The following is a 57671-nucleotide window of genomic DNA, read 5'->3' as shown; positions in this document are numbered from 1 at the left end:
AAACCTATTACCTTGATCAACACTTCCTTTTGCGTCTCGATGAGATACTCTATCAAGGCATCAATCGTTTGATACTCGAAAAATATCGTACTGCTCATATTCGCAAAATCTTTGCGAAGAGAATTGGTCAATTGCACAACCAGAATCGAATCAATCCCATATTGCTCTAATGGGGCTGATGATTGAATCTGATGGGTCGGAATTCTAAGCGTTTCACCAATCAGCCTTTTCATATAAATCGTACTTTTTTCGCGAAGAACTTCCTCAGTGACTCTGCCTGATTTTTTCGCTGGTGTTGTGCGTACAGGCACTTGTTTTTTGAGTGGTTTCGCCTTCAAGTTTGTGGCTTGCTTTTTTATAGGCGAATACGCAACTGTTACCGCCGACTGCCTCGGCTGACTGCTACGGCGTATAACCCCATCGCTTTCTGCAACAATAATCTGCTGGCATAAATCCAAATGCTCTTCCGCTGGCAAGAAAACTGATCGGTATCCTGCTTTCTTCAACATCTTTTGCCATGTTTCAACCGTTAACAAAGGGCATCCAGGAATACGCCATTCTGGATCATCATAGCGCCACCAACCATCCAGCAAGCCAAACGTCAAGTGAGCAAACAAGGTATTGCTCGTCAACTCATTCAGAATCAGTAAGCCATTTTTCTGTAAAGCTATTTTGGCATGGAGCAAGGTTTGGCTAATATTTTTCGTCGCATGCAGCACGTTTGTGGCAATCACCAGTTCATAGGTGTCCGCAGCGATCCCCTGATCCTCAACAGGCTTTTCCACGTTAAATATCCGATACGTAAGATATGGATTTTCGGCTCCGTACTCTTTTTCGGCGTGAAGTAAAAAGGCTTGCGAAACATCGGTATAACAATATTCCTCGATATGCTTCTGAAAGGGTTTTAGCCTTGGCAGTACGATCGCACTGGTTCCACCTGTACCTGCCCCGATTTCCAAAATTCGAATCCGTGCAGAAGCATCTTGCTCCGTACGCTGCTTCACATAAGTAACAATTGTATTGGCTAGCACTTCGTTAAAGTAATCTGCAACCACGTTATGTTTATAAATCCCTTCCACCAATTCCATCGAGGAATTAGGAAACATGATCTCTGTAGCTGGAATCTTTCCTAGTAAGATCTCTGGCAATACTCGCATTGTTGCCTCTACCAGAATCACCTGAGCTTTACTATTCGGGTCGTTGAGCCATGCTGTTTTTTCTTCCTCCCATTTTTTCCATGCTGTATCGAGATCAATAGGGGTGATATCGTTTGCGATGAGTGACTCTCCGTCGTACGCAAGATAATGGTTTTGCACGAGAACGGCTATGCTTTCTTCCAGCCATTTGCCGTACCTGTCATGCAATTTGGCTTTGAGTTCTGCTATTGTCTGTTTTTTTACCGTGAACAGCCCGATTGACAGTAATTGACCATAGAGTAGTTCACTGAGAAGCTTATCCATTGTGTTCATTTATAAGCCTCCATTTCAGATTGTCTGCGTTGAGACGAAAACTCTAGTTTGGGCATTTCATTCTTTACACTTTCGATGTGTGATACCAGTTTTTCTGGATAGATGTGAATCGATTTATCCGAATTTATCGTAAGCATGGCCTGTGCTTTCGTTGTTTTCACCAACGCGACTTGATTCATCGGTCCAGCAAGCAGGTTTTCCAAGGCCATCATCGCTTCACTAGGTTCAATGGAGCCTAATCCTGCCTGTGCCATCCTCTCCTGGTAATCCTTGGTGGCAACAATGCCTACGTTCGCCCAGTATCCCCAATTCATCACCTTCACTGCACTGAGGCTATGCAACGTAAGCTGGTGCGCGAATATATCTTTAAACGTACAACCTGACGCATAATTGCTTTGTCCAGGCGACTTGGTAAATGAGTTGATCGATGAGAAGAACATGACAAAATCCAACGGCTCCCGATCAAATACTTGCGCAATCCGCACGCTTACATCTACCTTTGCCGAAAGTCCGGCACGGAAGCGCTCTTCGTCCATATTCGCGAGGCTTTTATCTAGCAGGACAATCGCGGAATGAATGACTCCGTTCACTTGCTTGTATCGCTTTTTGATCTCTTCATAGGCAAAATACAAGGACTTGCGATTCGTCGCATCCGCCGCCATATAGACAGGAGCAGGTCCGAGCTTCGCAAGTCGATCCACTTTGGCTTGGATTTCTGCATTCTTTTCTCGGCGTCCAATCCAGATGATTTGCGCTTGATACGTGCTGATCATGTATTCGCTCCAGACTTCGCCAATACCGCCAGCACCTCCAATCACAACATAGACTCCCCCCTGCCTGTAGGAAGCCTGTTCCCATCGCGGTTGACGTAATGGAATCAATTCCTGACGATACCATTTCCCTCCGCGATAAACCGTTGCATTTCCCTCGGCATCTGGCGGAAGGGTGAAAACCTCTTCCATTGGCCAAGCACGACCAGCTTCCAGATCAACAAGTCGGATACGCCAGTTTGTGTATTCTTTTGCCATCGAACCGACTAATCCGTAAAGACTGGCATGAATAGGGTTGACCACATCGTTTTGATGAATGGGTTGGGTCTGGAAGGTTACGAGACTCCATCCTAGCTCCCTTGTATCGTAGCCCAGCTTGAGCAGCGCTTTTAGCAAGCGAAACACATGAAATACACCGCGCTCCTGCTCGATGATGAGTGCCTCTTCTGCCAGATATTCTAAATCAATCCATGGCGCAATCCAGATGATATGATCAATCGAACCAACTTGCTCCAGCTTCACCGCTATTTCATCTATACTCTCTGCGGGTGTAATCTCCATAACAGCTGCCTGAGGATAGCGTTGTTGAACAAGGCTTCGGTTCCCATCATCTGCACAAACAATCAGAATACGATCACTTGCAAGTGGCGTTTCCGAACCACGGTCCATCACAACCTCTTCCCATACAGGGCTGAGCAGCATCGTTCCAATCAGCGATTCGCTAGAGGTCTCAACTGGCGTTTTTGTTGCTGTCCGATCTGTTTGGATCTCTCTTTCCAGTATCCGAGATGTGAATCCCTTCATTCGTACACAAACCGTTCCTGTGTCGTCACATAGATCCATATCGTATTTTTCTACCTTATCCCCCGCTTGGCTTCCGTCGCTGTATCGCACGTATGCCCACATCTCAGGGGTACACGGGCTGATGATTTCAATCTCCTCCAGGGCAAAAGGCATCACTGGCTTGCGTTTTGCCATACTATCCGACGACATCACGTGACGGGAAGAGAGTGTTAACTCCACAGAGGCCTGCAAAGCTGAATCCATCAAGCTAGGATGCAAGACAAACTGATCCTCTGAGCCGGTGACCGATAATGGTAAAACCAGCTTTGCCAAGACTTGTCCTGGCCCGACATATACCTTGTCTATTCCTTTATGTCCGAATCCATAATCAATCTGAATCGCTCTAAAGAACTTATAGAATTCCTCGGATGAAATCACATGCTCGCTGCACTGCGCTTGCAAAACGGGCAAATCAAGCATTTGCAACTCCGAAAGCGGACTAAGCACAGCATTTCCTTGACTGTGTACCACGATCTCAGCATCACTGCCCTCTGCCTCGCTATAGATTTGGTAGGACACCTCACCATCTTCTTCGAGAACGAGACCCGTATGTACCTGAACAGGCTGATCGCCTACAACGATCGGACGAGCCCATACGACATTTTGTAGTTTCATCGCCGTATCCCCGTGGACTCTCACTCCTACAGCGTGCTCCATCGCGGTTCTTGCCATCTCCAGATAGGCAACTCCCGGTAACACCCGCTGCCCTTTGACTACGTGATCCGCCAAGAAAAACTCTTCTCCCGTGAAGATGGAGCTAAACCGTTGCTCGGAGAAAGTAGAAGTGTTCTGATGCAGCATGGGATGGATCACGGACGCTGTGGCGTTTTTTGCTGCTACCCTTGCATTTGCTTTTGTTTCACTCTCAAGTACCCAATGGCGTTCCTTGGCAAAAGGATACGTGGGAAGAGAAATACGAGAATACGAATCGTCCGCAAACAGCTTGTCATAGTCCAATCCATATCCCTGCACAAACAATTCTGCGATCACAGACAACTGTTCCAAATATTCGCTCGCCTGACTCGTCCCATGCAAATTCTCGATGCTTTGATTACCGTAACGTTTCAATGCGGTTTGTTCACGATGATCTTTTTCATTTAACTCGGAAACAAAAGCCTGAGATACTTTTCCTGTTTCCAGCCACTTTTTCAAAAGCTGGACAAGCTCAGCTGTATGCTGAACCATGCAAGAGAAGCGGTGATGGAAATGCTTTCTGCCTACTAACAGCGTATAGCTGATATTTCCACAATCCGTCTCCGGTGCTTTTTCACAAAACGAAAGCAATTGGGCAACCTGCTGGCGTAGCTGTTCAAAAGTGCGAGCCGACAACACAATCAAATAGCCCGGCTTTTTCGCATGATTCCGCTCTACCTGAGGCGCCTCTTCGATGACCATATGCGCATTTGTACCGCTGGCTCCAAAGGAACTGATCGCCGCACAACGTTTGGCTTGCGGCTCCACTGACCATTCCTTCAGGCTTGTATTGACATAAAACGGGCTGTCTGCAAACGTAATGTTTTCGTTCCCTGCTTCAAAATGCAGCGATGGCGCTATTTGTTTGTGCTTCAATGACAAAAGGATTTTGATGACCCCTGCAACGCCTGCTGCGATCTGGGTATGACCAATATTCGTCTTGATCGATCCAATCGCACAAAATTCTTTTTTATCCGTATATGTCCGAAAAGCGCGAGTTAGCGCTTGAAACTCAATCGGATCTCCCAGCTTGGTTCCCGTTCCATGAGCCTCGACCATCGTAATTTGCTCAGGATTGATGTCGAATGTATTGTAGACATTGCGTTCCAATCGCTCCTGAGATTTCGCACTCGGCGCAGTAATCCCATTCGTCGTCCCATCCTGATTGATTCCCGAGCCTCGAATGACACCGTAAATATGGTCACCGCAAGCGATCGCTTCCGAGAGACGTTTCAGTACAACGACACCAGCGCCTTCTCCCGTCGCAAAGCCATCGGCCCGCTCATCAAATGTATGGCAGCGTCCTGTCGGTGACAGCATACCTGCTCGCTTGGCAGACAAATAGAATCCCGGCGTAGATTGAATGAAGACACCACCTGCCAATGCCATGTCGACCTCACCTGTACGCAAGGCTTGGCATGCCATATGAATCGCCACCAAGGAACTGGAGCAAGCCGTATCAATCGTGACGGCAGGTCCCTGCAAGTCCAGATGATAAGCAACCCGAGCAGGCACAATGGACTCCATATTTCCCCAGAAGGCTTGGGCAGGAGGATTCTCTCCCACGAGACGATCGTAATCACCTTTGGCACATCCTGCGTAGACGCCGCATTGGATTCCATGCACGCCTTGACCTGCATAGCCAGCATCCTCCAACGCTTTCCAGGATTCCTCTAAAAAGAAGCGTTGCTGCGGGTCCATATAGTCAGCTTCCAGACCGGAGATGTTGAAAAAAAGCGGATCAAACAAGTCAATATTTTCTACAAGCCCGCCGTATTGATAGCCTTCTGCCTCGTCCAGTCCGTACGCTGATAAATCCCAACGAGTCACTTTCGTAAGCAAATCCGAACCGTTCACCAAGTGATCCCATAAGTCGTCAGTGTTGTCAGATGAGGCAAACGTACCGCTCATTCCAATAATCGCAATGGGTTCAGCGAGGAACGCAGCTTTTTCTGATGCGCGCCCTTTTTCCGCTGAAAGCATAGGAGCTGCTTGAATGAATGGCTCAGTCTGAATAGCAGAGACGGAATCTTCCCTCTGCTCGGATAGACTGACTTTCTGTCCTAACGCATGAGAAATGACCTCTTTGTACTCAGACAAAATATAGCTGGCAAGTTGATTGACTGTACTGTAATCAAAAAGAATGGTCGTCTCTATTTCAATGATCATCGCTTGATTGATCTCTTGAACCAAACGAACCCCGAGAATGGAATCCAATCCATAATCTCTAAAAGGTTCGTCCACATCGATCGAATCGACATCGACTTCCAATGCGGTGACCAGCTTTTCAATAATCATATCCTTCACATAATCCGTCACCGTCTGCTCGGTCACCCCAGACTGGCTTGGAATGTTTTGGGGTGCTGGCTGCGAAGAGACTCTCCCTTCTGCTTTTGACTGATGGACAGTCTCTCGCGCGATAGGTGAAGCAGTCGTACCGACACAAACATCAGGGTGGAGGACGCCATCGCTTTTTCCAAGGACAATCTGTTGTCCCAGATCATGAGCTTCCTGAGCTGGAAAAGAGATCGCGTGAAATCCTTCCTTTTCCAGTACTGTTTCCCAATCTGCCGGAGTTAAGGCAGGAGAACCAGGAATACGTACATCCGTATCTTCAGACAGCCACCATCCCTCCAAAAGACCAAAGGTCAGATGAAGGAACAAGGAATTACTGCTAATCTCATTTAAAAGAACCAAACCGTTTTCTCGTAAAACAGCTTTGGTATGGCGCAAGGTTTTACGAATATCTTTGGTGGCGTGCAACACATTAGCTGCAATCACCAGATCGTAATAGCCCTCTCGAACGCCTTGCTCAGCAAAAGGCGCTTCCACATTAAAAATTTGATAGGTCAGATACGGAACGTGCGGTCCATATTCCTTTTGTGCGAACATCAAAAATGCTTTGGAGATGTCGGTATAGCAATATTCTTCCATAAACTGCTGATAAGGCTTCAGCTTTTCAAATACAAACGTGCTCGTTCCGCCTGTCCCCGCACCAATCTCTATGATGCGAATTTTTGCAGACTGATCTTGTTTCAACCGTTCTTCCACATAGGTGGCAACTGTTTCCGCTAGCACTTCATTGTAGTGATCTGCCACCGGGTTATTTTTATAAATATGTTGTACCAATTCCATAGAAGAGCCTGGAAACATGACATCCGTAGCAAGTCGCTTGCCTGTTACAATGTGCGGCAGAGATTTCATCGTTGCTTCCAGCAATCTGATCCGCACTTCTAAATTGGCATCCTTACGCCATGCTACCTTACGTCGATCCCATTCTGCCCATACAGCATCTACCTCGATCAAAGTCGGATCAACCACCAGGCATTGCTCTCCATCAAAGCCATCGAGATAGCCATGACGAGCTAACATCGCTATACTTTCTTCCAGCCATTTTTCATAACGGTGCTGGAAGCCTGTTTTTGCCTTGAGGTCGGCTACATTCACACTCTTGTCCGTAAACCAACCGATGGACTGCATTTGCCCCCATAACAGTTTGCAGAGAAGCTCGTCCATCTCCTTCCACAATTCGGGGTGGGTATTGGGCAAGCGATCCTGTCTCTTTGTTTTGGGCAGCCAATAGCGTTCCCCTCTAAATGGATAGGCTGGCAAAGGCACCCGGGTATATTTGCCGTTTTTATATAAGGAGCTCCAATCCAGCTTGTACCCTTTTACAAATAAATCAGCAAGCGTGGACAGCTTCTCTTTCCTTGCTTGGGTGGTTAGCGAACTGTTCTCTACTACTTCTGTAATTAATTTTTCTCCGAACTCTTTCAAGCTCTTTTCTAGCTGCACGAAATCCGATTCATTATGGACAAAATAATCAGCAGTTGTTCCCGTTTCTTTTACTTCCGCGATTTTTTGCCGTAATTCTTCTACGTCCTTGGCAATAAACATGCAACGGTGCGAAAAATGACTTCTCCCAGTGAACAAGGTATAGGAAATATCTTGTTCGTGAAAACGTCCCGCTTCTTTTGCTAACCAATGGGACATTTCATCCACTTTTCCCGTGAGAGCTGACTCGCTCTTGGCTGAAAACGGAAACAAGTAATAAGCTCCTGCTTGCTGCTTGCTTGATTGCAGTTGTACCGTCGGCGCTTCTTCCAGAATCAGATGACAATTGGTTCCGTTCGATCCTAAAGCGCTCACTCCTGCTCTTCGCGGAGTCGCGTCACTGGTATTCCATTCGATGAGCTCGGTATTGATGAAAAAGGGACTTCCCGTCAATTTGATATGCTTATTGACTTCCTTGATACTGATCGTCGGAGCGATCTTCTTATATTTCATCGCCATGACCACTTTAAACAGACTCGCCAGTCCCGATGTCATCGTGGCATGACCGATGTTGGGCTTATGTGAGCCAATCGCGCAAAATTGTGTTTTATCGGTAAACGAACGAAATGCTTCCATCAATGCTTTCACTTCAATAGGATCACCCAGTTGCGTTCCTGTCCCATGCGTTTCGATATAACTGATCGTCTCCGGATCAACCCCTGCATTTTCATAGGCATCCACAATCAATTCTTTTTGGGCAAGCATGCTCGGTGCTGTAATACCGTTTGATTTTCCTGTCTGATTCACGGTCGAGCCCTTGATGATCGCATAAATATGGTCGCCATCTTCCATTGCTTTCGCAACTGGCTTCAGTACGACTGCTCCCACTCCTTCTCCAAACACCATTCCATTCGCATGATTGTCAAAGGTGTTGCATGTTCCATCAGGTGAGACCACGCCCATTTTGGAGGACATCACAAAAAAGTCAGGGGAGCTGTGAATCGCCACTCCGCCTGCAAGAGCCATTTCGGTTTCTCCCCTGCGCAGACTGTCGCTGGCTAAATGAATGGCTACCAAAGCAGAGGAGCAAGCTGTATCAACAGCAAGACTTGGTCCCTTGAGATTTAAAAAGTAGGAGAGTCTTGCCCCTAACATCGACATTTCATTGCCTAGCATCGTTTGGGAAGAGACACCTTCGGCCAACACAGATTTCTCTTTGTAGTCTGAATGGCGTCCCCCGACAAACACACCTACTTTTCTCCCGGATAACTGTTCAAACGAGTATCCGCTATCTTCAAAGGCTTTATAGGATTCTTGTAGGAACAACCGTTGTTGAGGGTCCATACTTTTTGCTTCGTCAGACGAAATATTGAAAAAGGATGCATCAAATTGATCAATGTCCTTGAGAAGCCCGCCGTAATATTGATCTGCTTCCCAACCACTGCGTGATATTTCCTCGATACAACTGTCGCCAGACGCAAGATGCTTCCAAAGCTCTTCCACCGAATCTGATCCAGCAAATCTGCCTGCTATTCCGATGATCGCGATATCGGAGTGGCGAATTTCATTTGCAACAGTAGGCAGGATTTGGCTGTCGTCTGCTGCCATCTCTGACGCAAATTGCAGAGAGATATACTCAGCCAGCTCACCCACCTCTGTATAATCAAAAATAACTTCTACGCCAAGATGAAGCCCCAAGTCAGCATTGATTGCTTCTATTAATTCGACCGCCAACACAGAATGAATGCCCAGCTCTATGAAACTTTTATCGAAATTAAGAGTTTCCACAGGTGTATCCAATAGTTGAGCTATGATTTTACCTATCTTGCTCGCAATCGTTGTTGAGCCATGATCAGCCTGGATACGATCTGTTGCTTGAGCGATTTCCTGATATTTTTCGAAAATGTGTGTGGCTAGTTGCTTGATATTCTCATGATCAAAAACGACCTCAATCCCCAAGTCTATGCCTAGCTTCCTATTCATCATCTCTACCATTTCTACAGACAACACCGAGCTGATACCTAATTCCACAAAGCTTTTATCGAAATCCAAGGGATTCGTCGTATCTTTTAATAAGTCGGTCATTACTTCTTTCACTATGGTTTCCACATCATGAAATGAATGAAAAAGTACCTTCATACTCGACTCCCCCCTTTCTTCTACACCGATTTCTCACCAACAGCCATGTATAGCTGTCTGAGAATAGAATGACCTTCCGTATTCAGCATGTTTCGCCATGCCACAGATAGCTTACCCAACGCCTTGCTGGATAAATAACCGTCACGCACCAACTGCACAGGAATGCCTACACCCTCCGACTTTAGAAACATTTCGTACCCGAGTAGCTCACTGTGAGCGCAAATGACTTCGAAATCTATATTTCCAAGTCCGCCTTGCTTGAGGACCGTTGGCAGTTCTCGACCGATTTTCGGGTTGCCGCCTTCCGCATAGCGTGCCGCACAATAGGCATCATACAGCTCTCGCAATTCTGGTACATGTGGGGTGGTCATGATGTGCATCTCGAAATCATTGTCGATAAATACCGCTTTGCCGCCTGGTTTTAATAACCTCGCCACTTCACGAACCGCACCGACTGGGTCGGGTAAATGTTCCAATACGAGACGAGTAATCGCAAAATCATAGGAATCGCTAGGTAAGCCAGTTTCCATAATCGATCCCGCGACAATCTCAAATCGATCCGACTGCTTTTGAGTCAAATAGTTTCTTGAATAATCAACGAGAAGAGGATCAAGCTCCAATCCCGTCACTCTGCAATTTGGAAACTCCTGCATGACCTTTTCCATTACGAATCCTGGTCCCGAGCCTAGCTCTATCACCGACATTCCATCTGTCAGACCGAACTCGATATAATGCTTCAGCTCTTTATCCCAAAACAACTCCACCTGCGATTTCAAACGTTCTATTTCTACCTCAACATTCGTGGCAATGTTTGCGATTTGATAAGAACCTTCCATGTTATTTCCTACCTCCGCTATTCAGATATAGATTCGCTCAAAAAAGTCAAAATGTGGCCAGCAACAGCTTCCCATTCAGGATCAAGCATCATATCATGACTGATATTTTGGAACAGAACGGGTTCGATTCCGTATGTTTTGCCAATTCGGCGCGTTGTTTTCTCAGAAATCATCCGATCCTGCTTGGAGCCGAGAACCAGTATCGGAGTTTTCGCACGGACGGTTTTTGGAACAATTTTTCCATTCATCTCGGTTCTTGCTTTCAGTGATTCAGGCTGCAAGAGCTTCACCCACTCATCCTTTTTTTCAATCGGCAGCTCCTTGGAAAAAAAGACATTGGCGAGCAGTGATGCATCTCTTTTCTCGTTATATGTAAATAATTGCATAGCTTCTTTAAAATTTTTGAACATCAATCGGAATAAGTCACCCATTCCGCCATGTGGAGAAATCGAGGCAACCAGAACGGTACCTGAGATTATATCTGGATGCTTGTGCAAGATCTTCTGCACAATTCCTCCACCCATGGAGTGTCCGACCAGCACTGGCTTACTTTTTAGACGCCCGATCACTTCAAGAACATCATCCGTGTAATCCTGAAGTGTGTAGGAATGAAGATTTTCATAGCCGTCACTTTCACCGTGTCCACGAAGACTCAGCGCATAGGAAGAAAAGCCTTTGTCAGCAAAATAAGGAAGGAAGTTTTTTTCCCAACACCATGCTCCGTGACATGCTCCATGGACAAAAAGAAGAGGCGCTTCGCTAGAAACGCCTTCAGGATGGTATTCTACTAGTTCCAAATTCATTTTCGCCGTTCCTTTCTTATTTGAGGGTCATTGCTTCTTTATTTGCTTGAACCTGTTAAGGCGTGGATACGCTGATTCAAAAGATTGGCTGTCTCCTTGATCATCATTTCACCAATTTGATCAACATGACGGTCTCTCCAGTTTTCAACAGCCGTTCCCTTTACCCATTGATTAAAAGAACCTAACGCTGGACCGCAGTAAATCTGATAATCCACTTTATAGCTTTCGGCTCCATCCAAAGCCCAGTCAAAACAGCGGTTAAAATACCATTTGAAAAGTAACGCCATTTTGTATTTAGGCGTTCGTTCCGCTCTTTTCAGTTCCTGAGGTGGGCAAGTCGTTTTCATCTGCTCATACACCTCTTCAAAGCTGTGTTTAAAATACTTTTCCTGGAGCTGCTTCTTGGTTTTCTCATCGATTTCATCAAGCGAGTTGTATTGACGATAGAGGTCGTGCAATTTGTTCGCTCTCGCTGGAAAGAATAAGCCTTTTTTCAACACTTGAATTTTGGCTCCCATTTCAAACATTTCACCCGCCGGAGCATACTCTGTGTCTTGAACATTGGCCAACTGCAACGAATCCTTCACTGACTCGCTGGTCGCGGCCTCCACTGTGCACTGGTTAATCGAGCCTGTAACAATATAATCTGCCCCAAGCATGAAAGCGACCGCTGCAGCCTCAGGAGTTCCAATCCCTCCCGCAGCCCCGATTCTGATCGGCTTTTGGTATCCATACTTGTGCATCATGTTATCTCGTAGTCTGATCATCGCTGGCATCAAAGCAGATGCTACACCATGATCGGTATTTCCGCCAGAATCGGCCTCTACCGTTAACTCGTCCGCCATCGGAACTTCTCGTAACAAACTCGCTTCTTCTGTCGTAAGCTTATGTTCTTGCACCAATTTTTCTATCAGATACTCAGGTGCGGGACTTAAAAAGGCTTCTGCAACCTCAGGCTGTGATACTTTGGCAAAAATTTTGTTTGCCGCTTCCACTTGCCCGTTCATCCCCCGCTTTAATCCCTTGGCCCGATAGATGATCAACGCAGGGGTAATCGCCATAAACGCCGATGCTTCCATCACCCTCACTTGATAAGCAAGATACAGCTCGACGGTTTTTTCTTCCATGGACGGGTCACTTGGATGATGCAACAAATTCATACCATACGGCTCGCCATGCTGTAGTTCACGTTGAATCTGTTGGATGGCTCGCTCGATTCTATCCAGCTGTAAGCCACCGCTTCCGAAAAAGCCCATCATCCCGGCTTTCCCCATTTTAATGACCAGCTTTTCCGATGAGATTCCCTTGTACATTGCTCCTGCCAGGTAGGGATATTTCAGTTTGTAGTCCTGTTTAAATTGCTGATTTCCCAGCGAAAAAGCGGTAATCCCTTTTGGCTGCTCCATGCTGTTCGATATCTCTTCCTCCTGTACAGTGATAGCAACCGGCTTTGTCTCTTGCTCCATGTTTTCTTTCTCCGCTTCCTCTTCTATGATCAGGGGTTCTGCTTCATTTCGGATCGTAGTAACTAACTTGGTCAACACAGTACCAGGACCAACTTCTTCTATTTCGTTTTCCCCCAAGGCCAGGAGATATCGAATGCTGTCATTCCATTTCACTGGGTGTGTAATTTGTTCCACCAAATTTCGTTTCACATCGCTCTGTTTATAGGGTCTTGCGTGAACATTTGAAATCACAGGGATAGTCATACTGGAAAAGGCAAACTGATTTAAATAGTCCTCAAAGCGTTGCTTCGCATCACTCATGTAACGGGAATGGAATGCTCCGCTCACCTTTAAGGGTATGTATACTTTTACACCCGCTTCCTGAAAAACAGGATTGGCACGCTCTATATCTTCTTTTCGACCTGCAATCACAAATTGGAAGGGAGAATTGTGATTGGCAATATCGATACTGGTCAAATTATTTTCATGTAACACGCGTTCTACTTGCTCCGAAGTAAACCCGATCACAGCCGCCATACCTCCACCGACGGCCAGACTCATCAACTCGCCTCTTTTTTTCACCAAGTGTAACCCTGTCTCAAAATCAAACACCCCTGATGCAAAAAGCGCGTTGTACTCACCCAAGCTGTGCCCCGCCACATAATCTGGTTTTTTCCCGGTTTCCTTCACTTTTTTCAGATAGCTAAGCGCATTTACCACATACAGAGCCGGCTGGGTAAACTGGGTTTTACTTAACTGTTTGTCCGGATCATGCAGACAAAGCTCTTTGATGGAATAACCTAATATCTGATCAGCTTTGGCCGTTATTTCTGGAAACTCATCAAACAGAGAGCCCCCCATTCCTTTTATTTGGGAGCCCTGCCCGGGGAAAACATATGTGGTCATTTTTCTGTCTTCCTTTCTGTTTGTATGCAAACTTTTATTTGAGAATAGTTGCTTGATGCGCTCTACATTTTCGCCATCCTTTTTAAAAGGAGTGATAATCGAGTAGCATTCTGATTGTGAATCTTGTCGCAGATTTCGCTTTGTAAAATTACTCAAATTTCCTGCTGGTCCCAAATCCAAATAGATGTAGCTTTGCTGTTTCTCCAGCTCTTGGACAGCTTTTGGAAGCTGCATTGGTTTTCTTACCACTTGCCAAAAGTAGTCAGCTGGCAGTTCCTTCATGATTTCACCGTGAACACACGAGACAAAGGGAATCTGGGGAATTCCAAACGATTTCTGTTTCAATACCTCCCGATAATGTGGTTCAGCCGGATCGATGTAAGCTGAGTGAAAAGCATAAGATACGGGTAGTCGTTGACAAATGATCCCCTTGCCTTTTACATAATCCTCCATGCGTTGTAGCTGATGACTGCTCCCAGCAATGACAAAATGCGAATGAAAATTCACTGCTACCAACTCACTATTTCGATGCAATAAAGGGTCTTGATCATACAAATCGGGATTGTGGAGAATCGCAAGCATACTCCCTTTCTGACAATACGTTTCGTAAAGGGTGGCTTGTTCAACCACGAGTTGTAGCAATTCTTCCACAGGCATGATCCCAGACACAGCCCCCGCCGCAAACTCCCCCAAACTGCTCCCCAGACAATAGTCAGGCTTAATTCCGCTTTCCATGAGAACCTGAGCCAGAGCGTATTCCACCATAAAAATGGCGGGATGCGTAAAAAGGGTGCGATCAAATATGTCGTCTCGACGCTTCGTGTCATCATATAACTGGGCAAGGACAGACTCCCCGATCAGGGAATGTACCTTTTCATCTAACCTAAGCATCCATTTGCGAAATACCGGATTCTGATCAAAAAGGTCTCTCCCCATCTGATAGTACTGAGACCCCTGTCCAGAAAACATAAACACAACAGGCTTTTCCATGTATGATGCACCCCTTGTTTTAAAAAACAGTTTTTTTATAATAAAAACTCCCCACAGCCTGGTCAATTGACCGTTGTGGGGAATTCATAAGCGATTTGTCATGGAGTGTTCTATCTCCTGAAGTACATCTTTTACGGCAGCAACACTCCACTCTGTCTTTTTCGGGTAGGTGATCGAACACACATAGTCACCAAGGATAAAGGATGCCGTACGGTATTGAGGAAAGTTTTCAAAAAGACTATAAACAACCCCATCCCTTGCCTCTACTTGGCTTATTTCATAGATATGAAAAGAAGTGGTTAAACCTGTTTTCAAAATTTTGGATAACGCTTCCTTGACTGTCCAGAAAAGAGTGAGAGTTGTTTCATAAGAATAAGGCAAGCATGAAAACAAATCGCTCTCTTTCACAGTCATTTGCGTCTCCAGAACTTTATTTCTAACCACGCTAATTCTCTCCATATCAATCCCCATCGGCAGTTCTTCCGAAAAAGCAATGCCGGCTGCAAGATCGTCACAATGGGTGATACTCACCTGGACGTTGGTTGCATTCGGTAAGTTTACGACAGGTTGATGAAAAATGCCCTGTTCAATACATATTCGCTCTAAGCTTTCGTCTCCAACCAAAAACGAAACGGCTCTTTTGGCGACATATCTCCCTGTCAGGTAGCTTTTTACTCTCCGCTCATACTCCAGCTGAAAATAGTACTCGAATTCTTTTGGATTCAAGAATTTTACTATTTTTAAAAAATCAGCGGGAACAGAAAAATAGCCCATGCACAAACTGGCACGATACTCTCTATCCTTACCTTTTATAACGATTTCTTTCGTAAAGATCTGTGGAAACACATGCAATTCAATCTCCGCCTTCCGTTCTCCTACTGTGCCAAAGGGCAGAGCTTCCCCAGTTCGTGGGTAAATAAATATACACACTACCGTTTCAACGTATGTCCTCCCTACGTTCCTTTAACGTGCCGAAACATCGATTAAATTCCCTAAGGGATTTTCCTTTCGATAAAAAACTTATAAAGCTAACTCTTTATATTTATGCAGAAGGTTACAACAACCACGTTTATTGCATAACGCGAAGGAATTGGATATATTTAGTATAATACCACAATTTTTAGGATTTTATCTACTCAATCATTCCTATTTTTGTGGAAGCAGTAAGCGCTCAAGATACTTGCGAATCTACTTCATAATGAAAGGATTACTCACCTTGAAATGGTATGCCATCTTTGTAGAATCTGGTAAAGAAGAAGTCGTTCAAAAGTACCTCAAACTCTATTTTAATGAGCAGTCTTTAAAGTCCGTTGTGCCGAAGAGATTGGTTCCTGAGAAAAAGTCAGGCATTGTGAATAGTGTCATGAAGAATATTTTTCCTGGATATGTACTTATTAAGACTGAAATGACTAACGAAATGTTCCACAAAATCAAAAAAATTCCTAGAAGTTTGCGTTTAGTCAATAACGGTAGTTACTATTCGCAAGATGAGGGTACTTATTATTCGAGCATTGATGAAAGAGAAATCACCCCGATCCTCCAACTCATGGGAAACGGTGAAGTTGTCGATTATTCAAAGGTTTATCTAGAAAATTCTAAAGTGATCGTAGAATCTGGTCCCCTAAAAGGACTGGAAGGTCTTATCAAAAAAGTGGATAAGCACAAAAACAGGGCTAAAATATTTTTAACCTTCATGGGAGTAGAGAAAACAATTGATGTGGGAATTGAAATCCTCTCAAAACCTTTGTAAAGGGGGAGCGTTGCGTACGCCTCCCCTTTTTATTTTTTTCATACAAGCACGCATTCCATCGTAAAAACATAGGCTCATGGTAAGTATCATTCGAGTAGGATTGCCCTGCTTTCATTTGGGAGAGACAGACAAGAGTTCCGATGTACGACTTTTCAAAAGTGTTGGATCCTTATTCTTGTTTGGAAAGGAATTTGTATACATGTTTTTCTCCGACGAAGACAACATGTTTACTAGTCAGGCTGCCATTTTCCTAGCAGCCATGAGCTATCAGACTTATCCATTATATTTTGAAGGGAAGCTTACCTTACCAAAAGGTTTTCAGCTTCGATACACGATTCAGGCTTTTGCAGATGTAGAGAATCCAACGGAACATGTATATGGTTTTGTGGCAGAATCTAAAGATGAAATCATCATTGCCTTCAGAGGGTACGCAGCATATCCGGCAGACCTTTTGGCGGCCTATGACATCCTACAAGTCCCCTATCCTTTTGTTACAGATGCAGGGAAAACCTCACGTGGATTTACATGCCTGTATCAATCAACACGGGATCAGTTCATCAGAAAAATCAATCAGTTTCCCGCATCAAAAAAGCTGTTTATTACTGGCCACAACTACGGCGGCGCGCTAGCTGTACTAGCAGCTTTAGATATTGCGGTAAACACGAAGTTTAGGCAACCAATCGTTTATACCTATGGCAGCCCGCGTATTGGTGACCCCCACTTCGCTTCACGCTTCAATCAAGTCGTTGCCAATAGTCTGCGCATTGTAAATGTCCACGACTCTTTTCCTACATTCCCCGATCAAAAGTATCCGCCTCCTTTTACCCAGAAAGGTATCTATTATCAACATGTAAAAAACAAGTTTCCGCTCTCGTTTCAACTGAATAATACGCCTCGAAACGATAGTATCGCCTGCTATTTTCATAGCCTCACTCAGCTTGACCCTGATTATGCCCAAACGCTCTGTGTGGAAAACCCGGGGTTTTGTCCCAATACCGATACGTGTATTCCGTTTCTAGGCAAATGCTAGCTTTTACAGCCTTGAAACTCAGAAAGGGAGACACATGAATGATCGATCGTATTTATAACAGCAAAGATGCAATTTTACTTGCGGCTATGATCCATCAGGCCTATCAGCTATTTGAAACAGATTCACTTGTCTTGCCAAAAGGGTATCGCCAGCTCTCGACTATTCGAGCATGGGCTGGTGTTGAGACTCCGGAGTCAGAGGTGTTTGGTTTTGTAGCCGAGTCATCCGACAGTATCGTTGTAACTTTTCGAGGAACACGCACGTTTAACGACAATGAGTCTGATCAAGATTTGTATCAAGTCCCCTATCGTTTTGTCAGAAAGGCAGGAAAAACCCACCGTGGGTTTACTTGTATGTATCAATCCGCGAGAGATGAATTGATTCGGGAGTTGAGCAAGCTCTCAAGATCGAAAAAACTATTTGTTGCAGGGCACAGTTTAGGGGGAGGGTTGGCCGTACTAGCTGGTTTGGATATTGCGGTGAATACGAAATTTGCGCATCCTTTTGTGTATACGTATGGGAGTCCTCGTGTCGGAGATCCTGTCTTTGCTTCGCGGTTTAATGAGACAGTAAAGAACAGTGTTCGGATCGCGAATGTTCATGATATTATTCCAACTTTGCCGTCCAAGGCGTACCCACCTCCGTTTACGAAGAAAGGATTGTACTACCAGCATGTGGATCGGAAGTATTTGTTGGATTTTCAGTTGAATAGTGTAGCTGTAAGGAATCATGAAATTGTTTGTTATTTTAAGTTTCTGGCGCAGGAGGAGTCTGGGTTTACGGAGAGGTTGTGTGCCGAGAATGAGGGGTTTTGTCCGGATACAGGGATGTGTGTGCCTTTTTTAGGGGGATGTTGATTCAATGGAATCACTCTCTTTTTTTATACTCTCTTTTTCACGCCGTGAGAGGTAATCTACAAAAAAACTTATTGATAACCATTTTCAACGAGATTATAATGGTTGTAATTTCCAAATATTTACTTTCGCTCATGGATGAGCAAAAAAGGAGGCATTACGATTATGAAAAAAGCCATTTTAGCAGGAGCATTAGGGATTGCCGTACTTTCAGGTGCAAATTTGCCAGGATTAGAAGTCTCAAAAGCTAACGCAGCAGCAACGGCTTTAGACATTCAAGAGGTTACGAAATACTATTCTCTGAGTTCATACGAAGTGACGCAAAAAGAATCTTTTCCGCTTAAAAAGGGTGAAGAGCTTACAATTTTTGTAAACAATTCAGGATTCCCGATCTCTTATACAGTCTTTGATGCGGATAATCAAGCGATTGGTACATACCATGCGAATTCGCCTTACGGACGAGTATTCCAAGCACAAAAAGACGGCAATATTTCTGTACAATTTCAAGCCGGAGCGAACTCTTCCTATATGAAAAAGATGAATTTTACAGCTAAATTCGCTCTTTCCAAGTTTTAATAAGCGTTAAGCGTATGTAAAACAGTAAGGGCTGTCTCAAAAGTCGATTTCTCGCCAAAGAGACAGCCCGCTTGGATTCATTAACAATTCGAAAATCAGCGTAGTTGACGTCAATAAACCAGGCGCAAAAAAAAGACCCCCCTTGTCTACAGAGGGGTTGAGATTATTAGTAACGATGTGAAAGAAGCAGTCGATAAGTACAATACATTCAAACACGGATGTTCTGTTTATAGAGTTATGATTTACAATGGGGCAATGGGACAACCAGTTTTCCCCGTTCGATGTTAAGTCGAGTGAGAAATGGTCTGTGTCGTTCATTGCTCCTTATTTCTTTAATTCCTCTGGAATTTCAGGTTTCCCTACGAAACCAAAGGATGCTGTAGTTACCGCCAGTACCGCAACAAATGAAGCAATTGCTGAAACATGTTTCGCTACGAACATCATCGCTTTATTTTTCATCTTTTCCACCTCCTTTCAGTGGAATTAGCGTCAGTGATTGCACAAAGAAGGTCTTAACCAGTGTCTCGCTGTCTATGAAAAATAATGAACTGACGATGATAATGGAGATGGTCTTGAGGAGCAAAGTCTGATTCTGTTTGAATAGTCGTGATTGCAATTCCATTTCTTGCGGTGCAAAAAGTGCTACTAGGACTAATGTGATAATAATAATCGGGGTGACAAAATCATTAGGTAGGGTAATGAGAGGGATTAATACAGCTCCCACTATACTTGTCATGGTGCAGTAGACAGACGATGAATAGTGAAATCCTCCTGAAAATTGGCGTAGTACTAAAAATCCAGCCAATGTGATTAATGTTCCTTGAAATGTCCCTAACATTAGTGAAATGGTAAGGCTACTCGTAATGATGAGAAGCATGTTGATGATAAGGATTAACCCAAATTTCATTGTAGGCACTGACTTCGTTTCATGTGGATTGATCGACTTTAGTTGGATTGCTATTCTTTCAGCAAGAGTTTCAATCATATTCCCCATCCCTTTTTATAGCCAGCCATGCCAGTATCGTGATTCCGATAGCCATCCCAAAGAAGATCCAGACTATGGAAGCAATTCCATATGTACTTGCTAATTTAAACAAGACCGTTATCAATACACCTGTTACAATAATCAGTGACAAAATAACCATGTTGATTCTATGGTAAATAAAGAAAGGCGCTCCGTCTCTGACAAATGTAAATTGCAGTCCAAATTTTCGAAGTCCATAGCATAATGCAAAGGTAAATAATGCGGAGATTGTCTGGAATATGAAACCTGTGTTGATGGTTCGATCCCGTAACGATTCGATTGTCTCTAGGGCTCCTATGACGGTCAGGAAGAACACTTCCACCATCTGAATCCCCAAGTATATTCCTGCTGTTATCATGGTCATTAAGGCAGCATGTCCCCAATTCACGTTCCATACCAGGATTAATGCCCCAAAGATGATGACGACTTGGGCTATGGTTGCATAGTCACCATATGGCGTAAATTGTCGTAGCCCAAACGAGAATAGCATTAATACCAGACTCACAAAGAGAATCCTGTTGATATGCACCAAAAAACCAAACCTAAATAACGTAGTCATAAGAGCAAATATTGCGAGGTATTCCAATGTTGAAAATAGGACAAACAGCATGTAACTTTTTCACCTCAATTACTTATTGAGTGTTATATTCTACTAAAAACGACAGATTCCTGCTTGAATTTACCAGTTTTGACATTTTAGAGCGACTCTGTGACAGCAATTCGTTTGCCTGTTCCCTTATGCTTCTGTAACAGATCGCGCATGTTATTTTGAAGTATACCTTTACTCATCTGCCCGACCCTCCAGTTCTGCAAGCTGAGCCACTTTTTCAGCCAGTATCTACCTTGTTTGTTTCAGCCTTTCCTCTGCATCCTGAATCATTTTCGCCACCGCTGCCTTTATATCTTCAAGTTCTTGCCCCCAACGGTCTGGTTGTCGATTGTCACGTAATTCCCTTGCTGCTGACAGTAACCACGATTCCATTCATAAGCTGTTCGTATGCTGCTCGGGCAGGTGCAATAGAGCGCACTTCCTTTTCTCCTTCCTCTACTGGCTGCTGTTTCTTCAGTTCTTCTGCTACTACCTGTTCACGTTTTGCCATTCGTTTCATCCTCCTTTGATTTTGAGCATGCAAAAAAAACTCATTCCTACTCATTGTTCAAGTTGGAAGGAGCTTTTGAAAGTTTATCAAGTGTTTGAATTGTTTTGTGTCTGATTTGTGGTTGTATTAAATGCTTCTTGAACTGTTGTCGGAACAGGTCCCAATGACCAATCAGCGGGATTGGCAGGGGTATAACCTAAGCCAGCAGCATCATCCAATTTTTCTATCGCTGAATTTCCTATTAAAGTCACTCTGCTTCTAATAGGAATCGAGTCGACTGTAGCCCTAATTCTAGTAGAGACACCTGCTACACCGTTCACAATCAAACTGCCTTTTATAGCGAAACTTAAGAGGTCGAATGGATCGATTGGAACGGTTCCATTTGCAACATTCACTACTACATCGCCATCTGTCCCTCCACCAATTAGATGTACTTGAGTATCGTATGGAACGATAGAATTTATTGTGATGACGGGTTGGGGTAACGGTAGAGGAACACCTCCAACATATGAAGCGAACATTGTAACATTTGCACCATTCTGCGTATAGCCACCAAATAACTGGGAGTCGCGGATATTAATCTGACTAAGAAAAGTACTATTTCCTGTAAATACTGGTGTTGGAGTAAAATTGATACTCACAAAGAACAATCGACCCGTAGAAGGGGTAATTGCATTGGTTGTAAAGTTAAAATCAAGGGGCGCTGTCAATAAAGATAAATCCACAAAGCCAGAACGATTATCAACATTTAGGTTTCCATTCCAGGATGGGTCATTTATATCGAATGGAATCGCTAGTCTGGTTAATAATGTACTTGCTCCAATTAATTGGACGTTTGCCTTCAAGTGAATAAGGGGTTCTGTGTAGGTTCCTGGTCCTATAGAAATATCATAACGTTTTGTCGGTGAAGCATCTACAATGAACGCCATCGCCCTTGTCACAGTTAAAAAGGGGTTACATTCCGTACCATCACCAGTTGTATCATTCCCGCCCTTATTAACGTAAACAATCTGAGTTGCTACTGGTGGAGGATCTATACACCCTGGACCAGGGGGGCCAGGAGGACCTTGTGGACCGGGGGGACCCGGGGGACCAGGAGGACCGGGGGGACAAGTGCATCTTGGGGGGAAAATAGGTTGACAACCCCTTGGTGGAGGTCTCCAGCAATTATTGTTCATCGGAATATCAAGCCTCCTAATCATAATGATTTCACATCGACACTATACTATGCAAGCCAACATCTGAGGTGTAAAAATCAGGGAATTTTCCAAACCTGTTTTATGGGTAAAAGTCCTTCCCCCGTTAACCGGAAGGAGGGCTTTCGCTTTTAGAATGCAGATAGAGCCAATTCAAAAACCTGTTGGAGTTTCTGGACTTGCTCCTCTGAGAGTAGCCGGTACCCTGCTCCTACAATTGCAGGAGCTCCCCCGACGATCATCAAAACTCCTTGTTTCTTTTTGCTTGTTTTATCCATGAAACTCATCCTCTCAATATTACTGACAGCATCATTCAGAAAGCAGGTGTACGAAGATTCGCTTTCATGATTTGTCATCTACTACCGAATCTCTAAAAGACACCGCTGATGAATTCGGTAAGCTCTTCAATAAATCGCAGAGTAACTGATATTCGTATCAAAACACCATTCGTATCAAAAATGGACAAGTCTAAATAATACAAAATAATAAATACCCCTTGTCTACCAAGGGGTTTGAGTTTTCATATTATGGTGATCCGGACGTGGTTCGAACCAGCACACGAAATAAAGGAGGAGAATCGCTTGGACGTAGAAAAGTACATCTTGTAATTGGAAATAAATGGTATACTGATCCTACTCAATAGAATAGGCTTGAAAGAACGTTTGGCTATCCTCTCGGAAGGGAAGTGATGCCTGTGGAGGTTAGAGATGCTTTGACGCTTATGATTGGTTTCGGCATGTTGATTATCATAAACCTCCCTCCCAGGAAAGGTAAGAAGATGAGCGTTTGCCCGAAAAATGGTTAATTTTTTGATTAGCATTAACAACGTTACTAATTTCTAAACGAGGATATTTCTTGCAATGTGACTCACTGTTCAACACTTTTACATCTATTTTGAAGCTAAATCTAGGAGGAGTTTGAAATGAAAAAAGTCACAAATGCAATAATCGTTGCAACAGTATTATCAGTAGGTTTTTTACCGGGGTTGCAAAAGGAAATGTCTGTAGCGGCTGCGGTAAAAAATCCAAGTCCAACTATAGAACAAAAGAATCCATACTTTGTCGCTGGCATTGATGATGCGAATGCATTTGAGTCATATTTTACTAGTCTGCAAAAAGAGATAAAAGCTGGAGACAAAAATAGTGTGGCGAATCGTTTCGAATTCCCGTTGACTGTAAGTAGCGAAAAGAACGGTGAAGACATAGATATAATAATTAAAACCAAGCAAGAATTTATCCAAAAATATGATCAAATTCTAACCAAAAACGTCAAGGATGCTTTTTTAAACCAAAAAGTGAATGAGCTTTTTGTGAAATATAGCGGGGTAATGGTTGGAACAGGTGAGGCTTGGATTGCACCAAAAAATACACAAGAAAATACGAAAGAGCAGTACTCTGTGTATGCCATTAACGACAAGATGATCGGAGTGAAAGTCGATCAGGATGCTACAAATCCAATGAATAAAGATGCGTTTACTTTTTACGTAGACAAATTCCAAAAAGGTTACACACTTGAGAAGATGGAATGGAAATCAAATGAGAAAACGATTGTGAATACAGTTGAACAAGCGGTGGAGAACGATTTTTCTGAGAGTAATGAACCTAAATTTACGATCGGTGGCTCCTTGCAGATACTCAGTTTTAATTATGATGCTCAAAAGATGAAGGGTCAGAAGGGTGTCCTAACGCTCACTTTTAAAAACGAAGCAAATCAAGAATTGGTATGGAAAAAGGAAATTGTACTAAAGTAACAGTTGGGTATTTGAGACTCCCACCTCTAGAGGCAAGCGAAACCTTGGGAATCAGTGGGATTTTTAAGTGGTATTCGGAAGATGACCTTTCTGCTTTAGAAATTCTATACTTCTTCATGCTCATCAATCTACTTCTTGTTGATTTTAGTGATAGGTAGAACATCTATGATATTCTCTAGACAGGCAGATGAACATTAAAAAGAAGACTATCCCAAATTCAAGAAAATGACTGAGGGATAGTCTTCTTTTGCCTTTATTCTTTTTCTTCTACCTTTTCAATAACCCAATCGCCTTCGCCATCATTTTCACGATTTGAAGATATCTTGTTGTTTTTATTGTTTTTGGAGCTGTCTTCTTTACCAAAATAAGCAACTACTTTTTCACCCTTACCGCGCTGGAGCAATAAGAGTGCCTTTTTTTCATTCTCATGTACCAATATCAAAGGAACACTATCTCCACCCTTTTTGGGGAATTCTACTGATTGGATAAATAATGAGGTAACATCTCTAGAGGTTAAAGAACCTGGAGGTTGCTCTTTTAGTGATTCATATTGAGAACTATCACAAACAATCCACTCATCCTTATTTAAATTGTGTGCTTCCATGATGTCATCCCAAGTATTTTCTAACTGCTCTTGATATTCTGCTGAACGTAAATGTTGAATGTCACCCTTTTTGGAGCTTGATTCTTCAGCACGCTCTGGCGCAATTGCTTCCTGACCCTTTTTAAGTTTATCCTCACTGAACTCCTTGACATGATCTCCATTGTTATCTTCTATTCGATGTACAGCATTTACCTCCCAATTACTACTCTTTTTCTTATTTGGATGGTCTTCTGTGATTGATACCCTAAAACCATTTCTTGAGTTGGATGCCTTATCTAAATATTCACCATCTCGGAATACTTCGTAATAAACCTTTACAGATTTAACATCTCCTTCACCTCTTGTAAATCCATACACATCTGTAACCGTATCAAGTGGATCACCATCGTAAACATCTATACCGTAAGCATCGAACCAAACATCTTCTGAATACGCACTTGCAAAATTAGAAAGCCCAATAACCCCAAGGAGGGTCGTAGTTGCTAAAGATGCAGCTACAATTTTTTTGACCTTCATTCTTGCCATTCCTTTCCGTTGTAAATTCTTATATTTGTTATGACGCATAAGTTGTTTTTACGTTTCAGTGGTATTTTTTTCACTTCACAATAATTGTCCCTCTTATAATTACCTAAAATTTACCATACAAATATAACGTAGCACATATTTATATCTTTGTATATATTTACCATATACACTTCTGAATGTCAGTTAATTCCACTAATTAAGCATCATGATCGGGTACTGGTCTTCATGATTTTCTACATTGTTTTTTGACTTCTTTTGACTCGATTCACTATTCATCGTAGAATATGGAGGGTAGTGACTGTGGCTAATCAAAAGCATAAAATAAAAAACCCTTGATTCCTCAAGGGTTCTAACGTTCATACTATGGTGATCCGGACTGGGTTCGAACCAGCGACCCCCACCCTGTCAAGATGGTGCTCTCCCAACTGAGCTACCGGATCATGGGATATGTGTGTGATCGTTTAATGGTGGGCCCTGTAGGACTCGAACCTACGACCAATCGGTTATGAGCCGACCGCTCTGACCAACTGAGCTAAGGGCCCGAATCGTATCGGACGTCGATCACATTTATTACTATACAGCATCGTAAAATGGATTTCAAGAGGAAATGAATAATTTCTTGTAAAAATTTTCACTCGTACCAAAAGAACACTAAGAAACCCAGTGATATCAGTCTTGCTTTTACCATGTAAAAAGCCTAGTCATCTCGTTTCAGCTATATGTGCTTACCCAAGACCCAACAAAAAAGCCATTCCCCACCGCTGCGACCCACATCCCCCCTACTAAACATGGGGATTACCTACTTGATGGCATCACATCAAACATGACGCCATCAAGCATATGAGCTACACCGGTAAAGAATTGGCTTCTGCCAGTCTAAAGGCGATCCAATAAAGGGTACAACAACAAACAAGATAATTAGGTAATGATCGAGACAAACTTCCTCATCGCAACCCTAACCTACCCCGCCTGCTCCGTCCCTTTCCCTTTCTCCTCGACACGCAGCTCGGCTTCCTGTTGCTTCAACGCCTCACTTCGTGTCAACTCTGCCTCCTGCTCATCTCTCATCCGATGGGCCATCCGGCTAGATGCATTGGCTGCCACGCTCGCCACGAGGTCGTCCAAAAATGTGTGAACACGTCCCTCTCCCGACTTGGTATCCAGCCTTTTAATCACCCCGACCTTGTGCTTATCCAAATGGCCAAAGGTGGTCACCGCGATACTTCCATATCCAAATACGGAGCCTAGCGCCAATGTTTCGTCGCATCCGAACAGTCCTTCATCTGACGCGATGATAGATTGGAGCGGCTCGGACAAGAGGCCCTTCTCTGCTAACGTATCCAACTCAACGCCAACCAGGATGGCGTGCTGCATTTCCCTTTTTTCCAAGACCGCTTTCACGCTCTCTATGCACTGCGCCATCGTGAGATCTGGATGGTAAGGCGATTGCATGAGATAGACGATCTCTGCGATATCATCCATCGTCACTCCGCGTTCTGCCAAACGTGCGAGAGCAGCGTTTCTGACTTCGATGCTGTGTACTTGCTTCTTCATATAAGAGACAACCCCTTCCACAAATCGAGTGAAGTCGTTTCCTACCATAGTATCACACGCTGACCAAATTGCGACAATCTTTCGCCCACAGCCTGACTGACCCTGCACCCAAACTGTTGGGCATGCCCGCTCACTCCTGTATAATAATGAACAGAAGATCCCAATAAGGAGGACACCGCAGTGGCCCTTGAGGAAATCATCTTGGAAAGCCGGCATTTGGGGACGCCGGAAAAGCTGATTATCTACACACCCCAACGCTACTCGCCGCTCTACTCATATCCAGTCCTTTATGTGCAGGACGGAGAAGATTACTTGGCAATGGGCAGGATGGCTTCTTTACTAGATCAATTGAATCGGGACAAAGAATTGCCTGATATCATCGCTGTCTTTCTCCCGGTCGAGAAAAGCAAACGGAACGACCGCTATCATCCGGATGGCAAGGAGCATATGGCCTACCGTCGCTTCCTCGCCGATGAAGTCGTGAGCTATGTCGATACGCATTACTCCACACATCCTTTGGGGAACGCACGAACACTTCTTGGCGAATCTTTGGGCGGGGTTGTCTCTCTGTTCACTGCTCTTCACTATCCACATACGTTTGGACAAGTTGCCTGCCAGTCGATTGCCATGGACGCAAAGTTAAATCGTCTGATAGCTGACGCTGAATTTTCCGTGCCGCAGACCATTTATTTGGAGATCGGGACGGAGGAAACGGCAGTAAGCACAGGCCGCGGTACATTGAATCTTCTAGCGGCCAATGAAGAACTGCGCGAGATTTTGGGCACGAAAAAAGCCACCCTCGTTTATGAAACGTTTGAGGGTGACCATACGTGGGGCCACTGGCAGCGCAATCTGCCGCGTATGCTTAAGACGCTTTACGGGTAAACTTACCGTGGCTGTTCTTCTTGTGGACCTTCATCCTTGATAGTCGATACGAGTGCTTCTTCGAATTCTCCTTTTCGTATCGCAGTCAAGATCGTGAAGGTCAGCACAGACAGTAGAAGCAGAACGAGAAAAATGAATGTGATCATCATAGCCGTATACATGCAGTGCGGCACCTCCTTGCACTACACAGTCTTTCCTTTGACACAAGGAATATACAGACCCACGCTTAACATTACACAAATGAAGAATTTTCTGTTAAAATAATATCTTGTAGAGCATGATAGATAGTAAGGAGGAGTGGTTCAGATGATGTACAGTATCGTAATATTCCCATCTAGCAAGGTGCAAGAAGTAGCCAATTCTTACCGGAAACGTTATGACCCGGGCTATGCTTTGGTTCCTCCGTATATCCGTTTGAAGGAAGCCTTTGAGCTGGACGAAGCCAAGCTTCCTGAGCTGGTGAGCCATCTGGAGCAGGTTGCCTCCTCTACCGACAGCTTTTCGGCTCATTTCCATCGGGTATCTTCTTTCCACCCTACGAACAACGTGATCTATTTGGCTGTGCAAAACAAAGAACCATTTAACGAGCTGCATCAAAAGATTGCCAATCAGTGTGTGAATGAAAAAGAAACCTACGCATACGTACCGCATCTGACCATCGGGCGCGACCTGTCCGACGATGAGCTGCGGGATGTAACCGGCCAACTGAGCATGGCAAAAATTGACCTGAACAGCGAGATTGATCGCTTCCACTTGGTTTATCAACTCGAGGATGGCATCTGGAGCGTTTACCAGACTTTCCTTCTCAAAAAATAAACACCCTTTCCTCAATCATCACCCCTCCCTGCGTATCCGTCGTAGGGAGGGATATTTTCTAACAAAGGACGAATACCGATGAACCTGCAAACCTACCAGATCCAAAGAGTCACCAATGAACAAGAATTGGCGGATGCCCTGTCCGTACGCCGAGTCGTTTTCATCGAGGAACAGGAAGTACCAGAAGACTTGGAGATAGATGAGCACGACACACTGGATGGCGGGACGATTCATTTTGTGGCCTACCGCGATGGAAAGCCAGTGGGTGCAAGCCGTATCCGTACCTACGCACCTGGGGTAGGAAAAATTGAACGGGTAGCGGTTGCCAAAACAGAACGCGGTACCGGACTCGGCCGCCAAATCATGCTCGCGATAGAAGAGCTGGCCAAACAACACGGGTATGACAGCCTGAAGCTGAACGCGCAGACGCAAGCCCAACGGTTTTATGAAAAGCTCGGCTATGAACCTTTCGGCGACTTGTTTGATGATGCGGGTATCGAGCATATTGCGATGGTCAAATCCATTCGCGAATAACAGAAGCTACGTGCAGCTCCATCCCTCAGATAGAAAAACAACCTCGTTTTCGCTATGATCATCATGCGAAGCGAGGTTGTTTTTCATTGGAATCCGATAAAGGTATGAAATCACCTGTGGTTTCCATTCCCTGTTCCGTTGACACTCCATTCATTTTTATTTTGCAGGCGAGATGATCCGACGCTACATGAGAGTCTATCGCTCTTGATTGCGATTCTAAAGTTTTACACTCGTGTGAATATCAATACAAAAGCCAATGCTTCTTGACACTTCACACCCGGTGGAATAACATGGAACCAGAAACATACGATACCGTATCTTTTGAGGTGAACCATGCAATACGTACGTGAAGATTGGATTCGGGCAGGGCTCGATATGTTGGCTGAAGCAGGCATTGACGCTGTTCGTGTGGAACCTCTCGCCAGAAAACTGAAGATCAGCAAGGGGAGCTTTTATCATCACTTTCCAGATCGTCAAGCGCTACTGGACTCCATGATCGATTATTGGGAGGAGCATGCGACGGAGCGGATCATTCGAGCGCCACACGCGGACAGCATGTCGTTGGAGCAGCTGTTGTCGAGTGTTTTTAACAGCGAGCGAAAAATCGAAGCCGCTATGTACAACTGGGCGAAACAAAATCCTGCCCTTTGCAAACGTCTCGTGGAAATCGAGAAGCGTAGGATCGACTTCGTCGCTTTTTTGTATGAGAAAAAAGGGCTGGCTCCAGCTGATGCAATAGCACGCGCTCAACTCGCATACCTCCTCTATATCGGTTGGCTCGTGCGCAGAGAGCTAAAAGCGCCTTTTGATATGTCCGAGCCCTTGCATCATTTTATGACTTGGATTTGATTAACCCTCTCTGCCTGATAAACTAAACTGCCCGCAGGGATTTTTTTACCCAAAACATACGGATGCGTATCTTTTCAAAAATCATTACGAATCAGTAGGAGGCATTCCCATGACGCATGTTTTTTCTATCTCATCTGCTTTCTTCTTAGTCTTCGTATCCTTGCTCCATTTTTATTGGGCCTTCGGAGGAAAATGGGGGACCGATTCCGTCATTCCCACAACAGCCGATCATTCTCGTCGGACCTTTTCCCCTCGGAAAGGCGGAACGATCGTCGTTGCCTGCTTGTTGACTTTTGCCGCTTACCTTTTGCTTGCCCAGAGCGGTTATCTCCCGCCCGTAATAGCCGCTTCTTTCATTCAATGGGGTTGCATTGTCTGTGCCGCTGTATTTGTCCTACGGGCTGTGGGAGACTTCAACTACATTGGCTTTTTTAAAAAAGTAAAAAATACGAAGTTTGCCCGTCAAGATACGGCATTGTTCACCCCTCTATGCTTGTGGTTAGGGATATCATTTCTGCTCGCATTGTTTTAAGTTCACAAAAAACCCTCTTCCCTTGTTCTGAGTAATTAAAGTTGTGGACTGAAAAATAAAGTGTTAGACGGGCAGTTTTGCTTAATCTCTAAAGTCCCAATAGTGGAATAAACATTTTGGGACTTTCCGAAGAAATCACTTTAGGGTGACTTATTGTTGGCTAAAACCCAGAAGGTACTTGTTCTATAACGAAGAATAATAATTATTATCGAATGCACCCTCCCACAAAAATAATGATGAAGGAGAGGATCGGATGGAAAAGTTGATCGAGGAGTATAGCCAAGACTATGCGCTGCTGCGAGAAGCCGTCGAAGGATTGTCTGAGGAAGAGCTGCGTTTCCAACCTGCACAGGACAAATGGAGCATCCATCAGATTGTGATCCATGTGACCGATAGCGAAGTCCTGTCGACACATCGGCTGAGAAAAGTCTTGGCGGAGGAAGCACCGCTACTACTATCATTTGATCAGGAAGCCTGGGCGGATAACCTAGGATATGAACGGTTGGACTGCGAGCAGCATCTGCTCCTGTTCCAAATGCTGCGGGCCAGCATGCTGCCGCTTCTGGCAAATCTGACTCCCGAGCAGCTTGTGCGCGTCGGGCAATATCCGGATGGAGCGCGGTTCACGTTCAAAGAGCTGCTGGAATTTCGCGTCCGGCATGTCCGTGACCACCTCGCCCAGATTGAGCGGGTAAGGCAGGCATATCGGGAGGATAGGGTATAACACTAAATGCTAGTTGTGATTAAGCTAACGGGTTCGATACTTCAACAACACTGCAGGGCTGCCCACATAAATGGATTTTGCGGCCTTTGCTGCGCTAATGTGGGGAATAACAGAATAAAGTTGTTTGTTGTACGGTCGAAGGCAATGATTAGCCAACCTTAGTGTTAGCGCAAAATAAGAAGCCTCAGATTAAGACTTTATTTTTCAAGTCATAGTCTGAGGCTTTTTAAATTTACGCCTTCCGCTTCGCCGCAATCGCACGTATCTGTTCAACAGCATCCATCGTTGCGGTATGAGAGCCGAGCATCGCATGAAACGGCTCCTCTCCACGCCAGCCATGGAAATCAGAACCGCCCGTTACAACAAGTCCGTATTGTGCTGCCCATTTGCTGTAGCGCATTTTTTGTACCTCATCGTTGTCCGGGTGGTTCACTTCAATCCCGTCCAATCCGAATACAATCAACTCCTGGACCAGCTCATCATCATCATACAGACCCGGGTGAGCTAGCACCGCCACTCCGCCAGCCTCTTTGATCAGCGTGATTGCTTCCTGCGGGGTAATTCGTGGAGGATTGACATAAGCCGCTCCCCCTTTGCCCAAGTACTTATCAAAGGCCTCCGCGATCGTCGAAACGACCCCCAGCTCAATCAGTTCTTCTGCAATATGCGGTCGCCCGATGTTTTTGTCCGTGCCCTGCTTGCGGCGGTATACCTTTTCCAATGAAATGTCGATACCGAGCTCCTGCAGCCGTGCTATCAGCAGTTGGTTACGCTCATGTCTTGTCTCTCGCAAACGGAAGAGACGCTCTTCAAAAGCTGGGTCTTCATACGGGACAAAATAGCCGAGAACGTGAATATCCTGCCCCTTCCCTACGGAGCTCACTTCGACTCCCGGAATGATTTCCACGTCGAGTGCGCGGGCAGCCTCCATTGCTTCTGGAATCCCTGCTACCGTGTCGTGATCCGTGATCGCCAGTGCAGCAAGTCCAGCCTCCTTCGCCAAACGTACGTTTTCCGCAGGCTCGCAGGTACCGTCTGAAGCCTTTGTATGTGTATGCAAATCTGCTATAAGTTCCATCCTCGTCCACTCCTTCTTTTCTTTTTCTACAAGTCTGAATTGATATTGCCGTACATAGTATGAGAATAAGTTCGATTTCTCAATGGTTGAACCGAGGAGGATGTCCATGCGGTTAAAAAACAAGACCCTTACCGGTGTCGTTCAGCCACTCTCTTATGTTGACAAAATGCTGCGGCAACAAGGCTTTCATCGATCAGGCGGCGACAGTATGCCAACGTACGATGTCGTCATGTACGACTCCGCCAGCAGCAGCGCGTATTTTTTGCGCATCCCGACGAATTACACCAGCACAACGACCGGAAAAGGGGAACTGAATGTCAAACTGGGTCATCCGTATTTGGAAGCAAAGTTTTATATGAACACCGCATCCGAAGAAGTTTTTTTCATTCCCAAGGCCGTCCGCGAAGCTGCAGAGCATAAGCTAGCAGAAATCGCCGATTACCTTTCTGCTCCCTCCGCTCCATCCTGAACAATTCTCCACAACCACCGATTATGTTCAAACCGGTATGCCACCCTCTTTGTTTTTTGAAGCCCGACCAAGTAACCCATAAACGCCGTCCGAAACAGGACGTAGCTCGAAGCATTTTCTATGGAAATGTGTAAACGCTCACACAGGAGAGTTAATGCTTCTTCTGGTGTTCTCTCCTCTACTAAAATGTCGCAGATCACCGAGAAAATCCGCTCATGCCAAGCAATATTTTTGTTCACGGCATCATGAGAGGTGGTGGTATATGCTCCGTGCCCAGGCAAGTATCCCCTGTAGTTGGTTGCAAGCAGTTTATGAAGACTGAGTAGAGTCTCATGCGCATCCACAAGAAACGGCAGCTTGTGCTTTTCCAAAACCTCTTCGCCTAAATAACTGTCGGCAGCGAAGCAAATCTCGTCACAGACGACGCCAACCTGTTGCCAGCTATGCCCCGGCAGAGAAAGGATAAAGAAAGGTACGCCATCTATCTCGATCCCTTCATCCAGTGGAAGGAGGTGGTCCACCCGAGAAGGTTGCGCCAGCAAAAACTTGTTTTTGAGATCCTCAAGTGGTGCTGCACCCACGTTCAAGTAAATGGGCTCAAGTATCGGATTCCGAATGATCGCCTCTTCCAGCGGTGGCGCATAGACCCTTGCTTCAGGCCAGCATCCGAGCAAGTAGGCGTTTCCACCGAAATGGTCGGCATGAGAGTGTGTCTGAATGATTGCACACAAGGGCTGGGCGATAGCGTCCAGTCCTTTTTTGATTTTTTTTGCGTTTTGGGTATCCAGACCAGAATCAATCAGGATTGCTCCATGCTCACCAATGACGAGGCCTATGTTAACATGACCGGGAAAATAGCCGACACGCTCCGTTATCATTTGAAATGCTTGTCCAGACACAACAGTCCCTCATTTCATCCTTTTCCTATTTATTTTCTCCAAAATATCGCCTTCCCCTTCCCCGTTCCTATTTCTCGTGTTCGTGTTTACATAGAGCCGCGACGAGCGATCATCCATTTTGCGCGAAAGAAGCGGGCCAATGATCGTATACGGTGGTAAAGGTCGTCCGAGTCCACTGAACATATGCGTAGTCGCTGCCACTGCGACGATCGTCAGCAAAGAGAAAATCATTCTCTCCATCCCGATCGTCTGAATCGAGCCGAGTACGATCAGCCCATCGATTAGAAAAATCAGCAAGGCAATGCGCAGTTTGTATCGTCTGGCAAGAAATTGCGCGAGCAGGTCTGTCCCGCCCGTATTCGTCTCGTAGGCAAGCATCAAGCCGATCCCCATGCCAATTAACACGCCGCCAGTAATTGCGGAAAAGGATGTTGACCATAGATTCCAACCACGCATATCCGAGAGAATATCTATAAAGAAAGCAGAAATTAGCATGCCGTGAAAGCTGTGAAAAAACAATCTGCGATCATAAAAAAAGACGATGACATACACAGGAATACTTACCAAAATCATCACGAGACCCGGAGGCATCTGCATGTAATACGTCGCCAACAAACCGATCCCAATCATGCCCCCGTCCATCAGGCGGTGCGGAACCAAAAACAGATTGACTCCTATGCCTAGAAGCACGCTTCCTGTGAGAATCGCTACACTTTTTTGCAGCCAGTACACGTTGCTCCCCTCCTTGGACCGTGCTCGTTTATATTTATGATCAGAAAGAAGCAGGTATGTCCAAGCATTGCCTAAGAATGCGCTCGTTCAAATCGGAACGTTTTGACTGTTCGGTTGACCTATTGGTATACTTACGAGTAACAAGAAAACCTGAGGCATGGCTCATGAAAAGCATATCCATTGCAGGTTTTAGATCGAATATTTATCCGTTTTTGGTCGTACATGTAAAATACCATTATCGTATCGGAGGTGAATTCTCCACCTTTCGCACTGCGGGAGGCGGAGGTGTGCTTGGAGAGTCCGATAGGGGAGATTACGCTGAATCTGCTGCTCGTGGTATTTTTGGTTCTTCTGAACGGCTTCTTCGTCGCAGCAGAATTCTCGTTGGTAAAAGTTCGCCAAACACGTCTGACCCAGCTCGTCAGTGAAGGCAATAACAAAAGTGCCCGCTACGCGCAAAAAGTCACGCGAGAGCTCGACGCCTATCTGTCCGCCTGCCAGCTCGGAATAACGCTGGCTTCATTGGGGTTAGGCTGGGTAGGTGAACCTGCCGTCGCCCATTACGTCGCGCCCGTCATGGCATTATTTCATTTCCCAACTTATTTGGTCGGTCCGACCTCACTTGCAATCTCCTTTGCTATTATCACATTTTTACATATCGTCTTCGGAGAGCTTGCGCCCAAGTCTTTGGCGATCCAAAAAGCGGAGGCCACTTCCCTATGGACTGCTGCACCACTCATGTTTTTCTACAAGCTGAGCTATCCGCTCATCTGGTTTTTAAACGGAGCAGCCAATTTACTGATCAGACGCCTTGGAATCGAGCCTGCCACCGAAAACGAATCTGCTCATACAGAAGAAGAAATCCGCCTTCTCATGAACCAGAGTCATAAAAGTGGTCACATTGACCAGACCGAGATGGCGTTGGTTGACAATGTCTTCGTGTTTTCCGAACGTCTTGCCCGGGAAATTATGATCCCACGGATTGATATGATTTGCCTTTACGACGACAACACGTTTGACGAAAACCTCGAAATCATGAGAGAGTCTCGCCATTCACGCTTTCCCGTCGCCCATGAGGATAAGGACAGGCTGATTGGCTTTGTGCACACCTCAGATTTTTACCTCTCTGCGTTGACGACAGGAAAGGCTGAGCTAAATGATTTTCTCCGCCCTCTATTGACGGTGCCGGAGTCTATGGAAATTAGCCATGTCTTGCGCTTAATGCAAAAACGCCGCTCCCAGCTCGCCATCGTGATTGACGAATACGGAGGTACAGCAGGGCTGTTAACGATGGAGGACATTTTGGAGGAAATCGTCGGTGATATTCAGGATGAGTTCGATGAAAATGAGCGCCCTGAAATTGAAGAAAGCTCCTGCAATACGCTCTCGGTTTCCGGCAAAACTCTCTTGACAGAACTGAATGATTACATATCGATTGAAGTCGTTTCCGACGAAGTCGATACCATTGCCGGATGGCTCTACAGCCAGTTAAATGAAGAGGTCGCGAAAGGCAAAACCGTCACATTCCAAGGCTATCTTTTTGCGATCAGTGAACTGGAAAACCATCGCATCACACGGGTGAGCATCACGTATTTGGGAGCAGAAGATTCGTCCGCTGTCCCGGAGGACATCGTGTCGCTGCACTCCTAATCGAAAAGAACAACCATAATGGCAAGTGTCCCCTGCCGACAGGGGGCACTTCTTGTTTCCGAGGTGTCATGATGAACTACGCTTTACTAGACAACAAACCCATCCTGTTGCTACCAGAGAACTACAACCGCATACCGTTTTGGCGCATGGCTGCCCGGCAGGACAAGGTACGCTGTCCAGCCTGTGCATCAGCGCTTCGTCTTCATGCTGGCATCAGCTTTGAGCCGCATTTCTTCCATCCTGAAGGAGCAGAGTGCCCGCTTCTGACGGAAAATGGTCCTGCTCCTCTCGATTCGCTACAAGCGATTAACGAGACGGCTGCCACTGCCTTTCAGGCTGTCTTGACTGCTACGGCCGAAAAGGATCACAGCGACAGCGACGACAACACGAAAGAACCACTCGCTTTCTCAACCAAGGAACACAGCGCATCCATAGACGAAGTAGATACAACGACCATCGGCTCCTTTCGCCTTCCGAAAAAGAGAACGATTGGCACGAGCACGACGCCTCCCCCGCCAGCTCCGAAGCCACCGGTTTTCCGCAAACGCTTGATGCCGAAGAAGACCATCTCTCACATGGCTGAGCAAATGCGTGATCAACCGCTGCATCCGGGACAACAGCAAGCGGTGCACGCTACCGAGGGACCTTTTCTCATCCTCGCCGGAGCCGGAAGTGGCAAGACGCGCGTTATGACGGCTCGCACGACTCACTTGATCTGTGAGTTGGGCGTAAAGCCGAATCAAATCATGGTCGTGACCTTTACGACCAAAGCCGCCGATGAAATCCGTCAGCGCATTGCCCGGCAGCTACCCGCTGGACAAGCACGTGAGCTGATTGCCGGTACGTTCCACAGCATCTTTTACCGAATGCTCCTGCATCACCAGCCAGAACGCTGGGATCAGCAGCGCCTCTTGAAAAAGGATTGGCAAAAATGGCGGTTGATGCGCGAGACTGGCGCACTGCTCGGTCATGATGACCTTGCCACGTTAAAAGAAACAGAGATCACCGAAGCACTCGGCATTATCAGCCGTTGGAAAAACGAATACATCCTCCCCCATGAGGTCGCGTATCGGGAAGCAACGAACGATGCAGAAAAACGGGCGATCCAGCTATATCCTCTGTACGAGGCCACGAAGAAAAAGCATCATTGGTTTGACTTTGACGACATGCTCATTGGCTGCTACGAAATGCTGCGCGATGATCCAGGACTCCTGCGCCGTTATCAGGAACGTATCACCTATGTGATGGTCGATGAGTTTCAGGATATCAATCGCATTCAGTATGAGACAGTCAAGCTGCTAGCCGCTCCACAAAACAATTTGTGTGTCATCGGGGATGACGATCAGTCCATTTACGGCTTTCGCGGCAGTGATCCCCAGTACATCTTGGGCTTCACCAAAGACTTCCCGAAGGCATCGACATTTACACTCGAGGTCAACTACCGTTCCCATTCCTCGATTGTCAGTCTTGGCTATTCGCTGATCGGTCACAACCGGGAGCGTTGGGCAAAGGAATGTCAGTCCTTTCATCGCGAGGAAGGCGACACGTATTTATTCGAGCCGGAAGACGAAGAAGAACAAGCTTCCCGGATCGTCGATGAAATTATCCATCGTCGTGAGCAAGGAGCCATTTTGGGTGAATGCGCGATCTTGTACCGCACCAATGAATCTGCACGCCCCATTTTAGAGCGTCTGAGCGAAGCAGGGATTCCTTTTCATTACACCCAAGAGGAGGATTCCTTTTACCAACGCCAGACGGTTCGCTGGACGCTGAATTACTTACGGCTCGCGTTAAACCCGGATGACACCGATGCGCTTAAAGAAATATTGTCGACTCTCTATATCTCAGCCGAAATGTGGAATGCCTTGCGCAGCCAAGCAATCATCGAGGACAAGCCGATTCTGCACGTTCTTCCGCATTTGACACAGCTCAAACCGTATCAGCGCAAGCACATGCAGCAAATCAATGAGATTCTCACCGCGTGCAAGGACGTTCCACCTGCTCAGGCATTGGAGCTCATCTTTGAGGATGGCAAACTGCGCGACTATCTAAAAAAACGGGCGAAAGACCGGGAAGATGGCCGGGAACGTTGGAGCGATGAGCTGCAGCAAATACTGGCAGCTTCCAAGCGTCATGCGACAATCAGCGATTTCTTGGCTTATATCGATCAAATGGCCCGACAAGAAAAAGAGTGGCGCACGATGCGACCACTCCCGGACGAAGCTGTTCATGTTTTAAGTATCCATCGGGCAAAAGGTCTCGAATACGATCACGTTTTCTTGCCCGATCTGGTAGAAGGTGCCCTTCCTCATGAGTACACATTGGATGAGCTGCGAAAAGGCGGCTCCGGTGCTCTTGAAGAAGAACGTCGTCTCCTATACGTCGCGATTACCCGGGCCCGTCACAGCTTGTGTATCGGTATCCCCCGGGAGCGATTCGGACGAAAGACCCGCACCTCCCGCTTCATCGCCGAGATGGGCAGGTAAGTACTGAAAACCGCCACCCATATAAATCAAGAATTCTTCCATGTTCGTAATTAATGGAAACATAAAAAACAGGCCCCCTTTCACGCATTTTGGGTATAGTATGCGAGAAACAGGGGCCTGTTATTCTTTTTCGGGAAATTTGCTTCTGGTTAGCCGCCCATAATGCTGTAGCCAGCATCGACGTGCAGAATTTCACCCGTGATTCCTCGGGAGAGATTGCTGAACAAGAAGAGAGCGGTGTCGCCTACTTCCGATTGGTCAATCGTGCGGCGCAATGGCGCTTTTTCCTCAATTTCCTTCAGCACGGAGTTGAAATTGCGGATTCCTTTTGCAGCAAGCGTACGGATTGGACCAGCAGAGATCGCATTGATACGAATGTTCTCTTTGCCCAAGTCGTTTGCCAAGTAACGAACAGATGCATCAAGCGCAGCTTTGGCTACACCCATTACGTTGTAGTTTTGAATCACGCGCTCACCGCCAAGGTACGTCAAAGTCACGATGCTTCCGCCCTCGGTCATCAAAGGACGAGCAGCACGAGCAACTGCTACCAGGGAGAATGCGCTAATGTCTTGTGCCAGTGCGTATCCTTCACGGGATGTGTTGACATACTCGCCTTCGAGCTCTTCGGTTTTCGCAAACGCGATGCAGTGCGCTAGACCGTGAATAACGCCCACTTTTTCTTTGATCACAGCAAAAGCCGCTTCGACATCCTCATCCTTCGTGACATCGCAATTTACCAACAGCGACTCTACTCCCAATTTTCCCGTGAGTGCCGCCACGTTTTCACGCAGACGCTCCCCTTGGTACGTAAAAATCAGATTCGCTCCAGCATTATGTAAGGATTGCGCAATTCCCCAGGCAATGCTGCGGTGGTTTGCTACGCCCATGATGACGATGTTCTTTCCTTGCAACAATGTATTCATTATGTATCTGCCCCTTTCCCAACTTATTCCCCTGCATTATAACCGATCTTGTCCATGGATACGAGGGGATAAACGAGAGGGGCCGTACAAAAACATTTAATCGGTACTTCCGGCCTGATCGGTTAGCGCAGTTAGAGCTTCAGAGGAAGCCCACGATTCCTGCAATGGATTCAACGATGTCCCCATGACCGGGAATTCAGTCAGTGACTGTAAGAGATCGTCTGTTTGCAATTGCTCTTGATGGTTCATACTGTCAGTCCACACTCCCTTCCTCCAGACTAGACTGGCTAGGAATGGGACCTTTTATGCATGCAAGTGGTTCGCGTGTAAAAAGGCAGACAAAATCAAATACACGGCCATGGCACCAACAAAATAAGCTCCGTACTGTGCCTTTTTGGTTTGTCCGATATAAGGGACGAGATGGCTAGCGGATACATACAAAAAGATACCGGTCGTCATGGCCAACATAATGCCAGACCAATTCGAAGGAAACATTTGCTCGGCAAAGCCAAAACTGAGAGCTCCTGCAATCGTCGCGATTCCAAGGGATGTCGCCCCCCAAAATGCTTTCTTTCTCGAGTTGGTCGCTGCCAGCAAAAGAGAGGCAATGGTCACCCCATCCGGAATTTTGTGCAGCAGCATCGCCACCAACACCGATACCCCTACTTCTGAATCCATCTGCAAGCTCGCGACTAATGAGACCCCTTCGACAAATGCATGCAATAAAAAACCTGTCATGACCCCAATGATTCCCGTGGAGCCAAATTCTCCGCTAGACTTGCTGATTAGTTCCAGAGCAAAAAGCATCACAAAGCCAACGAGCACAAATGGCATCAACCACAAGCTCTTGTCAGAAAAGACATGTGGCATCAAATCTAGCAGCGTAATTGCCAGCAGTAGCCCAGCCCCCGCACTGATCATCGCAAACAATGCCTCGGATGACCAGGCACGCAAACACAACAGCAGTCCCCCGATACTGCTCGCCAAGGCAGCAGTCAAAAGGACAATCCAGAAAACAGATTGCATCATCCGGTCCTCTCCTCACCCAACGAGCAAAAACATGGTTTCTCCTTCCATATGTACGCGCCTGTCCCGGTCATTATGAGCAGTCAACCAAATTTGACAAAATACGACGATCTGTCCGAATCGGACGAAAGATCACTAGTTTTTAGAACCTTTGTCGATTCTCTCTTACCCGGAAAATTTTGGTGCTATAATGAGTCCACCGGGAATACCGAGAGGAAAAAAAGGAGTGATTCTGGATGGATGTACAAGTTTGGATGGCTTCAAAAGAGGTAGCTGATCGCCTTGATGTGCATGTTCGTACACTGCGTAACTGGCTGGACTTGTTCGTACCTGCACAGGAACGTCTGAAAAATCCGCAGGGTCACTATTTGATCAGCGAAGCAGGCTTTGAACTGCTCAAGGAAGTAAAGGAAAGAAAAGACAGCGGCAACAGCTCGTTAAAAGATATTCAGCGCCAACTGATAGAAGAAGGACGTCTGTCCGAGGAAATGCTCCTGGAAGAAGAACTCACAGGTGCAGAAGAAACCGCCGTTACGATTAGCGCCACAAACAAGCTGGGAACAGGCATGCGAGAAGTGGAAGTGACTGTCCACGAGACACTCGTCCAATTTCAGCAGGAGCTCACACAGCTCTCCTCTATGAATCATATGCAATCGACCATTCTGCAAAAAATTGCGGATATAGAAGAAATGCAAGAGTCCCTTCGCTTGGAAATGCGTCGTGTTACTTTTGAACTGGATCTCATGCAGCAGCGCTTGACTCGTCGCAAGGAGCGCTATGCCCGCTACGAACCTCGCTGGTCACTCAACCCTTTCCGCTGGTTTACACGTTCAGAACGCGCAGCCGAGCAATAATCGTGTTTTTTTATACGGAAAAAAATGACAATTAAGAGAATAACCTCAACAGCGGTAGTCTCCCCATGTTCTACTGTGATAAAATGGTACTATATGAACTGACTGAAAATCAGGACTATTTACATTCCACCATAAAAGGACTGGGGCTTTCGTTGTGAGAAAATTGCATATTACTTCGGTAAAGCCTGGCGATGTCATCGCCAAGAGCGTGTTCCAGGAAAATGGGAACGTTTTGTTGGGGATCGGGGTACAACTAACCCCTCGATATATTGAACGGCTTGTTCAATTGGGAATTGATACCCTTTACATTCAAGACAAGCACACAGAAGATATCATGCCGGAAGATGTAATCCGCGATGAGACGCGTAAAGAAGCCGTGGATGCCGTGTACAAAACGATGACCACCCTCATGGATCAGCCGCAGATCAAGCGCCGTACGTCCGTACCTGATTTCGGGAGCAGTTTTCAAAAGGTTTTTCGGGAAATCTTTCAAGATTTGAGCAGTCGTAAAGATATCTTGGTCAACCTATCCAGTCTTCACGTATTGGATGGTTACCTTTTTCACCACGCAGTCAATGTCGCCGTTTTGTCTGGTGTGGTAGGGATGGCCAAAGGCTACAACCAACAACAGATGATGGAGTTGGGCATTGGTGCGCTTTTGTTCGACATCGGCATGACACAGGTTCCTAAGGAGCTCTGGACCATGCGTACGGAGTTAAGCGCAGAAGAACGACAACGTGTCCAATACCATACCGAAGAAGGCTTCAATATTTTGCGGAATCAACATAATATCTCGGTCGTCTCCGCACACTGTGCGTTGCAGCACCACGAGAGATACAACGGAACAGGATATCCCCGTCAGCTCTGTGAGAAAAACATTCACGAGTATGCACGAATCGTGGCAATCGCTGATGTTTACGATGCCTTGGTTTCCCCGCGCCCATTTCGGAAAAGCTACTCGCCGAGTGATGCTACCGAGTATTTGTTCGCTACAGGAAACACCTATTTTGACCTCGACCTGCTCAAGCTATTCCTGCAGCACGTCGCTATTTATCCAATTGCTTCAACTGTAATGCTGAGTACAGGGCATACCGGGGTCGTTTCCAAAGTGAATCCATTGGCAGTGAATCGACCGACGATCCGTATTCTTACCAATGAAGATGGATCTGAAGTAGCCTCCACCTATGAAGTCGATCTCTACGATAAAGAATGGATGAGCGTGACGATCGTCAAAACCTTATAGGCCCGCGACAAAGCTGAGATTTATTATTCATCTCAGTTTTTTCATGCGTGGGTACGTGGTGTTTTCGTACGTTGCAAATATCCCGCAACTAACACGAGAGCGACCAATCCAATTTTGATCGCATATTCGAGCCAAGCCCTCCCCGCGATCCACTCATGCATCGTATCATCCATTAGAATCATATTCACCGCTGTTACAGCCAGGACACCTGAACCAATATAAACAAGCCATACAAAGCGCTCCATTGCTTTTAGAATGAGCTGGCTGCCAAAAATCATGAGAGGCACACTGATCAAAAGGCCCAGCACGATGAGGACGATATCTCCTTTCGCTGCCCCTGCAATGGCGAGTACGTTATCCAGTCCCATCATCACATCTGCCACCACAATCGTCTTGACCGCTTGAACCAAGTCTTCACTCGAGCTGATTGCTTCCTCTCGCTCGTCCTCGCGTAACAGGTTGTAGCTGATCCATAGCAGGATAATTCCGCCGATCATGTACAGATACGGGATTTTCAGCAAATAAACAGCAAGAATCGTAGCGATCACGCGTACGATGATAGCAAGAAACGTCCCCCACAATATGGCTCGTTTTCGTTGTTCGATAGGAAGCTTCCGACAAGCGATGGCAATGACCACGGCATTATCTCCACTTAATACGAGGTTGATGGTAATGATGAGTAGCAGCGACGAAAAAAAGGCAGATTCAAACAAAGGATGCACCCTCCCAGAACTTTTTGAGCCCTACTCGCCACCCTTGTACGGTGCCCCTGATTTTTTGTATGATGGTAACGAGGAGGGTTGTCGAAATGTCGAAACAATTCGTTATAGAAGCGATCATGTTGGCTATCTACGGGGAGTTGATGGTCCCATCGCAACCAGTAGAATATCTGATACCCGCGTCGACAATCTATGAATTGGACGAATTTATCCAGAGTCCTGAACCTATCATGCCCTACTCTGCTGATGATCAGTATGTTCGGCGGATTATGAAAGAAATGAGCCAATTTTTTGCCGATCCATTCAATCGCAAGCGAATGGAAAAAGGACTGATAGCCCCATGGTCCAAGGTTCCCTTTTCTTTTCCGAACGGTGTGACACTGACGGTCGTAAAAGTGGAGGACAACGCCATGTGGGGGGAGATATTTGATCCCGTAGAGACACAGCTATTATTGACGGCCATGAAGTTTGAGGTCCCACTTCTCACAGACCAGCCTGATTATCAGGATCGGATATTGGAATATATCGTGCCTGTTCAATTTTACGATGTGGATGATTTTGATTTCGCGCTTGAGCAAGGAATCTCATTGAACGACCTTCGTGAACCATAATCAAAAAAACAGACCGACGAGCCTGACGCTTGTCGGTCTGTTTTTTTGTTACTTTGGAGTCAGCATGACCATTGTTGTTCTCGCATCCTTGCAGATCATCCCCTGAAACTAGTTCATAAGTCTTTGCCTGTCACAAAAAAACGTCCTGAATAGGTTTGTCCATGGTACAATATGGGTAAAGACATGGAAAGCGGTTCGGGGAGGAATAGTGCACATGGAATTGACGAAAAGAAGCAATGATTTGGAGGCAGAAGTAGCTGTTGACCAACAGATTTTGTTTAAAATGGGGAATGAATATTACGGACTGTCGATTTCACTCGTACGTGAGATTATCAAGCCACTTCCCATTACACGTTTTCCAAAATCTCCACCTTATGTCGAAGGAGTCATTGATCTGCGTGGGCGGATCTTACCGATAATCAACTTGCGGAAAATGTTTGATTTGGAACCTTTGGAGCAAACGGATGATACTCGCTTTGTCGATTTGCAGATGGATGGGTTGAACATCGGGATTATCGTAGATGCGGTCTCGGAGGTCATGAATATTCCGCAGAACTTGATCGAGCCTGCACCACCGATTATCGCTGGTGTAGAGGGCAAGTATTTGCACGGCATTGCCCGTTTGAACGACAAGCTGATCATGCTGCTCGATGTGGATGAAATTTTTGGACAGTGGAAAAAGAAGTAAGCGGCAGTGTAAAGCCCAGTGCGATGATGCACTGGGCTTTTGTTCTCTTTATTCGTTACTCCCTACTCTCTGCCTCCGCTTGCTAAATACGCATAGTTCACCCATACCATCTCTTCGATTCCCAAAATTTCTTTGAACAGGTCAACCGAGTCGTACAACAGTGAAGCTCCTGTGTCGTCATCGACGTTCGTCAACAACTGCAGATCAAAAAGGGAACGTAACTGCTGAATCTGCTTCGGACCCACGATCCGACCAAATGACTGCGGCTTGATACGTGTGATCCCTTTACCTACCTCGCGCCGATACAACTCCGAACGCACTACCCTCTCCAGTATGTCTTCATACTTTTGCCGAACGTCCTCGCTTTCTACGATTCCTTCCTGCAGGTCAATCTCTGGATAAAGCCTGCCAAACTCGACTTCCGCCATTTCTACATCGAGCGAGTAGCTGATTGTCGCTGACGCAACCTCGTAGCCTGCATCGAACAAGCGAAAGCCCCAGCCGTTGTCCTCAGCGTCATGAAACCAGAGGAGGGGTACGAATTGCTTGGACAGTCTCAGCAAAAAATCAAGCGTCGTGGAGGTTTCCAGCCACTCATCCTGCAGGAAAAATGCATTCCAGTCGATGTTGACGTTTCTGTGGAAGTATGGCTGCTCTGTCTTGGATAAGGCAATCAGCACTTTCGGTTCGTATTTGCGTGGATAAAGAATGCCGGTCGTGAACTCACCCATCCGTTTTCCACCGCTTTCTGGAAGGCTTCCCTGATCCTTTCTTCTTAGTCTATTCAGGCAACGCTTGTTTTTTGCTGTGATCTTTATCAAACGTGCTCGTGTGGATCATCGTATGTACCGCGCCCTCCGGCAACAGCTCGGAACGATATAAATGGAAATGCCGTGCCTTCCATTGTGGCGGCTCCTGCGCTAAATAACGTTCATTCCAATCCAAGAGGGCAAGCTCATCCCCACTGCGATGCGGACCGCGCGCCAGCGTAATATGTGGCCGATACCGCTTCCGATCGTAGGACAAGCCTTCGTGCAATTCGAACCGTCTACCCAACAATAAATGCAGCTGGTTGAGTGGAGAAAGTTGGCCGCGCAGTCCCAGCCAGAGCACACGAGGATGCAGGGCATTCGGAAAAACCCCGAAGTTACCAACACGCAGGGTAAATGGCTGGATGATCGCGCCGACGATATCCATATCCTCACAGATAGCGGGTACGAGTGACTCATCCACCTCTCCAAGAAAATGCAGAGTCAAATGCAAATTAGCGAGAGACTGCCACCTGTCCGCAGTCACATCTTGCTTCAACCGTTTTTGAACATCGGCAATATAAGCGGCAGCCTCAGCTGGAATATCCAACGCTATGAATAAGCGCATTTCTGTCCTCCTTCGAAAAAAATAGCCCTCCTGTGACGGAGAGCCATTTATCTTTCCTGCCGCGTTAGGCAGCCATCATCTTTCCGGTTACGATTCCCAAAACACTCCTGACATATTCCGCAAGACGGTTCGAACCAGGCTGGTAGGTAAAACGCAAGGTCAGCTCACTATGACCGACATGACCAGCGGGAGGGATATTCCAGAAGTACTCTGCTTCCCCGTATAAAAACTCTTCAATGCGCTGCTTCTTTCCTTCGATATCGATACTCGGATCATGCGTCAAGGAAAACTTCATCATGACTGAAAACGAATCTGTCCAAACTTGATCGCGCTTATGTAATTTCCCATGAATAACGACTAAACCGGCTTCTCCCCACAAATTGTACTCGAGCAAAGCCTGAAACTGCGGATGTACCTGCAGCTCCAAGGCAGGAAGCCCTCCTTCGATCGTAAGTGCATGACGTTGTGCCAGTTGCTCAATCTCCCCTTGAAAACGGTGGGCGCATTCAGAAACAGCCTGGAACAAATTGGGTTCAACAGCGTACATCGTCGTCACCTCTCCCCAATGGATTGTCTGTCTTACTTAATTCGAATTCACGCTTGTCATATCCTTTGTTGAAAAATGACTTATTTACCCATATTTCATCGAAGAACAAAAGATTCCAGGGAGAGTCTTTTTTCACAATCTCTCAACAATTACAGGTAAGGGACAGGCATTCCTGGAAACGCTTTCGCAAACGCCTGCGCGAGATGCTTCTGTACATCTTCATCCAGCTCCAAATGATAGAGGCGACCGCTCTCATAACGCAATAGTGGATAGGCGCCTACCTGCAAGGGAGAAACGTCCTGCGTTTGCACATACTCCGGCAAGGTCATCAAAAAGCGCGAGAACGGATTCGCTTCATCTCCTGACATATGAACGACCTCGAACAAATGCGAGAGACTTGGCGTCAGCACGATCATCGCGTAATCTCCCTCTTCCGCAGCCCATACGGTAAAAGACGTATCCCGGACCTCGCTGCGGGAGTGCCTGCGCATGACCCATACTGCTTGCTGCACAGTACTCATCAATAAATGCTGCGCTCCTTCTTCACCATGGACATCTCTCATGTGCTTGTAACGCAATACGAAGGCCATCCCCGATTCTGTAAAAACAGATCCAGGCAAGCTCATCGCTGAGATGCTTTCTGTCTCTTCCTCACGCACCTGCACCTCTTCTGGAAGAGCATCAGGTGTTCCTTCATAGAGCGCCTGAATCATCTCACGCGTACGAACCACTTCCGCTGGGGAAAAAGAAATCGACTCGGAATAGATGTGAGTAAGCTCACGATCCGCGTAAGCCAAGTAGTGCAAAGAAATATACGGCTGCTCGATCATTGTCAAAGCCATGCTTCGCTCATCAGCATGCGCAATGTCGAACGTCAAGGGAAAACCAAGTGGATTCAGCGGGTCCGACAGTGTCCAAATGACAGCGAGCAGTTTATTTTGATACGTTTTGAATTCGAGCGAAACGGCATCTCTCGTCTGCTCGCTGAAAGCATCCACCGATTCGAACACAAAATACAGCTCCACCTCGCCCGTTCCACTTAGACGGACAAAGTAAGGAAGCCCCTCCTCTTCTGCCAGCTTGTACAAATCGTGATAAACCACGGGATCGAGAACCTCTCCCTGTGTTGAATCGTCTGGAGAACACAGGGTATCATCGGGGGTTAACGGGGGGAAAAATTCTTCATTCATGCGTTATTCCTCCTGTTTTCCCCAAGCTTTTAGCAATGTCCAATTGTCCATTTGTTTTAAGAGAGTCCGATCTGTCGCGTCAATGTGGACAGGGGTAATCGCAATATAGCCATGCTTGAGCAAATCATAGTCCAGCGGCTCCGCCAGTGGCATGACTTGAGGGTACTCGCGTGCCAAATAATAGCCTTCTGCTTCTTCGCTATATTTGTCTTCATAGTGATTCATGGACAAGGTGGCCGGAACCATTCCTTTCACCTCAGCCAGCGGTACATGCGGGATATTAATATTCCAGAATACCTCTGACGCCAGTTCTCCTTTGACCGCACGATCGCTGAATTCTTTTACAATCGGACGAATCATCTCTACTACATCGCCGTAGTTGTCTTGATCGAACCAGTTATCATAGGAAAGGGCAACACCGGGAACCCCCAAGATTACCGCCTCCCTGGCACCGCTGCACGTACCGGAGTAATAAATATCACGTCCGAGATTCGTCCCGACGTTAATCCCCGAAAATACGATATCCGGCTTTTTCCCATGTTCAAACAGGAGATGGTAAGCAGCTTTTACACAGTCTGCAGGGTTGCCATTGACTGCCCACGCTTTCACCGGCATTCCGTAAAAATCACGCTGTTCAGGCGCGAGCGCACTGCGATAAGTAATTCCGTGTCCCACCCCACTTTTCTCTTCAACCGGTGCCACTATATAGACTTCCGCTCCCTCCAAAGTGAGCAAAGCTTCTACCAATCGCTTGATACCAAGAGCATCGATGCCGTCATCATTCGTAACCAAGATCCGCAATTTGGGTCTCCTCCTTCATAAATAGCGTCGCCACTCGCCAAGACATCATTTTTCTTATTGTACTGTAGAATTCGAGGCTGCGCCAAGCTTCCACCTAAAACGAAAGGACCCCAATCATATTGGGGCCCCGTCTATTCTCCTACAATATCTTTCCAGCGTTCGCGCCAAACAATCCCTTCGCGAATCCACTCTTCTACTTGACGCTGCTTTTCCTCCGAGATTCCGATCAGGCAAGCGATGCGGGCAATCTCTTTTGTCTCCGCTGGTGATAACTTCCGATCGATCAATGCCATGTGGTAGAGCTTGCGCATCATAACGAGCTTTTCAGCCTGCGTCATGGCTACCAGGTCTTCCACGATGACCTCCGGACGCTTCGGATAGTCCATGTCATCCATTAAAATTTGTCGTTCTTTCAATGTAAAATGCTCCGAATTCACGATTTCATGAATACGATCCATTTCTTTATTTCCTATATAACCGTCGGCGTGTCCGACGCAGATCATCAAGCGAATGGACGCAAACAAAATGTGTTTGTCCTTTTCGATTTTGGTATACACCGGCATAGTTCCTCCTCAAAAAGCTTTATGAGCATAATATATAACTACATATGATAATACGATGAAAAACGAAAGCGGTTTCACATAATTATGTGACAAATTTATGCTATTCCCTAACAAAAATTCGTCTGAAATCCATCCAGCCATAGGCATCCAGACTTACACCCGATAACCGCGGATGTGCAAGTATCTCTACCCGATTCGAATACAGCGGGACAAACGTACTGCAAGCCGCAAGCGTATGCATGATGCTGTCCACGCAAACTTGTTGGTCTTGTGCTGTTTGGACGCACGACATGCGGTTCATCCAATACGCGATCTCTTCCTTTCCATGCGGATCTAAATGATGTGAAATACTCAACGCACCAGCGTATAGAAATTCTCGTAAAGACAGCTCCGCCCTTTCATCTACATTCGCACTATCCACAACCAAATCTGCCTCTTGTAACAACGGAGGCAAGGCAAGCTCCTCCGGAGATGCATACCTGATCTCAATGGCAATTCCGTATTCCTCGCACGTTTTCTGAATCCACTGGGCATCTTCTATATGATCGGAATCTGGATACGTGTAGAGCGACAGTGCCTCTCCCTGATACCCGCTCTCTTTGAAAATACGCACCAACTCCTGTGATTCCGGCACCTCTCTTTTTTCTTGGAACGAATCACTTCCACCCCAGATGACTGCATGCTCCCTCGTTCCCTGTAGCTCTTGTCTCAAGGCTTGTCCACAAATGATAGCCACCATGAGACTCCGAAATTCGCTATGTGACAGCGGGCCATTTTTTGCTCCATTCAAGCTGACGTATTGAAAACAATCTTCCAATCTGCCGACGTCACTCCATGTCAGAGCGCTCGTATCCCGATGATCATCCATAGCCATTACAGATAACAAGCTCTCATCTGCCTGTGCTTCTGCTGCCATTCCAGGTACGCACCAGATTTCAATTCGGTCCAAGAACGGCCTACCACCAAAATAAGGCGTGAACGCTTCCAGCACGAGCATGGAATCGTCGTTGCGGACTACTCGAAACGGCCCCGTTCCTACTGGCATTTGCGCAAATTGCTCCCCCATCTCCAGAACGTAATCACAGGGGACAATCGCCATATATTCCTTGCTTAGTGCCTGTAAAAACAATTCATCCGGCATATGCAAGGAAATCGTCAATACGTAGTCATCTTTGACGGTAATCGATTCGATTGAAGCGGCTAGCCAGCGATGTTTATAGGAATGCTCCATCAAACGAAGCAAGGAAAAGCGCACATCATCCGCAACAAGTGGACGGCCATGATGGAATAAGACACCTTTCCGCAAGTAAAAAGTCCACTGCTTCCCTTCTTCACTAGCGTCCCAATAAAAAGCAATAGCGGGTTCAATCCGTTTCGTGACAGGATCAAACTGAACCAGAGAATCAAATAGCTGCTTTACCATATGTGACTCGGAGCGCAGGAGAATATGGATCGGATCAAGCCCTGCAAATGGCCGATTGTAAAACAAACGCAAGGTATCGACTCTGCCCTTATTTCCCTTTTCCCGTTTCACACGATGTCCAAACTGACTATTCATCCATCGTGAAAATTTTTCACCCAAAACAGGCAAATTTACCCCATATTCGTCGATCATATCCCGTGCAGCACGAATCTCCCCTTTTTGAACGAGCTCCTTGGCTACGCTCAGAATCAGGTCTTCGGGCGCAAGCAAGCATGTCAATACAGATCGATTTCCTCGCCCTCTCCCCGGCTGCCAGACTACCCATCCCTGACTTTGCATTTTTTTCAAGGTCAAGGTCGCATTCCGCAATGTACAAAATAAAAGCGAAGCAACTTCAGCTAACGATATGTCAAGCGGATGCCCTATCGCTTCATTAGGCCGCCCCGCACATAAACGCATGTATTGTTCAACCAGTTGCATCTTGCCACCACCAATTCCCTCAGAAAACATGAAAAAACTATTCGCCTAATCGTACGCTTTTTCTCCGGTCTTTGCCACCTTACAATTCTAAAAACACCAACTAACCGGAAAAAGCCGAAAGAAAGGACTTTCTTATGTCACACATCCCTCATGCACTCCGTCGATTCTTTGCTACGTATCCAACGCTTCTCTGGGTCCGTCTGTTCGGCGAAACGCTTACCTCTTTATCCAGCGCCATGATCGCTCCGTTTCTCGTATTGTACTTGAGCGAGAACATCGGCGGCTCTGTTACTATGACCATGCTCGTCATTGGCTTGCAGCCCTTCTCCGAAATTTTGCTGACGATATTTGCTGGTGGTATCACGGACCGCTATCGTCGAAAAACGATCATGCTACTCGCCCTGTTCCTGCAAGGCTTCGCCATGTTGGGAATGGCTTGGGCAGACTCCATGCTGGGCTTTGCGATCCTATACATCATCAACGGTGCTGGCCGCTCCCTGTTTATCCCTGCCAGCCGCGCGCATCTCGCTGATACGATTTCCTCTGCACAAATGGCAGGTGCCTTTGCCCTTCTCAATACTTCTAGCAGTATTGGGGCCGCATTGGGACCTTTAGTCGGCGTCATCATTTATAAGTACGATCCTGCTATGGCATTTTTGTTTACTGCGATCTCGCTATTGATCTATGCTCTTGCCGTCTGGTGGAAAATCCCGCAAACTCCGCTGCCAGAAGCTCCTGTCGAGGAAGCAGCAGATGTACGTTCACGAGGCTCCTGGCATGCTTATCGACCAGCCCTTGCCATTATGATGTTGTCTTTGCCGATCAGTCTGTTTTACGCGCAAACCGAGACGAATCTCCAGCTTCATCTGAAATACACGCTGCCAGACTATTTGCAAACACTTGCCTTGCTCATTGCGGTAAAAGGGGTCCTGTTGCTCCTGTTCGAGTATTTGCTCGTCAAATGGACACAGCACTTACCGGCTCGCCTATTGATTAGCGGCTCGTACATTTGTTTTCTCATCGTATCCTTGGGCTACGCCTTCATCGACAACGTACCTGTGCTTCTTTCTCTGCAAGTGCTGCTCGTCTTTGGGGAGAGTATTGGTCTGACTCAGTTGATGGCCTTCGTCACACGAATATCACCTGTCACGATGCGCGGGCGGTACTTCGCAATCACGGGAACACACTGGGATATCTCCCGCATGTGTGGACCATATTTGGGTAGCCTTGTCTTGCTGCATGATGGCGGCACGATGCTATTCACCATTGTAGCGGGCATCCTCTTGATCGGTGCCGGATTCATGTACGTGTATCTTTCCAAGCATGAAAAAGCCTCCCTGCTTGAACAGGAAGGCTGATTCGATCCGATTAGGTTAACAAGAAGCGATCTTCACTGAAGCTTTCTCCACCGCGGGCTGTTTCGAATGCGCGAAGCAGATCCTGCGGTTTCATCGTCCGTTTTTTCTCATCCGGAATGTCGAGGATAATCCCCCCATCGTGGAGCATCAGCAGACGATTGCCCATGTTCAACGCTTGTTCCATATTATGCGTGACCATGATTGTCGTCAGTTTATAGCGCTCCACGATTTTTTCCGTTAAATCTACAATCAACTGCGCCCGTTTTGGGTCAAGCGCTGCTGTATGCTCATCGAGGAGCAAAATCTTCGGTTCTGTGAAGGTAGCCATCAACAGGCTAAGCGCTTGACGCTGTCCCCCTGAGAGGAAACCTACCTTGGTCTTCAAGCGGTTCTCCAGCCCTTGATCCAGCTGCTTGAGCTGCTCACGGAACAGCTCTCGCTTCTGGTTATTCACCCCAAATCCAAGTGTACGGCGTTTTCCCCGCCCCAAAGCGATTGCCAGATTTTCCTCAATCGTCATGTTCGGCGCTGTACCTGCCATTGGGTCCTGAAAGACTCGACCAATCAGACCTGCGCGTTGGTGCTCCGCCAAGCGCGTGACATCTTTGCCATCAATCGTAATGCTGCCCTCATCTGGCGTCAGTCCACCGGAGATCATGTTCATCATCGTCGATTTACCGGCACCATTACTACCGATAACGGTGATGAACTCTCCCTTCTTAACGTCCAGATTAACGTTTCGAAGCGCGATCTTTTCGTTCACAGTTCCTGCGTTGAATACTTTGTTGACGTTTTTAATTTTAAGCATCGCTGCTTCCTCCCCTTGCCGTGCGTACCGCTTGCTTTTTCCAGATGCCTTTTGCCACAGTTGGGACAGTCAGGGCAAAGATAACGATCAGGGCAGTAATCAGCTTCATGTCAGAAGGATTGAGTCCTGCATCCAGAGCCAGTGCAATGACTAAGCGGTACACAATCGAGCCGAGAATGACAGCAAGCGTCACTCGGAAAATCGAAGAGCTGCCAAACAAAACTTCCCCGACAATAACGGAAGCGAGACCGATGACGATCATCCCAATCCCCATTCCTACATCCGCAAAGCCTTGGTATTGGGCTACCCACGCACCAGCTAAAGCTACCAAGCCATTGGAGAGAGCCAAACCAATGATCGTTGTCGAATCCGTGTTTACCCCAAAGCTACGGATCATCTTCGAGTTGTCACCTGTCGCACGCAAATCCAGACCCATATCCGTATGCAGGAACCAGTCAATGATGAGCTTCAACACCATAACCCCTACGATAAAGACGATTGCTACACCAGACAGCAAGGTAACTCCACCCACGGCCAGGTTCGGAATGCCCATATCCTTCACATAAGTGAACAGGGTATCTTCCCGCAAAAGGGGCAGATTCGCTTTCCCCATGACACGCAAATTGATCGAGTACAAGGCGATCATCGTCAAGATCCCCGCCAAAAGTGCGTTAATCTTTCCTTTGGTATGCAAGACGCCCGTAAAAGCCCCTGCCAAACCACCTACGATGAAAGCCAGCAAAGTGGCCAAAAACGGATTGGTGCCATCGATTATGAATTTGGCTGCGATTGCGCCTCCCAAGGCAAAACTACCATCTACGGTCAAGTCAGGAACGTTTAGAACTCGGAAGGTCAGATATACACCGAGAGCCAAGATACCAAATAGTAAACCTTGCTCAATGGCTCCCATTATTGCCAGTTGATTCATAGAAGAAATCCTCCAATTACTGCATTTATTACTCGATCACTTGTCCAGCACGGTCGAGCATGGCTTGCGGAATCGTCACACCCATTTTTTCCGCTGCTTTCTTATTCAATACGAGCTTCATGTCTGCTTGCACTTCAACAGCCATATCAGCTGGCTTCGCTTCACCCTTCAGGATTTTTGTTGCCATATCAGCTGTTTGCTCACCCAGCTTTGTGTAGTCGATCCCGTAAGTGGCAATCGCTCCGCTCTTCACAGAGTTTTCTTCACCAGCGATGACCGGAATTTTTTGTGCTTCCGCTACACCGATAACAGCTGCAATCGAAGATACGACCATGTTGTCAGTTGGTACGTAGAAAGCATCTACTTTGCCCACCATGGACTCAGCTGCTTGCTTCACTTCCGTTGCGCTCGTAATCGCCGCTTCTTTAATTTCTAAACCAAGCTTGCCGGCTACAGCTTTTGCCGCATCCACCTGTACCTTGGAGTTGACTTCACCAGAACTATAAATGATTCCAACAGACTTCGCATCAGCTTTCATTTCTTTGATCAGCTTCAATTGCTCTTCGACAGGGTTCATATCCGATGTACCAGTTACGTTCGCACCTGGCTTGTCCATCGCAGCTACCAGACCAGCTTCTACTGGATCAGTTACCGCAGTAAACAGGATTGGAATCTGCTTGCTAGTTTGTGCGGCAGCCTGTGCCGTCGGGGTTGCAATAGCCAACACCAAATCTACTTTGTCAGCCTCGAATTTTTGGGCAATCTGAATGGCAGTATCCATGCTCGCTTGAGCGGATTGCACATCGATTTTTACTTGCTTGTCTTTTTCGTAGCCGTTTTTCGCCAATTGGCTGATAAAGCCCTCTCTTGCTGCATCCAAAGCAGGGTGTTCCACGAATTGGGCAATTCCAATCGTCAGCTGCTTGGTTTCAGTAGACGGAGCAGGCGCCGTCGTGGTTGCGGGGGCTGGTGTAGAATTGTTTGCAGGAGTAGCGCTTTGCTGTCCACATGCGGTAACAGACAAAAGCAATAAAGGAAATAAAAAACTCTGAAAAATTTTAACACTCTTCTTTTGTTTGAACATTTAGTGAATTCCCCCTCGTGAATTTTTTTCTACAATTTTAACATGGATAAAACGGTTTTAAAAGAATAAAAAGAGAGCATGACGCTCTCTTTTTACTTGATGATTTCTTTCGCCTGTTGTTTGAGTGCCTCAGAAATAGTGAGACCAAACTTTGCAGCAGCTGTTTCATTAATATACAAATCAGCTTGTTTCGAAATCTCTACAGGAGTATCAGCAACACTCTGCCCTTTTAAGATACGGGCAGCCATATCGCCTGTTTGTTTACCGATTTGGTAGTAATCAATCCCATACGTAGCAACCGCTCCACGTTTCACTGTATCGGTATCAGAAGCAAAGACAGGGATTTTGTTTCCCTCTGCTGCTCCGAGTACCGCTTCAAACGAAGATACGACCGTGTTGTCAATTGGGATAATAATGGCATCTGCTTTACTAGCAAGGGATTGCGCTGCTAGCTGCACTTCGGATAGCTGCGAAATGCCAGCTTTGATGATTTCTACGCCTTCTTTTTGCGCTGCGTCTTCCAATTCCTTGACCTGTACCTCTGAATTAATTTCGGAGGTCGTATAGATCACGCCCAGCTTTTTCAACTCAGGCAGGAATGCTTTCACCAGCTTCAATTGTTGTTCCATCGATACTTTATCGGACGTCCCGGTGACATTTTTGTCTGGCTTCTCCAGACTGCCAACCAGTTGAGCCGAGATCGGGTCTGTTACGGAACTGAAAATAACAGGTTTGTCTGCAATCGCCTTGGCTGCAGCCTGAGCGGATGGCGTCGCAATCGCTACGACAAGATCCTTTTTATCTCCGGCATACTTCTGTGCGATCGAGACCGTATTGTTCATGTCGCCATGGGCGTTTTGGGAGTCTACCTCCAAGTTCTTGCCCTCTTCGTAGCCAGCATCCTTCAGTCCATCCAAAATTCCTTTATGAATAGCATCCAGCGCAGGGTGCTCCACGAATTGCGTCAGCCCCAGCTTCACTGTTTGCCCTTGGCCTGTCGTTGCTGCTGTCTCTGTTTTCCCACCTGTTTCGTTGCCACATGCTGCCAAAGAAAACGCCAGCAATGCGGTCAGTACCATACTGACTGCTCGTCTCATCTGTACTTCCTCCTCTAGTCTCTACTCTCAGCTGCTCTAATCGCCCTAAGCAATTAGGCTCATTGCCATCTAGGCAACTTGTGTCCCATTATAGCATATTATTGCGCATTGAGAAGCCCCTTTCCTTACTTAAGTAAAATTGACTTCTTCCTCTGCTTTGCCGATTTTCTTTACATATACCCTGGTGATTCTGTAATGGTCGACTTCTCCCACGACAAATTCGTACTTCCCCTCTTTTACTCGATCCCCCACGCGCGGCGGATGATCGATTTGCATGTAAATCCAACCTGCTAGCGTATCTACATCGCTTGACTCCAATTCGATGTCCAGATAATCGCCCACTTCCTCCAGTAACATACGCCCGTCCAGTGACAGCATTCCGTCACTTCGCTCCACCTCTGGGCGCTCGTCGTCGAACTCGTCTTGAATATCTCCGACAATTTCCTCCATTATATCTTCAAGCGTCACCAGCCCGGCAGTGCCCCCATACTCATCAATGATAATCGCCATTTGTCCTCGTTGTTTTTGTAGCATAGTCAGCAACCGGCTGATCGAGATCGTCTCCGGCACAGTCAAAATAGGGCGCATGAAGCTCTGAAGGTCATTGCTCTCCCCTTCCAGAAGCCCTGTCAACATATCCTTGATGTGCAAACTACCCACAACATGGTCCTTGTCACCATCCACTACCGGATAGCGGGTAAACCGTCCATTTTGGACATGCTTGACGTTTTCGTCAAAGGGATCGCGCAAGTTCAAGACAACCATATCTGTACGTGGAACCATGATTTCTCTTGCCATCGTCTCCGAGAAATCAAAAATATTATCGACCAGCATCAGCTCGGTTTGATCAATCAAGCCACTTTTGTGACTTTCATTGACGAGAATGCGAATCTCTTCTTCTGTATGTGCTTCCTGATGCGGCTCCAAGGATATATGAAAGAGCGCAAGAAAACGACTCGCGGCCCAGTTCAGCATTTGAATAAAGGGATACATGATTTTGTAGAAGAGCTGGATCGGTTTGGCTACCGCAAGTACCACCTTTTCAGAGTATTGAATAGCCAGTGTCTTAGGAGCCAGCTCCCCCAGCACGATATGCAAAAACGTAATCAGCGAAAAAGCGATAATAAAGGAAATACTGCTAACAACCGTTTCATTTAAATGGAAGTAACGAAAAACTGGATGCAGGAGATGCGCGACAGCAGGCTCTCCCAGCCAACCGAGTCCTAATGAAGCCAGCGTAATCCCGAGTTGGCACGCGGAGAGATAAGCATCCAAATTGTGCAGGACCATCTCGACGTCAACAGCGCGCTTGTTTCCTTCCGCTGCGAGCTGGACAATGCGCGATTCCCTAACTTTTACAATCGCGAATTCAGTCGCAACAAAGAACCCGTTCAGGAGTACGAGGATCATGACCAAGATCAAATTAAACAAGCTTCCCCAAATTGCCATGCTCCTCGCCGTCCTTTCCGTCCATGCTTTGGGATATTGTTTCCCATCCTCGCCAAAATGTTACCTGTTCGTTTTTCTTTCTTTTTGAGATTGTGATACCATAGTGCTGATTCCTATGCCTTTTGTAATGAGGTGAGTCTATTGTCGTACCGTCCAGACCTGCCCTTGATCGTTCAAAGCGATCGGACGATATTGTTGGAAACACAGCATCCTTTAT

Annotated in this window: 55 protein-coding genes and 2 tRNA genes (2 of these 57 cut by a window edge); 21 read left to right on the top strand and 36 right to left on the bottom strand. The window is 46.3% G+C overall.

Translation table 11 applies throughout. The annotated features are described in order from the left end of the window. The 6 genes from POF51_RS05710 to POF51_RS05685 all read right to left on the bottom strand — a co-directional run. Nucleotides 1–1469, bottom strand: partial view of an SDR family NAD(P)-dependent oxidoreductase gene (locus POF51_RS05710; protein WP_069851340.1) — the start only. 10462 nt of this gene lie to the left of the window's left edge; only the first 1469 of its 11931 coding nucleotides appear in the window; it begins with the start codon at nt 1467–1469; its stop codon lies beyond the left edge, outside the window. Next, the gene (locus POF51_RS05705; RefSeq protein WP_271754354.1) at nt 1466–9688 is read right to left on the bottom strand and encodes an SDR family NAD(P)-dependent oxidoreductase; all 8223 of its coding nucleotides are present in this window, start codon (nt 9686–9688) and stop codon (nt 1466–1468) included. The genes POF51_RS05710 and POF51_RS05705 overlap by 4 nt, the downstream gene beginning before the upstream one ends. A gap of 20 nt (nt 9689–9708) precedes the next feature. Then, complete coding sequence (locus POF51_RS05700) at nt 9709–10524, bottom strand: class I SAM-dependent methyltransferase (protein WP_069851344.1); 816 nt, start codon at nt 10522–10524, stop codon at nt 9709–9711. Between the two features lie 17 nt (nt 10525–10541). Further along, a complete protein-coding gene (locus POF51_RS05695) occupies nt 10542–11327 on the bottom strand; it encodes an alpha/beta hydrolase (RefSeq protein WP_069851346.1) in 786 nt (261 codons plus the stop codon). A 38-nt stretch (nt 11328–11365) separates the two neighbouring features. After that, entirely contained in the window at nt 11366–14668 is a 3303-nt protein-coding gene (gene fabD, locus POF51_RS05690; protein WP_069851348.1) for an ACP S-malonyltransferase, read from the bottom strand. A gap of 84 nt (nt 14669–14752) precedes the next feature. Beyond that, on the bottom strand, nt 14753–15514 hold the full coding sequence (locus POF51_RS05685; RefSeq protein WP_271754348.1) for a 4'-phosphopantetheinyl transferase family protein: 762 nt from the start codon (nt 15512–15514) through the stop codon (nt 14753–14755). Nucleotides 15515–15884: 370 nt separating this feature from the next. Here POF51_RS05685 and loaP point away from each other — a divergent pair, with 370 nt between their 5' ends. From loaP to POF51_RS05665, 4 genes are all read left to right on the top strand, one after another. Then, nucleotides 15885–16418, top strand: a complete 534-nt coding sequence (gene loaP / locus POF51_RS05680) for an antiterminator LoaP (RefSeq protein ID WP_069851352.1) — start codon at nt 15885–15887, stop codon at nt 16416–16418. A gap of 199 nt (nt 16419–16617) precedes the next feature. Then, a complete protein-coding gene (locus POF51_RS05675) occupies nt 16618–17448 on the top strand; it encodes a lipase family protein (protein WP_069851500.1) in 831 nt (276 codons plus the stop codon). Nucleotides 17449–17486: 38 nt separating this feature from the next. Beyond that, entirely contained in the window at nt 17487–18305 is an 819-nt protein-coding gene (locus POF51_RS05670; protein ID WP_069851355.1) for a lipase family protein, read from the top strand. A 162-nt stretch (nt 18306–18467) separates the two neighbouring features. After that, entirely contained in the window at nt 18468–18878 is a 411-nt protein-coding gene (locus POF51_RS05665; protein WP_017250292.1) for a hypothetical protein, read from the top strand. 324 nt (nt 18879–19202) lie between these two features. Here the strand turns inward: POF51_RS05665 and POF51_RS05660 are convergent, their stop codons facing one another. The 6 genes from POF51_RS05660 to POF51_RS05635 form a co-directional block, all read right to left on the bottom strand. Next, nucleotides 19203–19337, bottom strand: a complete 135-nt coding sequence (locus POF51_RS05660; protein WP_007716823.1) for a cyclic lactone autoinducer peptide — start codon at nt 19335–19337, stop codon at nt 19203–19205. Continuing rightward, entirely contained in the window at nt 19327–19863 is a 537-nt protein-coding gene (locus tag POF51_RS05655; RefSeq protein WP_069851357.1) for an accessory gene regulator ArgB-like protein, read from the bottom strand. The genes POF51_RS05660 and POF51_RS05655 overlap by 11 nt, the downstream gene beginning before the upstream one ends. Further along, nucleotides 19856–20407: a hypothetical protein gene (locus POF51_RS05650; RefSeq protein ID WP_244195822.1), complete on the bottom strand. Its 552-nt coding sequence runs from the start codon at nt 20405–20407 to the stop codon at nt 19856–19858. Before POF51_RS05650 ends, POF51_RS05655 begins: the two co-directional genes overlap by 8 nt. A gap of 436 nt (nt 20408–20843) precedes the next feature. Beyond that, nucleotides 20844–21002: a hypothetical protein gene (locus tag POF51_RS05645; protein WP_170831632.1), complete on the bottom strand. Its 159-nt coding sequence runs from the start codon at nt 21000–21002 to the stop codon at nt 20844–20846. A gap of 86 nt (nt 21003–21088) precedes the next feature. After that, complete coding sequence (locus POF51_RS05640; protein WP_139135950.1) at nt 21089–21931, bottom strand: hypothetical protein; 843 nt, start codon at nt 21929–21931, stop codon at nt 21089–21091. Nucleotides 21932–22329: 398 nt separating this feature from the next. Next, a complete protein-coding gene (locus POF51_RS05635; protein ID WP_170831633.1) occupies nt 22330–22476 on the bottom strand; it encodes a hypothetical protein in 147 nt (48 codons plus the stop codon). Nucleotides 22477–22886: 410 nt separating this feature from the next. On the opposite strand from POF51_RS05635, the gene POF51_RS32160 reads away from it, so the two are divergent. Next, nucleotides 22887–23003: a putative holin-like toxin gene (locus POF51_RS32160; RefSeq protein WP_442869504.1), complete on the top strand. Its 117-nt coding sequence runs from the start codon at nt 22887–22889 to the stop codon at nt 23001–23003. 117 nt (nt 23004–23120) lie between these two features. Beyond that, entirely contained in the window at nt 23121–23948 is an 828-nt protein-coding gene (locus POF51_RS05630; protein WP_069851363.1) for a hypothetical protein, read from the top strand. A gap of 253 nt (nt 23949–24201) precedes the next feature. Here the strand turns inward: POF51_RS05630 and POF51_RS05625 are convergent, their stop codons facing one another. The 4 genes from POF51_RS05625 to POF51_RS05610 all read right to left on the bottom strand — a co-directional run bounded on the left by POF51_RS05625 (nt 24202) and on the right by POF51_RS05610 (nt 26631). After that, nucleotides 24202–25068 carry a hypothetical protein gene (locus tag POF51_RS05625; RefSeq protein WP_271754307.1) on the bottom strand — a complete coding sequence of 289 codons (867 nt, stop codon included), beginning with the start codon at nt 25066–25068 and terminating at the stop codon, nt 24202–24204. A gap of 373 nt (nt 25069–25441) precedes the next feature. After that, nucleotides 25442–25517, bottom strand: a tRNA-Val gene (locus POF51_RS05620). 25 nt (nt 25518–25542) lie between these two features. Further along, nucleotides 25543–25619: transfer RNA gene (locus POF51_RS05615), tRNA-Ile, on the bottom strand. Between the two features lie 418 nt (nt 25620–26037). Next, complete coding sequence (locus POF51_RS05610; protein ID WP_069851368.1) at nt 26038–26631, bottom strand: phosphatidylglycerophosphatase A family protein; 594 nt, start codon at nt 26629–26631, stop codon at nt 26038–26040. Nucleotides 26632–26811: 180 nt separating this feature from the next. Between POF51_RS05610 and POF51_RS05605 the strand changes: the two genes are divergently transcribed. Further along, nucleotides 26812–27516 carry an alpha/beta hydrolase gene (locus tag POF51_RS05605; RefSeq protein ID WP_069851370.1) on the top strand — a complete coding sequence of 235 codons (705 nt, stop codon included), beginning with the start codon at nt 26812–26814 and terminating at the stop codon, nt 27514–27516. A gap of 2 nt (nt 27517–27518) precedes the next feature. On the opposite strand, the gene POF51_RS05600 is transcribed toward POF51_RS05605, so the two are convergent. After that, nucleotides 27519–27677 (bottom strand): hypothetical protein, encoded by a 159-nt coding sequence (locus POF51_RS05600; RefSeq protein ID WP_017250308.1) that lies wholly within the window; start codon nt 27675–27677, stop codon nt 27519–27521. Between the two features lie 145 nt (nt 27678–27822). On the opposite strand from POF51_RS05600, the gene POF51_RS05595 reads away from it, so the two are divergent. The 5 genes from POF51_RS05595 to POF51_RS05575 all read left to right on the top strand — a co-directional run bounded on the left by POF51_RS05595 (nt 27823) and on the right by POF51_RS05575 (nt 30971). After that, complete coding sequence (locus POF51_RS05595; protein ID WP_017250309.1) at nt 27823–28332, top strand: YjcG family protein; 510 nt, start codon at nt 27823–27825, stop codon at nt 28330–28332. A gap of 78 nt (nt 28333–28410) precedes the next feature. Further along, on the top strand, nt 28411–28866 hold the full coding sequence (locus tag POF51_RS05590) for a GNAT family N-acetyltransferase (RefSeq protein ID WP_069851372.1): 456 nt from the start codon (nt 28411–28413) through the stop codon (nt 28864–28866). A gap of 333 nt (nt 28867–29199) precedes the next feature. Further along, nucleotides 29200–29715: a TetR/AcrR family transcriptional regulator gene (locus tag POF51_RS05585; RefSeq protein WP_271754299.1), complete on the top strand. Its 516-nt coding sequence runs from the start codon at nt 29200–29202 to the stop codon at nt 29713–29715. 109 nt (nt 29716–29824) lie between these two features. Further along, entirely contained in the window at nt 29825–30247 is a 423-nt protein-coding gene (locus POF51_RS05580; RefSeq protein WP_069851376.1) for a DUF3995 domain-containing protein, read from the top strand. Nucleotides 30248–30500: 253 nt separating this feature from the next. Beyond that, on the top strand, nt 30501–30971 hold the full coding sequence (locus POF51_RS05575; RefSeq protein WP_069851378.1) for a DinB family protein: 471 nt from the start codon (nt 30501–30503) through the stop codon (nt 30969–30971). Nucleotides 30972–31203: 232 nt separating this feature from the next. Here POF51_RS05575 and POF51_RS05570 read toward each other — a convergent pair whose 3' ends face one another. Beyond that, the gene (locus tag POF51_RS05570) at nt 31204–32049 is read right to left on the bottom strand and encodes a PHP domain-containing protein (protein WP_069851380.1); all 846 of its coding nucleotides are present in this window, start codon (nt 32047–32049) and stop codon (nt 31204–31206) included. A 106-nt stretch (nt 32050–32155) separates the two neighbouring features. On the opposite strand from POF51_RS05570, the gene POF51_RS05565 reads away from it, so the two are divergent. Further along, nucleotides 32156–32518: a hypothetical protein gene (locus POF51_RS05565; protein WP_017250316.1), complete on the top strand. Its 363-nt coding sequence runs from the start codon at nt 32156–32158 to the stop codon at nt 32516–32518. On the opposite strand, the gene POF51_RS05560 is transcribed toward POF51_RS05565, so the two are convergent. Beyond that, the gene (locus POF51_RS05560) at nt 32488–33417 is read right to left on the bottom strand and encodes an MBL fold metallo-hydrolase (RefSeq protein ID WP_069851382.1); all 930 of its coding nucleotides are present in this window, start codon (nt 33415–33417) and stop codon (nt 32488–32490) included. The two genes, POF51_RS05565 and POF51_RS05560, sit on opposite strands and share 31 nt — an antisense overlap. A gap of 9 nt (nt 33418–33426) precedes the next feature. Next, on the bottom strand, nt 33427–34149 hold the full coding sequence (locus POF51_RS05555; protein ID WP_069851383.1) for a YitT family protein: 723 nt from the start codon (nt 34147–34149) through the stop codon (nt 33427–33429). 285 nt (nt 34150–34434) lie between these two features. Between POF51_RS05555 and POF51_RS05550 the strand changes: the two genes are divergently transcribed. Both POF51_RS05550 and POF51_RS05545 read left to right on the top strand, forming a co-directional pair. Next, nucleotides 34435–35799 (top strand): hemolysin family protein, encoded by a 1365-nt coding sequence (locus POF51_RS05550; RefSeq protein WP_069851385.1) that lies wholly within the window; start codon nt 34435–34437, stop codon nt 35797–35799. A 71-nt stretch (nt 35800–35870) separates the two neighbouring features. Further along, nucleotides 35871–38285, top strand: a complete 2415-nt coding sequence (locus tag POF51_RS05545; RefSeq protein ID WP_069851502.1) for a UvrD-helicase domain-containing protein — start codon at nt 35871–35873, stop codon at nt 38283–38285. A 149-nt stretch (nt 38286–38434) separates the two neighbouring features. On the opposite strand, the gene fabI is transcribed toward POF51_RS05545, so the two are convergent. From fabI to POF51_RS05530, 3 genes are all read right to left on the bottom strand, one after another. After that, entirely contained in the window at nt 38435–39208 is a 774-nt protein-coding gene (gene fabI / locus POF51_RS05540; protein WP_271754290.1) for an enoyl-ACP reductase FabI, read from the bottom strand. Nucleotides 39209–39304: 96 nt separating this feature from the next. After that, nucleotides 39305–39472 carry a hypothetical protein gene (locus tag POF51_RS05535; protein ID WP_017250321.1) on the bottom strand — a complete coding sequence of 56 codons (168 nt, stop codon included), beginning with the start codon at nt 39470–39472 and terminating at the stop codon, nt 39305–39307. Between the two features lie 39 nt (nt 39473–39511). Next, nucleotides 39512–40237 carry a ZIP family metal transporter gene (locus POF51_RS05530; protein WP_271754287.1) on the bottom strand — a complete coding sequence of 242 codons (726 nt, stop codon included), beginning with the start codon at nt 40235–40237 and terminating at the stop codon, nt 39512–39514. 233 nt (nt 40238–40470) lie between these two features. Between POF51_RS05530 and POF51_RS05525 the strand changes: the two genes are divergently transcribed. Both POF51_RS05525 and POF51_RS05520 read left to right on the top strand, forming a co-directional pair. Beyond that, nucleotides 40471–41088, top strand: a complete 618-nt coding sequence (locus tag POF51_RS05525; protein ID WP_271754283.1) for a MerR family transcriptional regulator — start codon at nt 40471–40473, stop codon at nt 41086–41088. A gap of 154 nt (nt 41089–41242) precedes the next feature. Further along, a complete protein-coding gene (locus POF51_RS05520) occupies nt 41243–42331 on the top strand; it encodes an HD-GYP domain-containing protein (protein ID WP_069851387.1) in 1089 nt (362 codons plus the stop codon). 41 nt (nt 42332–42372) lie between these two features. Here POF51_RS05520 and POF51_RS05515 read toward each other — a convergent pair whose 3' ends face one another. Further along, a complete protein-coding gene (locus tag POF51_RS05515) occupies nt 42373–43053 on the bottom strand; it encodes a TerC family protein (RefSeq protein ID WP_017250325.1) in 681 nt (226 codons plus the stop codon). Nucleotides 43054–43139: 86 nt separating this feature from the next. Here POF51_RS05515 and POF51_RS05510 point away from each other — a divergent pair, with 86 nt between their 5' ends. Together POF51_RS05510 and POF51_RS05505 are read left to right on the top strand one after the other, a co-directional pair. Then, complete coding sequence (locus POF51_RS05510; RefSeq protein WP_017250326.1) at nt 43140–43661, top strand: hypothetical protein; 522 nt, start codon at nt 43140–43142, stop codon at nt 43659–43661. A 214-nt stretch (nt 43662–43875) separates the two neighbouring features. Continuing rightward, entirely contained in the window at nt 43876–44349 is a 474-nt protein-coding gene (locus POF51_RS05505) for a chemotaxis protein CheW (protein ID WP_069851389.1), read from the top strand. 62 nt (nt 44350–44411) lie between these two features. Here the strand turns inward: POF51_RS05505 and POF51_RS05500 are convergent, their stop codons facing one another. The 7 genes from POF51_RS05500 to POF51_RS05470 all read right to left on the bottom strand — a co-directional run bounded on the left by POF51_RS05500 (nt 44412) and on the right by POF51_RS05470 (nt 50730). Further along, the gene (locus POF51_RS05500) at nt 44412–45080 is read right to left on the bottom strand and encodes a hypothetical protein (RefSeq protein ID WP_069851391.1); all 669 of its coding nucleotides are present in this window, start codon (nt 45078–45080) and stop codon (nt 44412–44414) included. Between the two features lie 49 nt (nt 45081–45129). Then, complete coding sequence (gene thpR / locus POF51_RS05495) at nt 45130–45726, bottom strand: RNA 2',3'-cyclic phosphodiesterase (RefSeq protein WP_069851393.1); 597 nt, start codon at nt 45724–45726, stop codon at nt 45130–45132. Nucleotides 45727–45790: 64 nt separating this feature from the next. Next, a complete protein-coding gene (locus POF51_RS05490) occupies nt 45791–46273 on the bottom strand; it encodes a hypothetical protein (protein WP_017250332.1) in 483 nt (160 codons plus the stop codon). A gap of 149 nt (nt 46274–46422) precedes the next feature. After that, nucleotides 46423–47463 (bottom strand): hypothetical protein, encoded by a 1041-nt coding sequence (locus tag POF51_RS05485; protein ID WP_271754276.1) that lies wholly within the window; start codon nt 47461–47463, stop codon nt 46423–46425. Nucleotides 47464–47466: 3 nt separating this feature from the next. Further along, nucleotides 47467–48264, bottom strand: coding sequence for a 5'/3'-nucleotidase SurE (gene surE / locus POF51_RS05480; protein WP_069851397.1), 798 nt, complete (start codon nt 48262–48264; stop codon nt 47467–47469). A 131-nt stretch (nt 48265–48395) separates the two neighbouring features. Next, entirely contained in the window at nt 48396–48827 is a 432-nt protein-coding gene (locus tag POF51_RS05475) for a tellurite resistance TerB family protein (protein ID WP_017250335.1), read from the bottom strand. 100 nt (nt 48828–48927) lie between these two features. Continuing rightward, complete coding sequence (locus POF51_RS05470) at nt 48928–50730, bottom strand: SgrR family transcriptional regulator (RefSeq protein ID WP_271754272.1); 1803 nt, start codon at nt 50728–50730, stop codon at nt 48928–48930. Nucleotides 50731–50864: 134 nt separating this feature from the next. On the opposite strand from POF51_RS05470, the gene POF51_RS05465 reads away from it, so the two are divergent. Then, the gene (locus POF51_RS05465) at nt 50865–52088 is read left to right on the top strand and encodes an MDR family MFS transporter (RefSeq protein ID WP_069851399.1); all 1224 of its coding nucleotides are present in this window, start codon (nt 50865–50867) and stop codon (nt 52086–52088) included. Between the two features lie 10 nt (nt 52089–52098). On the opposite strand, the gene POF51_RS05460 is transcribed toward POF51_RS05465, so the two are convergent. The 5 genes from POF51_RS05460 to POF51_RS05440 form a co-directional block, all read right to left on the bottom strand. Beyond that, nucleotides 52099–52896, bottom strand: coding sequence for an ABC transporter ATP-binding protein (locus POF51_RS05460; protein ID WP_017250338.1), 798 nt, complete (start codon nt 52894–52896; stop codon nt 52099–52101). After that, the gene (locus POF51_RS05455) at nt 52889–53824 is read right to left on the bottom strand and encodes an ABC transporter permease (protein ID WP_017250339.1); all 936 of its coding nucleotides are present in this window, start codon (nt 53822–53824) and stop codon (nt 52889–52891) included. Before POF51_RS05455 ends, POF51_RS05460 begins: the two co-directional genes overlap by 8 nt. Nucleotides 53825–53852: 28 nt before the next feature. Continuing rightward, a complete protein-coding gene (locus POF51_RS05450) occupies nt 53853–54908 on the bottom strand; it encodes an ABC transporter substrate-binding protein (RefSeq protein ID WP_017250340.1) in 1056 nt (351 codons plus the stop codon). A 92-nt stretch (nt 54909–55000) separates the two neighbouring features. Beyond that, nucleotides 55001–56005 carry an ABC transporter substrate-binding protein gene (locus tag POF51_RS05445; protein ID WP_069851401.1) on the bottom strand — a complete coding sequence of 335 codons (1005 nt, stop codon included), beginning with the start codon at nt 56003–56005 and terminating at the stop codon, nt 55001–55003. 129 nt (nt 56006–56134) lie between these two features. Next, the gene (locus POF51_RS05440) at nt 56135–57454 is read right to left on the bottom strand and encodes a hemolysin family protein (protein WP_069851403.1); all 1320 of its coding nucleotides are present in this window, start codon (nt 57452–57454) and stop codon (nt 56135–56137) included. Nucleotides 57455–57595: 141 nt separating this feature from the next. On the opposite strand from POF51_RS05440, the gene POF51_RS05435 reads away from it, so the two are divergent. Then, nucleotides 57596–57671 carry the beginning of a DNA repair helicase XPB gene (locus tag POF51_RS05435; RefSeq protein ID WP_069851405.1) on the top strand. It continues 1589 nt past the right edge of the window, so only the first 76 of its 1665 coding nucleotides appear in the window; it begins with the start codon at nt 57596–57598; its stop codon lies off the right edge, out of view.

This window comes from Brevibacillus sp. AG (assembly GCF_028369215.1).
Taxonomy (GTDB): domain Bacteria; phylum Bacillota; class Bacilli; order Brevibacillales; family Brevibacillaceae; genus Brevibacillus; species Brevibacillus porteri.
This window is presented reverse-complemented; position numbering and strand designations above follow the sequence as displayed.

What these genes read in the sequence shown, in the direction of transcription:
- POF51_RS05705 (WP_271754354.1), bottom strand. Translation starts at nt 9,688, where the DNA reads ATGAAGGTACTTTTTCATTCATTTCATGATGTGGAAACCATAGTGAAA.
- POF51_RS05700 (WP_069851344.1), bottom strand. Translation starts at nt 10,524, where the DNA reads ATGGAAGGTTCTTATCAAATCGCAAACATTGCCACGAATGTTGAGGTA.
- POF51_RS05695 (WP_069851346.1), bottom strand. Translation starts at nt 11,327, where the DNA reads ATGAATTTGGAACTAGTAGAATACCATCCTGAAGGCGTTTCTAGCGAA.
- fabD (WP_069851348.1), bottom strand. Translation starts at nt 14,668, where the DNA reads ATGGAAAAGCCTGTTGTGTTTATGTTTTCTGGACAGGGGTCTCAGTAC.
- POF51_RS05675 (WP_069851500.1), top strand. Translation starts at nt 16,618, where the DNA reads ATGTTTTTCTCCGACGAAGACAACATGTTTACTAGTCAGGCTGCCATT.
- POF51_RS05670 (WP_069851355.1), top strand. Translation starts at nt 17,487, where the DNA reads ATGATCGATCGTATTTATAACAGCAAAGATGCAATTTTACTTGCGGCT.
- POF51_RS05665 (WP_017250292.1), top strand. Translation starts at nt 18,468, where the DNA reads ATGAAAAAAGCCATTTTAGCAGGAGCATTAGGGATTGCCGTACTTTCA.
- POF51_RS05660 (WP_007716823.1), bottom strand. Translation starts at nt 19,337, where the DNA reads ATGAAAAATAAAGCGATGATGTTCGTAGCGAAACATGTTTCAGCAATT.
- POF51_RS05655 (WP_069851357.1), bottom strand. Translation starts at nt 19,863, where the DNA reads ATGATTGAAACTCTTGCTGAAAGAATAGCAATCCAACTAAAGTCGATC.
- POF51_RS05645 (WP_170831632.1), bottom strand. Translation starts at nt 21,002, where the DNA reads ATGGCAAAACGTGAACAGGTAGTAGCAGAAGAACTGAAGAAACAGCAG.
- POF51_RS05640 (WP_139135950.1), bottom strand. Translation starts at nt 21,931, where the DNA reads ATGGCGTTCATTGTAGATGCTTCACCGACAAAACGTTATGATATTTCT.
- POF51_RS05635 (WP_170831633.1), bottom strand. Translation starts at nt 22,476, where the DNA reads ATGGATAAAACAAGCAAAAAGAAACAAGGAGTTTTGATGATCGTCGGG.
- POF51_RS32160 (WP_442869504.1), top strand. Translation starts at nt 22,887, where the DNA reads ATGCCTGTGGAGGTTAGAGATGCTTTGACGCTTATGATTGGTTTCGGC.
- POF51_RS05630 (WP_069851363.1), top strand. Translation starts at nt 23,121, where the DNA reads ATGAAAAAAGTCACAAATGCAATAATCGTTGCAACAGTATTATCAGTA.
- POF51_RS05625 (WP_271754307.1), bottom strand. Translation starts at nt 25,068, where the DNA reads ATGAAGGTCAAAAAAATTGTAGCTGCATCTTTAGCAACTACGACCCTC.
- POF51_RS05610 (WP_069851368.1), bottom strand. Translation starts at nt 26,631, where the DNA reads ATGAAGAAGCAAGTACACAGCATCGAAGTCAGAAACGCTGCTCTCGCA.
- POF51_RS05600 (WP_017250308.1), bottom strand. Translation starts at nt 27,677, where the DNA reads ATGTATACGGCTATGATGATCACATTCATTTTTCTCGTTCTGCTTCTA.
- POF51_RS05595 (WP_017250309.1), top strand. Translation starts at nt 27,823, where the DNA reads ATGATGTACAGTATCGTAATATTCCCATCTAGCAAGGTGCAAGAAGTA.
- POF51_RS05590 (WP_069851372.1), top strand. Translation starts at nt 28,411, where the DNA reads ATGAACCTGCAAACCTACCAGATCCAAAGAGTCACCAATGAACAAGAA.
- POF51_RS05585 (WP_271754299.1), top strand. Translation starts at nt 29,200, where the DNA reads ATGCAATACGTACGTGAAGATTGGATTCGGGCAGGGCTCGATATGTTG.
- POF51_RS05580 (WP_069851376.1), top strand. Translation starts at nt 29,825, where the DNA reads ATGACGCATGTTTTTTCTATCTCATCTGCTTTCTTCTTAGTCTTCGTA.
- POF51_RS05575 (WP_069851378.1), top strand. Translation starts at nt 30,501, where the DNA reads ATGGAAAAGTTGATCGAGGAGTATAGCCAAGACTATGCGCTGCTGCGA.
- POF51_RS05570 (WP_069851380.1), bottom strand. Translation starts at nt 32,049, where the DNA reads ATGGAACTTATAGCAGATTTGCATACACATACAAAGGCTTCAGACGGT.
- POF51_RS05565 (WP_017250316.1), top strand. Translation starts at nt 32,156, where the DNA reads ATGCGGTTAAAAAACAAGACCCTTACCGGTGTCGTTCAGCCACTCTCT.
- POF51_RS05545 (WP_069851502.1), top strand. Translation starts at nt 35,871, where the DNA reads ATGAACTACGCTTTACTAGACAACAAACCCATCCTGTTGCTACCAGAG.
- fabI (WP_271754290.1), bottom strand. Translation starts at nt 39,208, where the DNA reads ATGAATACATTGTTGCAAGGAAAGAACATCGTCATCATGGGCGTAGCA.
- POF51_RS05530 (WP_271754287.1), bottom strand. Translation starts at nt 40,237, where the DNA reads ATGATGCAATCTGTTTTCTGGATTGTCCTTTTGACTGCTGCCTTGGCG.
- POF51_RS05525 (WP_271754283.1), top strand. Translation starts at nt 40,471, where the DNA reads ATGGATGTACAAGTTTGGATGGCTTCAAAAGAGGTAGCTGATCGCCTT.
- POF51_RS05510 (WP_017250326.1), top strand. Translation starts at nt 43,140, where the DNA reads ATGTCGAAACAATTCGTTATAGAAGCGATCATGTTGGCTATCTACGGG.
- POF51_RS05505 (WP_069851389.1), top strand. Translation starts at nt 43,876, where the DNA reads ATGGAATTGACGAAAAGAAGCAATGATTTGGAGGCAGAAGTAGCTGTT.
- POF51_RS05500 (WP_069851391.1), bottom strand. Translation starts at nt 45,080, where the DNA reads ATGGGTGAGTTCACGACCGGCATTCTTTATCCACGCAAATACGAACCG.
- thpR (WP_069851393.1), bottom strand. Translation starts at nt 45,726, where the DNA reads ATGCGCTTATTCATAGCGTTGGATATTCCAGCTGAGGCTGCCGCTTAT.
- POF51_RS05490 (WP_017250332.1), bottom strand. Translation starts at nt 46,273, where the DNA reads ATGTACGCTGTTGAACCCAATTTGTTCCAGGCTGTTTCTGAATGCGCC.
- POF51_RS05485 (WP_271754276.1), bottom strand. Translation starts at nt 47,463, where the DNA reads ATGAATGAAGAATTTTTCCCCCCGTTAACCCCCGATGATACCCTGTGT.
- POF51_RS05475 (WP_017250335.1), bottom strand. Translation starts at nt 48,827, where the DNA reads ATGCCGGTGTATACCAAAATCGAAAAGGACAAACACATTTTGTTTGCG.
- POF51_RS05470 (WP_271754272.1), bottom strand. Translation starts at nt 50,730, where the DNA reads ATGCAACTGGTTGAACAATACATGCGTTTATGTGCGGGGCGGCCTAAT.
- POF51_RS05465 (WP_069851399.1), top strand. Translation starts at nt 50,865, where the DNA reads ATGTCACACATCCCTCATGCACTCCGTCGATTCTTTGCTACGTATCCA.
- POF51_RS05460 (WP_017250338.1), bottom strand. Translation starts at nt 52,896, where the DNA reads ATGCTTAAAATTAAAAACGTCAACAAAGTATTCAACGCAGGAACTGTG.
- POF51_RS05455 (WP_017250339.1), bottom strand. Translation starts at nt 53,824, where the DNA reads ATGAATCAACTGGCAATAATGGGAGCCATTGAGCAAGGTTTACTATTT.
- POF51_RS05450 (WP_017250340.1), bottom strand. Translation starts at nt 54,908, where the DNA reads ATGTTCAAACAAAAGAAGAGTGTTAAAATTTTTCAGAGTTTTTTATTT.
- POF51_RS05445 (WP_069851401.1), bottom strand. Translation starts at nt 56,005, where the DNA reads ATGAGACGAGCAGTCAGTATGGTACTGACCGCATTGCTGGCGTTTTCT.
- POF51_RS05440 (WP_069851403.1), bottom strand. Translation starts at nt 57,454, where the DNA reads ATGGCAATTTGGGGAAGCTTGTTTAATTTGATCTTGGTCATGATCCTC.